We start from the raw sequence: 56,374 nt of genomic DNA, 5'->3' as shown, positions 1-56,374 counted from the left end.
GACGGGGCGCGCGGCGCACCTCGCCGATCTGCTCGGCGGGATGCGTCGCGTGGATGACGGAAAGACCAAATAGATGAAGAATCTGATCCTCATCCTCTCGCTGTTATCGCTTGCCGGATGCGTCACTGATCCGGCCGAGGTCCTGACCGGCCCGCGATTGTCGCCGGTCGGGAGCGGCCTGAGGACGCAGGCCGATCCGATTCCCGTGACGCCTCGCATGCGCTCACCCGTCAGCTATCGCTCGACCTGGGACGACGGCACCGATCTCTACCGCGATCCGCGTGCCCGCCGCACCGGTGACGTCGTGACGGTGATCATCTCGATGCAGGACAAGGCCAAGCTCGACAATAAGACCGACCGCTCGCGCGATTCGCAGATCAAGTTCGGACTCGACTGGCTGATGGACGTCGCGGGATGGCAGGACAAGGGCTCGACGAGCGCCAACCTCAACACCAACACCCAGATCAAGGGCAACGGCCAGATCGACCGCACAGAGGATATCAAGCTGTCGATCGCGGCCGTCGTCACCGACGTGTTGCCGAACGGCAATATGATGATCAGCGGCTCGCAGGAATTCAAGGTCAACACGGAAATGCGCGTGCTCAACGTCGGCGGCATCGTGCGTCCACGCGATATCTCGCGAACCAACACGATCTCCTACGAGAAGATCGCCGAGGCGCGCGTGGCCTATGGCGGTCGCGGAAATCTGTCTGACGTGCAGCAGCCCGGATGGGGACATCGGATCTATGACGCCGTGGCACCGTTCTGAGATGCGCGACCGTCGGGCCGCGTCACGAGGGCAGGGGACGTCATGCGCCTGATTGCGGCCATCGTGGTGCTGACCCTGGTCGCGATCGGCGCGGGCGCGCTTGCCGGCCTGCATCTGTTTGCGGCCGCCGAGCGCGTTGCCGATGCGAAGAAAACCGCCACGCCGCCGCCTCTTGCCTCCAGCTACGCCGGCAGCGCGCGGCTCAGGAAGCTGTCCCCGATCGTGACCAATCTTGGCGCGCCGGCCAACAACTGGGCCCGCATCGAAGCCTCCATGGTGACCGACAGCATGAGCGACGAGGATGCCGGCATCCTGGCGGCCCATATCAGCGAGGACATCGTCACCTATCTGCGGTCGGCGACGGTGGCGCAGTTCGAGGGATCGCGCGGGCTTCAGCACCTGCGCGACGACCTGACCGAACGCGCCAATATCCGCTCCTCGGGCAAGATCCGCGAATTGATCATTGAGACGTTGGTGATTCAGTGAAACTGAGAGTCCTGCTGCTTGCGTTGCTCCTGGTCGTGCTGCCCGAAGTGGCACTGGCCCAGATTCCGGACCTCAATTCGCTGCTGCCGCCGGGCAACGGCTCGACCAGTGGCCGGCTCATCCAGTTGATGGCGGTGATCACGGTGCTGTCGGTGGCGCCGGGACTGCTCATCATGGTAACGAGCTTCACGCGATTTGCGGTGGCGCTGTCGTTCCTGCGGGCCGGTCTCGGCCTCCAGACCACGCCGGCCAATCTGGTGCTGATCAGCCTTGCGCTGTTCATGACCTTCTACGTGATGGCGCCGACCTTCGACCGCGCCTGGGAAACCGGCATCCAGCCGCTGATGAAGAACGAGATCTCGGAGGAAGAGGCCTATCTGAAGATCACCGATCCGTTCCGCGAATTCATGCTGGCCCATGTTCGCGACAAGGATCTGCAGACCTTCGAATCGCTCGCCGCGGAGAGCTTCCGCAGGAAGTTCGACGACAAGCGCGTCGACATGCGCGTCATCATTCCGGCCTTCATGATTTCCGAGCTCAGACGTTCGTTCGAGATCGGATTTCTCATCATCCTGCCGTTCCTCGTCATCGACATGATCGTGGCGACGCTGACAATGTCGATGGGCATGATGATGATGCCGCCAACGATCCTCGCACTGCCGTTCAAGATGCTGTTCTTCGTGCTGATCGACGGCTGGAACCTGCTCGCCTCAGGGCTGGTGCGGTCGTTCTCGTGACGGCAACGAGCGCCAGCCGGATGGCTATGGTTAGCGAGAAGTACCGGCCTATGGTTAGCAGTAGGTAATGTTAACCATCTGATTTTACTGCGTAATTCAAGCCGATCTTAATCTGTGCGCAAGCTTCTGCGTGTTAGCAATGCGGCACGGCGGGTTGGACCCCACCCACATCAGTCCAAAGGCATGATGCCGCCCCTCCGTACCGGTGAAAGCCCGGTATGTCCCCTCGTGAAAATGTAACGCGTACATAAAGGGACATTCGCAATGTCAAGCCTGCTTACGAACTCGACCGCCATGACCGCACTCCAGACCTTGCGGTCTGTGAGCTCGCAGCTCTCCACCACGCAGACCCGCATCTCCACCGGCCAGCGCGTCTCGACCGCGTCGGACAACGCCGCCTACTGGTCGATCGCGACCTCGATGCGCGCCGACAACGCCGCGCTCTCGGCGGTCTCCGACTCGCTCGGTCTGTCGGCCGCAACCGTCGACACCGAATATACCGCTCTGACCACGGTCATCGGCGACAAGGACTCCGGCCTGACCAAGCTCCAGTCCCTGCTGGTCGAAGCCAAGACCGCCGGTATCGACCGCAGCAAGATCCAGGCCGACGTCACCCAGATCCAGCAGCAGATGAAGGCGACAGCCAATGCGGCGACCTTCAACGGGATCAACTGGCTGAGCACGACCGCCACTACGCCGACAACCTTCAGCCTCGTCTCGTCGTACTCGCGTGTCGGCGGCACGCCCACCATCGGTTCCATCACGGTGACCACCGCCAACTACTCGCTCTACACCTCGGCGCAGGGCGGCATTCTGGACACGGCCGGTTCGACCTCTCCGTCGATCGACACGATGAGCATCTCCGCGCTGACCGACTCGGCAGCTGACCAGACCACGCTCGATGGCTACATCGCGCAGGTCACCGCTGGCATCAACTCGGTGGCCTCGGCCGCCGCCAACCTCGGTGCCGTCAAGAACCGCCTCTCGACCAACACGGACTTCGTGAAGTCGCTGATGGACTCCGTGGATCGCGGTATCGGCCAGCTCGTCGACGCCGACATGAACCAGGAGTCCACCCGCCTGTCGGCCCTCCAGGTCCAGCAGCAGCTCGGCGTCCAGGCGCTCTCGATCGCCAATAGCAGCAGCCAGAGCATTCTCTCGCTGTTCCGCTAAGCCTCAAACGATCTTCGGAGGGCCGCGCTTCTCGCGAAGCGCGGCCCTTTTTTTGGCGTGACGTCGCGCGCCGTCATTTCGGCCGCGCCTTGTTGCGGCAAAGACACAGAGCCACAAGCCTCGCACAAGCTTCGCGGGCTATCGTCGCCGTTACGACAGGTTGGGCCTTGACGCTTTTGCGCAGCCCAAAGGCATGACGCCGCCCTGCCGTACCGGTGCAAGTCCGGTATGTCCCCAAACTCAATTCAATCTCCAAAGGGACATCAAAATGGGTTCTAGCCTCCTCACCAACTCGTCTGCAATGACCGCGCTGCAGACCCTTCGCAACGTCAGCTCGCAGCTCGCGACGACGCAGAACCGGATCTCGACCGGTATGCGCGTCTCGACCGCCTCGGACAACGCTGCCTACTGGTCGATCGCGACGTCGATGCGCTCCGACAACGCCGCGCTCTCCGCGGTCTCCGACTCGCTCGGTCTGTCGGCTGCGACCGTCGACACCGAATATACTGCTCTGACCTCGGTCATCGGCGACAAGGACTCCGGCCTGACCAAGCTCCAGGCGCTGCTGGTCGAAGCCAAGACCGCCGGTATCGACCGGACCAAGATCCAGGCTGACATCACCCAGATCCAGCAGGACATGAAGCTCAAGGCCAACTCGGCGACCTTCAACGGCATCAACTGGCTGAGCACGACCGCCACCACGCCGACGACCTTCAACCTCGTGTCGTCGTACTCGCGTGTCGGCGGCACGCCCACCATCGGCTCCATCACGGTGACCACCGCCAACTACTCGCTCTACACCTCGGCGCAGGGCGGCATTCTGGACACGGCCGGTTCGACCTCTCCGTCGATCGACACGATGAGCATCTCCGCGCTGACCGACTCGGCGGCTGACCAGACCACGCTCGATGGCTACATTGCGCAGGTCACCGCCGGCATCAACTCGGTGGCCTCGGCCGCCGCCAATCTCGGTGCTGTCAAGAACCGCCTCGCGACCAACACGGAGTTCGTCAAGACCCTGATGGACTCCGTGGACCGCGGTGTCGGCCAGCTCGTCGACGCCGACATGAACGCGGAATCGACCCGCCTTCAGGCGCTCCAGACCCAGCAGCAGCTCGGCGTTCAGGCGCTCTCGATCGCCAACCAGAACAGCCAGAGCATCCTGTCGCTGTTCCGCTAAGCCGCGGCTTCGAAAACGACCGTGCTCCCCAGGGAGCACGGTCTCCGCCATGAACGGCGGATCTGACGGCACACGACGTGCCCACATCGATCTTCTGACGCCGCATCCCAGGCAACATGCCGTCGTCGATCGCACGGCGATGCAACCGGCTGTCCGGCTGTTGCAGACGCGCGCGATTGCGTCACTCGCTCTCTTGTAAAATTGCAACGCCTCGCCGGCGAACCGATACATTCGTGGTCTCGCGCAACCTTCAGGCAAGGTTGGCAGCAGAGTGTCCTCTACGTTCGCATTGGTACGAGGTCACATGCTGCTCAGTCGTGCGCAGGTACAGCAACTGCTCAATAATCTGCTGGAGCTTGGGCCGCGACGCCTGATGGCTTTGGGATTGATCGGTTTCGCCGTTCTCGTCACCGTCGTGGGCGGCGCCTATTATCTGAGCCGGCCTGAATTCGAAACGCTCTATACGGGCCTTTCCCGCGAAGACGTGACGCGCATGGGTGCCGCGCTACGCGAGCAAAACATCACCTTCGACGTTAACACCGCCGGTGACGCGGTCTCGGTGCGTCCGAGCCAGACCATGCAAGCGCGGATGCTGCTCGCCGAGAAGGGACTGCCGACCAGCGCCAATTCCGGCTACGAGCTGTTCGACAAGATCGGCTCGCTCGGTTTGACCTCGTTCATGCAGGAGGTCACCAAGCTCCGGGCGCTGGAAGGCGAAATCGCGCGCACGGTGCAGTTGATGAAGGGCGTGAAGGCGGCGCGGGTGCATATCGTGATGCCGGTGCGGGGGTCGTTCCGCGCGACGCAGCAGCCACCTTCCGCATCGGTCGTGCTGCGGACCGACGGCGCAATCGAGGCGCGCACGGCGCAGTCGATCCGTCATCTCGTCGCGGCGGCCATTCCGGGCATGAGCCGCGACAAGGTCACGGTGTTGGACGCCGACGGTTCGATGCTGCTTGCCGAAGAGGACGAGGCTACTGCTGCTCCGACCAAGATGGCGAGCCTGCAGAAGACGGTCGGCGGCATGGTGCAGGAGAACATCCGCAAGGCGCTGACGCCGTATCTGGGCCTCGACAATTTCGAAGTGAGCGTGGCATCGCAGCTCTCCACCGACAAGCGGCAGACCAACGAGACCGTCTACGATCCCGAAAGCCGCGCCGAACGCTCGGTGCGGAACGTTCGCGAGAACGAGAAGTCGCAGAACGCAGATCGTTCGCAGCCGACCACGGTGCAGCAGAATCTTCCCGACCAACAGGTGAACGCCGGCGGCACCAAAAATTCCAGCGAGGACAAGACCCGCCGCGAGGACGTCACCAATTTCGAGGTCTCGTCCAAGACCACGACGACGGTGAGCGACGGCTATTCGGTGAAAAAGCTGTTCATTGCCGTGCTGGTGAACCGCGGGCGGCTCATTGCCGACCTGGGCGACAAGAGCAACCAGGCCATCGTCGACAGCAAGCTCGCCGAGATCAGCCAACTCGCGGCCACGGCCGGCGGGCTGGACAAGGCGCGCGGCGACCAAATCCAGGTGACAGCCGTCGATTTCATCGAAGGCTCGCGCGAACTGGCGCCGGTGCCGCCGATCAGCTTCGTCGAGATGATCAACAAGCAGCTCGGCAGCGTCATCAACGCGGTCACGATCCTGGCCGTAGCTTCGATGCTGGTGTGGTTCGGACTTCGTCCTGCGGTCAACGGCATTTTGACCCATCGCGCGGCGCAGGAGCAGACCGAGGCGGCGGAAGCTGCCCAGCTCGAGTCGGCCGCCGGCGCCCTTGCATTGGCGGACAGCGAAGAGGCCGAGCTCAACCTGGTCGAAGACCTCGAAGGCAAGATGCAACGAACGCCGCAGAAGCGGTTGGAGCAGATCGTCCGTCTCGATCAGATGCAGGCGGCAGCGATTCTTAAGGACTGGATGCGACGCGAGGAGGCGGCATGAACGCGGCAATCGGAAAGCTCCTGACGCAGTTCGACGCGAACGGGCGGGTCAAATCGCCTCCGCCTCCGCCGCCGCCCAAAATCCAGGATGTGCTGACGAGGCCGAAGGAAGCCCGGCGCGAGCCTCAGCCGCAGCCGCAGCCTCAGACCCATTCGCAACCGCAGTCGCAGCCGCAGCTTCAGTCGCCGCCTCCGGCGCCGAAGACGGAGGCACCGGCGGTCAATCTCCTGGACGATGCCTTTCGGCGCGGCCATGCGGCCGGCGTCGCGGAGGGCGAGTCCAGGATCGCCGAGGAAAGAGTTCGCAGCGCGATCCGGCTCGGCGAAGAGCGGGCCAAGTGGTCCGACCAGCAGGCAGTGGCGGTCGTCAGCGGCTTCGAGACGGCTTGCCGCGAAATCGAGACCAACATCGCGAGCTCCGTTGCGCGGATATTGCTGCCGTTCCTCGCCGATGCGGTCCGCGACAAGGCGATCGGGTCGCTGGTCGAGCAGATTGCGGCGCTGACCGGCAATTCGCCGGTGCCGGTGTTCAAGGTCACCGGCCCGAGCGAACTGCTCGACCTGGTGAAGACGCAGCTCGGGACGGCCCGGCGAACCGGCTTCGAGTATGAGGCCGCCGATACTTTTGAGGTTCGCGTCGTGGCCGACCAGACCGTGATCGAGACGCAGATCACGGCCTGGAGCGAGCGCCTGAAAGAGGCGCGCCGGTAGTCCGTCATGAATGAGGTCAAATCAGAACTCGTCATCATCCGCCGGCGGGGCGCCTTCGACGACGAGAAGCCGCACGGCGGCGTCTGGAAGATCGCTTATGCGGACTTCATGACCGCGATGATGGCCTTCTTCCTGGTGATGTGGCTGATCAATGCGCTCAACCAGGATCAAAAGCAGGTGGTCGCGAGCTATTTCAATCCGATCAAGCTCGCGGAGAACGCACCTGCCCCGAAGGGCCTGAAGGATCTCTCCAAGAAGGAGCCGTCGTCGTTCGACGGCCAGGACGGCAGGCGCCAGCCGGGAGGACCGAGCGAGGAACGTCGCGGTGACTCTCCAACGGCCGAGAAGCCGCCCTTCTACGAGGAGAAGGTCCTGTTCCGCGATCCCTATACGACGCTTGCCGAGATCGCCAGCAGCGCGAACCAGGCCTCAGGCCAGCGGCGCGCCGGCGCTCTGACCTCCGCCGAAGAGGATGGCCTCAAGGGAGGCGACGCCTACCGCGATCCGTTCGATCCCGGCTATTGGAAGCTTGCGCCGCAGGCAGCCAAGGATGCCGATCGCATCATCGAGGGCGAGCCCAAGCTTCAGTCCAAGCCCGAGTCCAAGCCGAATGCGTCCGCGCGCGACACTGCGTCCGGCACAGGCCAGGGCGAGCCGCAGGCGCGCCGAGCCAGGCAGGACGATGCCGGCGGAAGCGTGGCTCCGAACGCCGATGCGTCGTCCGCAAGCTTGTCGCCTCTGCTGCCGCCGGGGCCCGCGCCATCGCAGGCCTCACGCGAAGGGAACGCGCAGCCGGGTGCCCAGGCTGGTAATCAAGCCAATGCGGCCACCCAATCGCGTTCCAACGACACGACGAAGGAATCCGAGTCGCGCGACGCGGCTCAGGCCCAGCAACTAGCGGTCAAGCAGCTTCAATCGGCGATCGCGGATGCGCTGTCGGACGTCAAGGCCGGCGCGGGACCGGTGGCCGAGGTGCGTCAGGTCGAGGAAGGCCTGCTGATCAGCCTGACCGACGATGCGAATTTCGGCATGTTCGCGGTCGGCTCGGCTGAGCCGCGGCCCGAGCTCATCCGTGTGATCGACAAGATCGGCCCGCTGCTGACAAAGCGTCCCGGCCTGATCATCGTCCGCGGCCACACCGACAATCGGCCGTACCGTTCGGAGACCTACGATAATTGGCGGCTGTCGACGGCCCGTGCGCAGATGGCCTATTATATGCTGGTCCGCTCCGGCGTCGATGCGCAGCGCATCGAGCATGTCGAGGGTTACGCCGATCGGCGGCCGAAAATTCAAAACGATCCGGCGGCGGCGCAGAATCGCCGGATCGAGATCATGGTCCGGGAGAAGCGTCCTTGATCAGGGCTCTTTTCCGCGCCGCGCTGCTGATGCTGCTGTTCACGGCGGCAGGCGCTTTCGCCGAGCCGGCATCGATGCCGGCCCCGTCGGCATCGGCATCGGGCGAGCCATATGAGCTCGTTCGAGCGTTGCAAGTCGTGCAGGACGGCATCGCCAATGGCGATAATGCGGCACACGGCAACCACGGCGCATTGATCCGGCAGATCGGCGAAAAATTTCTCGCCGCCGATCCGGGCGTGTGGAGTAACCCGCAGAACGGCCAGGCCGCTGTCATCTACCTGCTCAGCGGCGGCGCGCCGCAAATCATCCGCAAGCTGCCGCGCGACAAGCTGAACGTCGATGGACGGCTGTTCGATGGCGCGCTTGCCTATGTCGAGGGTCGTCAGGACGAAGCGCGCGAACTGCTCAAGGACGTCAAGCCGCGGACGGTTCCGTCCGGCCTGGGCGGACAGCTCGCGCTGGTCCAGGGCGCGCTGTTCGCACGCGCCGAGGCATCGCTCGCAATCGAGCGTCTGGACGATGCGCGCCTGCTCCTGCCGGGCACATTGGTGGAGGAGGCCGCGCTGCGGCGCGAGATCCTGTTGGTCGGGCAAGCCGAGGATTTCGACAAGTTCGAGTTCCTGACGCTGGCCTATATCAGGCACTACCACAACTCGGTCTATGCCGGGGACTTCTGGCAGCGCTTTGCGACCGGCCTGACGCAGTCGAGCCTCGCGCTCGACGAGCGTCGGTTTGCGCGGATCACCACCCTGCTGGAGCAGATCGACCGCGCGAGCCGCCTCAAGCTCTATCTCGTGATCGCGCGGACCGCGATGGTGCGCGGAGGGCTGGCCGTGACCCGGCTTGCCGGCGAGCGTGCCCTGACTCTCAGCGCCGATGCCTCGGCGGAACGCGAGCGGGCGCATTTGTTCCGCGGCGTGTCGCGGGCGCTCGCCGACGAATATGACGGCGGTCTCGCCGAGTTGAAGGCGCTTGACCGGTCGAAGCTGCCCGAGCGCGACATTCCCTTTGTCAATGCAACGGTGCAGCTCGCACTCGACGTTCGCAAGCCGTTCGCCGGCGGATCCGCCGCCGCAGCCGACAAGCCTCCGGTCACGCCGGCGCGTCTCGATCTCGCGTCGTCGACTGCAACGCTTGCGCGCGCGCAGAGGCAGCTCGGCGAGCTCGAACTTCTCACCAGGGATCGCCGTCCATGACGAAGCTCAGTGGAACCTCCGGACAGGTCTTTTCGAGTCTCGCCGAAAGCCTCAACATGCGGGGCACATCGCGCTCCGGCAAGAGCGCCGGGGCGAAAGCGCAGGCGGACTCGTCCTTCAACGATCTGCTGCACACCGTCTCGAACCTCGCGAAGCGCGCGCTTAACGATGAGGGCAGCGACACGGCCGTGAAGGCCGGAACGCTGCGGACACGCCTGGCGCATCAGAGCGGGAAGGATAACGCGAGCGACGAGACGGTGCACGAACGTACCGCGGCGGTCAAAGAGCCCAGATCCAGCGAGAAGCCCGCCGAGAAATCTTCCGACAAAAAGACCGACAAGTCGTCCGGGAAACATGGACCCCTCGATCATACCGAGCAGGCCGACGTCCTGAGCCGATCGAGCATTGCCGGGATCATCGGACAGGAGATCGTCGCCGGGCCACCGGTCGTGCAGCCGCAGATGCAAGCCCCGGCCGGCGACAAGAAGGATGCGCCCGGGCGTGACGAGCGGTCTTCCATGACGAAGCGCGACGTTCAGGCCCTGGGCACGGCGAAGGCGACGACAGCCGACACCTCACCTCTCGTGGCTCCGACCGCCGCGCACTCGCAGGCCGCGGATTCGCACGCGACGACCAGCGCCCAGGCGACATCGACGGACGGCAGTGAGCCATCGCCGAAAGCAACGGCACCCGGCTTTGAGACCGTCGCGGCCAATGTCGAGCGTGCCGCCAAGGCTTCGGCGCGGGACCCATTGCCCGAGACGACCAAGGTCACGGTGGTCCAGCAAGAGACCCATCTGCCGCCGGCGCAATTCAACGCGCCGCAACAGGTTGCCAACGCTGTCGTCGCCGAGCTGAAGGAATCTCCGGCACCGGCGGCGTCCGCGGCCCCGGATCTTGCAGCGTCCCAAGTCAATGCGCCGGATCAGCCGCTCAAGATCCTGACCATCAATCTCGAGCCGCCCGCGCTCGGCAATGTCACCGTGCGCCTTCGTCTCGTCGGCAACGAGGTGTCCGTCTACCTCGCCGCCGAGCGCAAGGACACGAGCCAGATGCTGGATCAGCAGCGCGATTCGATCCGCGATCTGATGCAGTCGGCGGGCTACGTCGCCGACGTCGCGCCCGTCCAGCACGGCTCGCTGGATGGATTCCAGAGCGGCTCCGGCCAGTCGCAGCCGCAGCTCTCGGGCCAGCAACAGCCATCGCCGCAGTCGCAAGGCACGTTCGACGGTACGAGCAATTCGTCGGGACAAGCGGACGGCGGCGCGAAGCAGGCCCGACAGGAGCGCCGGTCCAACCAGGAGACGCGTCATGACCAGGACGTGGCGCCGCAGCTTCGTCGCGGCCCTGTTTATCTGTAACGCCGGCGTCGCGACCGCTGCGACCGACAACGCGCGCCCGTGCGAGCGCGAGATGGCGCGTGCGTCCCGGCAGCACGGAATTCCGCTCGGCATTCTCTACGCGGTCGGCCTGACCGAGACAGGGCGGCGCGGCGCACTTTATCCTTACGCGCTCGGCGCCGAAGGACAGACCGTGTTCGCCAAGGACGTGAACGACGCGATCGCCAACTTCGAGGCCATGCGAGCCAAGGGGATCAAGCTGATCGACCTCGGCTGCATGCAGATCAACCATTACTATCACGGCGATAAGTTCGCCTCGGTCCGGGCGATGTTCGATCCCGCAGGGAATGTCGACTACGCCGCGCGCTTCCTGAAGGAGCTGAAGCAGCGCGAGGGCAGCTGGACCATGGCAGTCGCCCGCTACAATGCAGGCCCCAACAACCAGCCGGCGCAGAAGCGCTACGTCTGCCACATCGTCGCGCATCTCGTCTCCAGCGGCTTCGGCGCGTGGACCGACAAGGCGCGCTCGTTCTGTCAACCCAAGACGACCTAAGGAGACGACACCAAGTTGTGCATCGTTCCCCATCATCAGCCCCGCGCAAGCAATAGCCTCCATTGTAACTGCAACCTACCAAAGGAGCCCAATTCATGAGCCTGTATGGTGTTATGCGCACCGGCGTTTCCGGGATGAGCGCGCAGTCCAACAAGCTGTCGACGGTTTCGGACAACATCGCGAACGTCAACACCACCGGCTACAAGCGGGCTTCGACCGAGTTTTCCTCGCTGATCCTGAAGAGCGGCTCGGGCAATTACGATTCCGGCGCGGTCGAGACCACGGTGCGCTACGCGATCAGCGATGCCGGCAATTACCAATTTACGACCTCGGCGACGGATCTCGCGGTCCAGGGCAACGGCTTTTTCGTCGTGCAGGATCCGAACGGCAACAACTTCCTGACGCGCGCCGGTGCGTTCGTGCCAGACAGCACGGGCAACCTCGTCAACGCCGCCGGCTTCCAGCTGATGGGCTACAACATCCAGAACGGCGCCGTGCCCAACACTTCCGCCAACGGTTTCGGCAACCTCCAGGTCATCAACGTCAATCAGATGGCGCTGCAGGCGTCACCCTCGACCAAGGCCACCGTGGCCGCCAACCTGGATCCGAGTGCGGCAATCGTTGCTGCACCGGCCGCTGCGGCTGGCCCGGGTAACTACACGTCGAAGACGTCGATGGTGACCTACGACAACATCGGCAACGCCGTGACGCTCGACGTCTATGCGGCCAAGACCGGCGCGAATACGTGGGACGTTGAGGTCTACGATCCCGCGGGCAACGTGCTCACAGTGCACGGCGCTGCCACGACGTTCACGTTCGACGTGAGCTCGACCGGAAAAGGCAAGCTGGACCTGGTGGGCCCGCCGCCGAGTGCGACATCGCTTACGGTGGCGATCCCCGGTGGTTCGGCTGCCTTCAACATTGACCTCTCGGCCATGACCCAGGTCGCCTCCAGTTTCGACTTCAAGGCGAACGTCGACGGCAACGCGCCCTCCGCTGTCGAGAAGGTCAACATCGACGACAAGGGTGTGGTCACCGCCGTCCTGAAGAACGGCACCACGCTGCCGAGCTTCCAGATCGCGCTCGCCACCGTTCCGAGCCCCGACCGTCTGACGCCCGAAGTCGGCAACGTCTACTCGCCGAACCTGGATTCTGGAAACGTGCAGGTCGATGTGTCTGGCAAGAGCGGGCTCGGCACCATCCAGTCGGGTGCTCTGGAAGATTCCAACGTCGATCTCGCGGACGAGTTGACCTCGATGATCGAGGCGCAGCGCGGCTTCACCGCGAACTCGAAATCGTTCCAGACCGGCGCCGATCTGCTGGACGTGGTCGTTAACCTGAAGCGCTGATTTCTTCAGCGCTCGTCCCCGGCAAGAGCAGATCATGAACCTTACCGCCGCTCTCGAATCCGCCCGCTCTTCGTTGATGGCGTCGGGCATCCAGTCGTCGGTCATCTCGCGCAACATCGCCGGTGCCAGCTCCGCCGGCTATTCGCGCAAGATTGCCGTGCTGGACAACCTCCCGGGAACCGGCGTCTACGTGGCGGCGATCCAGCGCGCCGCGAGCTCGGGTCTCTACACCAACGTGCTGACCGCAACCTCGACGTCGGCCAAGCAGAGCGCGATCCTTGACGGTCTCCAGAAGATCGCCTCTGCCACGGTGGACGATCCGGAACTCGACCAGTCGCCGACGGCGCAGCTCAATGCGCTGAAGAAGGCGCTCCAGCAATATGCCAACGCCCCGGACAACACCACGCTGGCGCAGGCGGCGGTGACGTCCGCCAAGGACATGGCGACCGCGCTCAATCAGGCGACCCAGTCCGTGCAGTCGGTCCGTGAGGGCGCGGATGCCGACATGAATACGTCGGTTCAAAACATCAATCGGCTGCTCTCCCAGTTCCAGACCGTGAACACCGCGATCGTGAAGGGGACGATCTCCGGCGACGACATCACCGACTACCTCGACCAGCGCGACAGCATCGTCTCGCAGCTGTCGCAGGAGGTCGGGGTGTCGATGTCGCTCCGTCCCAACGGCGATGCGGCGCTCTATACGGACAGCGGCGTCGTGCTGTTCGACAAGACGGCGCGAACGGTGAGCTTTGCGCCGACGAACGCCTATACGGCCGGCACCACCGGCAATGCGGTCTATATCGATGGCGTTCCGGTGACCGGCGCCAATTCCGCGATGCCGCTCAAGTCCGGCAAGCTTGCTGGCCTGGCCCAGCTGCGCGACAATGATACGGTTACTTACCAGAGCCAGCTCGACGAAATCGCGCGCGGCCTGGTCGATGCCTTCAAGGAAAGTGACCAGTCGCCTGTTCCGACACTGCCCGACGTCCCCGGTCTCTTCACCTATCCGGGCGCACCGGCGATGCCGGCGAGCGCCACCGTCTTGGTGGGCCTCGCTGGTACGATTTCCGTTGCTGCATCGGTCGATCCCGCCCAAGGCGGCAATCCCAACCTGCTGCGCGATGGCGCGATCAGCGGCAACGTCGCATACCAATACAATACCGCCGGCAACGGCGGTTATTCGGCCCGGCTGCAGCAGCTCATCGGCGCCATGGATGCGTCGCAACCGTTCGATGCGACCACGCAAGGCAAGCCGAACGGCAGCTTGATCGACTTCGCTTCGTCGTCGATGAGCTGGATCGAAAACCAGCGCAAGACCGCCGACTCCAACGTCACCTATCAAAAAACGCTGCTCGACCGCAGCACGGCGGCGCTGTCGAACGTCAGCGGCGTCAACATGGACGACGAGATGTCGTTGATGCTTCAGGTCGAACGGACCTATTCGGCCTCGTCGAAGATCATCTCGACCGTCGATGAGATGTTGCAGAGCCTGCTGGCTGCCGTGGGAAATTAAGTCATGATGAGCGCAAACTACATCTCGACCTTGATGCTGTCTTCGTCGTTGAGGTCTTCGATCACCAACAATCAGGCCGCGCTGGCCAGGGCCTCGAAGGAAGCCACCACCGGCCGCTTCGCCGATGTCGGCCTCGAGCTTGGTGCCACGACGGGAGGCGACGTCACCCTGCGGGCGGACCTGAGCTTCGCCGATCAGCTCGTCGATACCAACGGGCTGGTCTCGGGACGCCTGGACATCACGCAGAGCCGCATCACCCAGCTTGGTTCGACCGCAACGGACTTCCTCAAGGACCTGATCGCGGCGCGCAGCACCGACGGCGGCGGGCGGATCATCCTGCCGCCTGCGTCCTCCAACCTCCAGGATCTGATTGGCGCGCTGAACGTCTCCTATAACGGCTCGTCTCTCTTCTCGGGCATCAACACGCAGAACACGCCGATCACGGCCTACACCGCGGGCTCGGCCAGCAAGAACCAGGTCGACGCCGACTTTCTTGCGACCTTCGGGTTCTCGCAATCATCGCCCAGCGTGAACACCATCACCCCGGCCCAGATGCAGACCTTCCTCGACACCACCTTCGATGCGGAGTTCGCGAGCCCGGCCTGGAACACCAATTGGTCATCGGCGACCGACCAGGTCATGCAAAGCCGGATCTCCACGACCGAGATCGCCGATACCTCCGTCAGCGCCAATCAGACAGGCTTCCGCAAGCTCGCCGAGGCCTACACCATGATGGCAGATCTCGGGAACGCCAACCTGGATCAAGCGACGTTCCAGGTCGTCGTGGACAAGGCCATCGGCCTTGTCGGCAACGCCATTACTGACCTTGCGACCCTCGGCGGCGACATCGGCACGGTCCAGCAGCGGATCACCTCCGCAACCGACAAGCTCAAGACGCAGCAGGATATTCTGAACAATCAGATCGTCGGTATAGAGAAGGTTGACCCGACGGAAGCCTCGGTCAGGGTCAACACCTTGCAGACGCAGATCCAGACGGCACTTGCGCTCACCTCGCAGCTCCAGAAGATCAGCCTCATCAACTATCTCTGAGTCCAGCTCCTTCGTAAGGCGCGTAACCCTTGTCTTGTTGTTCGGTCTCCTGCGCAGAGTTGTCCTGATGACGTTTGAAGCCTATGAATCGGTCGTCGACGAGAGCGGCTATGAGGCGCGGGGCCGCGAGCGGCAGGCGCTCAGCCTCGGCATCGACCGGCTCGAGCGGATCCAGAAGGACCGCTTCAGCCTCGAGGATCTGGTCGAGAGCCTGCTCTATGTGCGGCGGCTGTGGACGATCTTCATCGAGGATCTCGCGCATCCGGAAAACGGGCTTCCGGAAAAGCTGCGCGCCGACATCATCTCGATTGGGCTGTGGGTGGTCAAGGAAGCCGACCGCCTTCGCGAAGAAAAGTCGAACGACGTGATCCAGCTCATCGAAATCAACCGCCTGATCCGAGACGCACTTTGATGAAGATATCCTTGCGTGCGGGCGAACGGGTCTACATCAACGGCGCGGTGCTGCGCGTGGACCGCAAGGTCTCCGTCGAGCTCGTCAATGACGTGATGTTCCTGCTCGAAGGGCAGATCATGCAGGCCTCCGACGCCACCACGGCGCTGCGGCAGCTCTACTTCATCGTCCAGCTCATGCTGATGAATCCGACCGATGTCCGGGATGCTTCGGCTCTCTACGGGCAGCATCACGCCGCTCTGCTCGCGGTGTGCGAGAGCCAGGAGATGCTGGTCGGACTTGGTGCGGTCGACGACCTGGTCGGAGCGACCCGTTACTTCGAGGCGCTCAAGCGGATCCGGGCACTGTTTCCAGTGGAGCAGGCCATCCTGGCCGGCGCCAAGATCGATTCCCCATTCGAGGCTGCCTGACAGCGGAGAGCGACATGAACGTCACCAGCGCGACCGATAGCACCAGCAAGTCGACCAGCACGACGACGACCTCGAGCACCGGCGTCGATTACAACACATTTCTTCAGCTCCTCATCGCGGAGATGAAGAATCAGGATCCGACCAATCCGATGGATACCTCGCAATATATGAGCCAGTTTGCGCAGCTCTCGTCGGTCGAGCAGGCGATGCAGACCAATAACAAGCTCGACGCTCTGCTGTCTTCGCAGTCGTTGTCGCAGGCCAATGGCCTGATCGGAAAGACCGTCAGCTTCACGGACTCGACCGGAGCGAGCTTCAGCGGCAAGGTCGCTTCGGTCTCCATCAACAGCGACGGCTCCATCGCGACACTCGAGAACGGTACGAAAGTCGCGATCGGCCCCGGTCTCACGATCAGCCAGTCATGAACGAACGGGATGCCCTCGACATCGTCCAGGCGGCGATCTGGACCATCATCGTCGCGTCCGGGCCTGCCGTCGGTGCCGCGATGCTGGTCGGCACCATCATCGCGCTGATCCAGGCGCTGACCCAGATCCAGGAGGTGACGCTGACCTTCGTTCCGAAGATCATCGTCATTCTCGTGGTCGTCGCCATCTCCGGCTCCTTCATCGGAGCCCATCTCTCCACCTTCACCGAGATGGTCTATTCGCACATCGAGCACGGCTTCTGATCCCGGGCACCCCTGCCACCACCCCCGCGTAAGCTTTGCACGGCAGATTACGGGCCGGATCCTCTGCCGGTGACCCATGACGGATACGTTAGCTGCTAGCCTGCCGACCCCGCGACGATTGGGCGCCGACGCCTTTTTCGCAGGCGGCATCGTGGCCATGCTCACGATCCTGTTCCTGCCCATACCGCCGATCCTGATCGATCTCGGCCTCGCGTTCTCGATCGCGCTCTCGGCACTGATCCTGATGGTCGCACTGTGGATCCAGCGGCCGCTTGATTTCTCGGCCTTCCCGACCGTGCTCCTGATCGCGACGATCCTGCGGCTTGCGCTCAACGTCGCAACGACCCGTCTCATCCTGTCGCGCGGCGGGGAGGGGGAAAACGCCGCGGGCCATGTCGTTGCCGGTTTCTCGAAGTTCGTCATGGGCGGCGACTTCGTCATCGGCCTGATCATTTTCGCGATTCTGGTCACGGTGAATTTCGTCGTGATCACCAAGGGCGCAACGCGTATCGCCGAAGTCGGCGCCCGCTTCACCCTGGATGCGATCCCCGGCAAGCAGATGGCGATCGACGCAGATCTGTCCGCGGGCCTGATCGACGACAAGGAAGCCCAGCGCCGGCGCCGCGAGCTGGAAGAGGAGAGCGCGTTCTTCGGCGCCATGGACGGTGCCTCGAAATTCGTCCGCGGCGACGCCGTCGCCGGCCTGATCATCACCGCGATCAACATTTTCGGCGGTATCATCATCGGCGTGACGCATCACGGGTTGACGCTGGCACGCGCCGCCGACGTCTACACCAAGCTCTCCGTGGGCGACGGCCTGGTAACGCAGATGCCCGCGCTGATCGTGTCGCTGTCGGCGGGCCTGCTCGTCTCGAAGGGCGGCACCAGAGGTTCGGCCGAGCAGGCGGTGTTGCGACAGCTCGGCGGCTATCCGCGCGCGGTGTCGGCCGCCGCGCTGATGATGTTCGTGCTTGCCTTGATGCCGGGGCTGCCGACGGCGCCCTTCCTGCTGCTCGGCGGCGTCATGGCCTTCGTCGGATATTCGCTGCCGAGGCGCCAGGCGGCCCTGAAGCAGAAGGAAGATGCGCGCGAGGCCGACGAACGCGCCCAGGTCGATGCCAAGGAATCCGTCAAGGAATCGCTCAAGACCGCCGAGATCGAGCTGGCGCTCGGCGGCCACCTCTCGGTCCATCTGCTGGGCTCGCGCAACGAGCTGGCGCACCGCGTGGCCAAGATCCGCAAGAAGTTCGCCAAGCAGTACGGCTTCGTGGTTCCCGAGATCAAGCTCACCGACAATCTTTCGATCGATCCCAAGGGATACCAGATCCGGATCCACGACACCCGCGTCGCCCAGGGCGAGCTCAGGCTCGGCGAAGTGCTGGTGCTCGTCGACAAGGACGGCAAGCCCGACGTTCCCGGCGAAGAGGTGATCGAGCCGGCCTTCGGCATGAAGGCACTGTGGGTGACGGACGCGTTCACCGACGAGGTCAAGCGACAGGGCTGCAAGCCGGTTGATAATCTGTCGGTGCTGCTCACGCATCTGAGCGAAGTGATCAGGGCCAACCTCGCCCAGCTGCTGTCCTACAAGGACATGCGCGGCCTGCTCGACCGGCTCGATCCCGAATACAAGCGCCTGGTCGAGGATCTCTGCCCGTCGCAGATATCGTATTCGGGGCTGCTGGCGATCCTGAAGATCCTGCTGGCCGAGCGCGTGTCGATCCGCAACCTGCATCTGATCCTCGAAGCCATCGCCGAGATCGCGCCCCATGTGCGGCGCTCCGAGCAGGTGGCCGAGCATGTGCGTACGCGTCTTGCCCAGCAGATATGCGGCGATCTCTCCGACAACGGCGTGCTCAACGTCGTCCGTCTCGGCAACCGTTGGGACTTGGCGTTCCACCAGAGCCTGAAGCGCGACGCTAAGGGCGACGTCGTCGAATTCGACGCCGATCCGCGCCTGATCGAGCAGTTTGCGACCGAAGCCAGCGCCGCGATCCGCAAGTTCACCGAGAACGGCACCAGCGTGGTGCTGGCGGTGACCCCGGAAGCGCGTCCCTACGTCCGGATGATCCTGGAGCGGGTCTTTCCGACACTGCCGATCCTGTCGCATGTCGAAGTCGCGCGCAGCACCGAGATCAGGGCACTCGGAGCCATATCGTGATCAACGGCCTCACCGACAGCGTGCTGGTGACGTTCATCGTGTTCTGCCGCATCGGTGCCTGCCTGATGCTGGTGCCCGGCTATTCCAGCGTCAACGTTCCGGCCCAGGTCCGATTGTTCGTCGCGCTCGTCACGACGTTTGCGCTGACGCCGATCCTGATCGCCGTCCTGAAACCTCTCACGGACAACGCGGCGCCGCTGACGCTCGTGCTGCTGATCTGTTCCGAGCTCGTGGTCGGCAGCGTCATTGGGCTCGGCGGTCGCGTGTTCTTTCTCGCACTCCAGACCATGGCCACCGTGATGGCGAGTGCGATCGGGCTGAGCAACATTCCGGGGACGCCGGTCGGCGACACCGATCCGGCGCCGGCCCTGGTGCCGCTGATCATGACATCCGTCACCACGCTGTTCTTCATAACCGACCAGCACTGGCAGGTCCTGCGCGGGCTGATGAACTCCTACGATGTCTGGCATCCGGGCGACCGGCTCGGCGGCAGCATGCCGCTCGACCAGCTCGTCGGCAGGCTATCGGAGGCATTCGTGCTGACGCTGCGGATCGCTAGCCCTTTCATCGTCTATTCGGTCGTCGTCAACCTGGCGGTCGGCCTGATCAACAAGCTGACGCCGGCGATTCCGGTCTATTTTATCTCGGTGCCCTTCGTGCTGTTCGGCGGCTTCCTGCTGCTCTACCTCACGAGCGACGAGCTCCTGACGCAATTCATGCTCGGCGTCTCGTCCTGGTTGGCGGAGTGATCGGTCATGACATCACGCGCGGACAAGCTCGGCCGGATGGTCTCGCTCGTGAAGCTCCAGCTCCGGCTGTCAAAGTGGCAACTCGCGCATCTGCAGCAGCAGGAGCGCAGCTTGCAGGACGAACAGGAATGGCTGGTCGGAACTCTCAACGAGGGCAAGCCGCCGGCGGGATCATCGAGCGAGTCGATCGCGCGGCGCCTGACCAGAACCAGCGCCGGCGCTCGCGCGATCCAGGTCCAGGCCTCGCAGCAGCTCGACCAGGTTCGCGCGGAGAGCCGCCGCGTGAAGCAGTTCGAGCAGGTCGCGAAGGCGGCGCTCGCGGACAAGCTTCGCGACGCCGAGAAGCGATCGCTCGAGGAGATGACAGGAACAAGCCTCACCGTGCGCGAGTGGACGCCACGGCCAGCTAACCGGAACAAGACATGATCGTGACAGCGACACCCGACCTCGTTCTCGACGTACTCGACGCCGCCGATCCCGTGACGCAGCGCGCGGCCACGGCGAAGCTCGACGCGCTCAAATCATCGGACGCGGATTTCGCCGCCACGATGGACGCGGAGATCGGCAAGGCCAAGGCTGCGGCCGCCGCCGAACAATCCGTGACGAAGGTTTCGGAACCGCAGTCGGGTGCGGTGAACGGGGCGCCGGTGCAGGTGATCAAGGCGCCGGCCTCCGGCGAGGTGTACCGGAAGTTCGAAGCCTTCATCCTCCAGACCTTCGTCGAGACGATGCTGCCGAAGGAGTCGGAGGAGGTCTTTGGAAAAGGCACGGCCGGCGGGGTCTGGAAGTCGATGCTGGCCGAGCAGCTTGGTGCCCAGCTGGCAAAGGGCAAGGGCATTGGCATTGCCAAGCAGCTCGCTGCCGCGCATCCGGCGGGACCGGACGCTACGGGCAAGGCCGGATGACGATCCGGCAATGGATGACAGAAGTTGAAGGGTGAATTTCCTATGCAGGCACAAGAAGGCGCGGCGGCCCTGGTGATGGAACAGCCAGCCGTGGACACCGAGGCGATGACGACGGCGGCCGTGTCGGGGGATGCCCTGCTGCCCGTGCTGCTGCCGAATGTCGGCGGCGAGGTGGCGAACGACGGCGCGGACGCGGCGAGATCGGACGAGGTGCGCGGCCTGTTGGCTGCGATCCGCCGGCTCGCAAGCATCGTCGAGGAGGAGACGGCCGCGCTCGCGACGGGCAAGAAGATCGACTTCGATGAGTTCAGCGCCCGGAAGAGCCGGAGCATGCTGGAATTCGTCCGCCTGATGCGGGCACGAATGCATCTCGGCGGCGAGGTCGAGATCACCGAGGAGATCCAGCGGCTGCGCGAGAAGCTCGAGCGCAACCGTTCCATCCTCGAAATGCACTACGACGCGGTGCGCGAGGTCGCGACCATTATCGTCAAGGCCATCAAGGACGCCGAGTCGGACGGCACCTATACCGGTCGCGCCGCACAGGACGGAAAATGATCAGACTCGTGCTAGCCGGGCTCTGGGTATGCATCCTCACCGCGGGAACGAGCTATGCCGTAGCCTATTGGAAGGAAAATGGCAGCCTGCTGCCGGCAAAGGACGAATATCTCGAGGGGCTGCAGTACCAGAAGACGCGGGCGCTGAGCGTGCCCATGGTCGAGAGTGGCAATGTGCAGGGCTACATCGTCGCGCGCTTCGTCTATACCGTGGAGGCGCGGACCATGCACCAGCTCAACGTTCCGCCCGAGCCGTTCGTCGTCGATGAAGCCTTCCGCAGGATCTATGCCGACGACCGCCTCGATTTCAGAAAACTCGCCCGTTACGACCTCTCCATCCTCACGACGGCCATCAAGCAGCGTGTCAACGAACGAATGCAGGCCGAAGTCGTCCAGGACGTCCTTGTCGAGGACTTCAATTACGTGTCGAAGGAAGAATTCCAGCAGAAGCCCTAGGGCATTACCGGTTCTGATTGAATCAGAAGCGAGCCTCTAGAATCGGACGCCAGCCGCGGCGCCGGTACTGCCGCGCCTCTGTTCGCCGTTGATGTCGCTGAAACTACAACGGCCTCTGCGAAGGTGGTTCGCAGAGGCCGTTGTCCGTTGCGTGGCAGCGCCCTGCCGATCAGTTTCCGGCCGGATACGCTGCCGGAGCGGCATGCGCCCTGTTCAGCAGGATGCCGACCTCGTCTAGCTCCTGCATTGGCACGTCGATGGTTTCGCCGGCCGGGATGTCGAGGCGGTATCCGACGTAGCGCCGGGCCACGATCGCATCGAAGCCGAGGCGGTCGCGGAGTTTCTTGCGCAGCTTGCTGACGTGGCTCTCGATCACGCTCTCGTCGAATGTCGCTTCGAAGATGCCGTAGACCGCGTTGAAGATCTGCGTCTTTGTGACCCACTTGCCGTGGTTGCTGACCATATATTCGAGAATGCGCAGTTCGCGGCGGGGCAGGGTGAGAGCGTGGCCAGCGATCTCGGGGTCACGTCCGTTGAAGAAGACCTGGATCCTGGTCTCGCAAGGCCTCGGCAGTTCCCCGACCCGGCGGCGCGCAATCGCGGCCGTTCGGGCGAGGATCTCGCGGAGATGAATCGGCACGTGGACGACGTCATCGACGCCCGATTCGAACAGCTCCAGCGTGTTCTTGAGCATCTTCTGGCCGCTCATGGCGATAATGGGCGCCGAGGAGCGCTTGCGCATCGCGCGCGGCAGGCTTCCGCGGGTGTCGCAATCCCCGAGGAGGAAGGCGTCCACCGCGGCCAGATCCGATTCACTCGCAGATTGCAGCCAGTCCCAGAATTCTCCGGAGGAGAAGCCGATCGACGATACACCTTCGCGAACGAGCCCTCCGACATAGCTGTTCGTGACGCTCTCGCGATCATCAACGATAATATACATCAGTCTTTCGCCCCTGTTTCGCACTTGTTACGGCCGGTTCGTTGTTGTGATGCCCGGCTCGGCAACTGTGCTGTTTGACGATATTCCTTCCCGCGAACCGTTATTATGGTTTCGATATTCGCGGGCAGCCCTACGCATTCAGTGCCTGCGTCTCGCAGGCCTGCTACTTCGACTCGATACTGAACGCTTACTGCGTGAGGCTCGGCGGGTGTCTTGCGGATCACCTCGCGGAGCGGATTGAGAAAGCGACCTAGAACAGTTGCGCCAAGTTGCTCATGCGTCCGAACGCCACTGTACTGTGTCGATCTCCTCGCCAACTGGCGAGAATCACTTGAGTAGGACCGTAACAATTGCCGATTTCCGATCAAGCGTGCGCAACTAAGCGTTTGCTACACGTGCTTGATGCTGTTGATTCGTTTCGAGTTGTTTCTTGGTATATTCAATCGCATCAGTTGATTTGGAATTCGAACTAGTTTTGCACCATGGCGGTTCTAAAGTTCCGCATCCCCGTATGATTACTGCTATTTTGGGTGGTGCTGCGCTTCATGCACATCGAGGGATTTTCAACCCGGGATTGACTCCCATCATCGTCTTTCCACCTGCGACAATTCGACTCATGTATGGCGAGGCGACTCCAGCTTGGCGAAATCTTGGCGAGGGTGTGTCTTTCGAGTCGCACTCTCGCCACGTGCGTGACGCGTTTGACTCATGCGACGTCGCTTCGCGCGTGATGAAAAGTTTTCGATGCGCACGTTTCAGGCAAGCTTCGGCGAATAATGTCACCGTTCGACAGATCGAACCGAACGGAGCATTCTCGCATGTTGTCCGATGGACAAGCTCGTCCCAACGCGACCGCCGATGTTTCCGCGGCGGCGAAACCGGCTGCGGAGACGCGCGATGCCAGAGACAATGCGGCGCCGACGGCCAAGCCTTCTACAAATACCAAGCCTTTTGCAAATACCAAGCCCGCTACGAACACCAAACCTGCGTCGGCAGCAGCGAGTGATGAAACTCTGGCGAAAGAGGCGCTCGAGGGTCTGAAGCGTATTCGCGCCAAGGCGCGCCTCGACAAGATGGCAATCCACAAGCCTACGCCCACCGTGATCAAGCCGGCCGTGATCGTGGCCAAACCGCCGCCGCCGCGTCCGACATGGGTCGCGCCGCTCGCGACATTGGCCGTCGCTGCGATCCTGGTCGTCTGTGCCTGTACCGGCGTGATCGCCTATTTCGCCATGCAGCCCGCCCAGACCAACGTCGCGGCCAATACTGAGATCAGGAATCTGCGCGAGACGGTGGCGCAACTGCGCAGGCAGGTGTCGGGCGTGTCCGACAATCTCGACGGCCTGCGCACCGCGGTCGACCAATCGAGCAAGGCGACCAATGACCGTTTTGGCCGTTTTGGCGAGAATCTGGACCGCATCGAACGGGTGAGCTCGTCCTCTACGGTGAAGCTCGACAAGCTTGCCCAGGTGCAGGCTCAAGTGCAGGCCCAGGCTCCAGCGCCCGTCGCCTCACAGCCAATGCCAATGATGGCCTCGGCCGCTACGCCCGAGGTCACGGGATCGGTAACTCCGTCCGAGCGCATCTCGGCGCCGCGCAAGACGGTCAAGGGCTGGTCGGTCCGCCAGGCCTATGAAGGGATTGCGATCCTGCAAGGCCCGCACGGCGTCGTCGAGGCGGTGCTGGGACAGCACGTGCCCGGCCTTGGCCGCATCGAGGAGATCAAAAACGAGAACGGACGCCTGGTCGTCGAGTCCAGCGGGGGTGTCATCTATTCGTCACGCAAGGCGACGCCCTGATCGAGGGCCGCCTGCTATTTGCGGTGATGCTCGAAGCTGGTGCATAGCAGATCGACCTCCGCCTCCGCGATCGGCGCGCGAAACAGGCGGCAGCTGAACTCGGCCGTCGTCCTGCTGTCCGTGGTGCTGCGATCTTCGCGGAGGAAGATGCATCGCTTGCAGACGTCGGTATGGTGCCGCTGTTCGGCTGCGTCCGACTGATCCAGCACGTGGCGGAGCGCGTCGCGGAAGCTGACCTTCGCCTCGTCCTCGAGCACGCCGATGGCCTCGACAAGGACGTTGACGGGGTCGCGCACCAGGAACTTCTTGCCCTGTTGTGTCACGCTCAGCATCACCGACCGCTTGTCCTGGACCGAGCGCTTTCGCTCGAGATATCCGAGCCGCTCCAGCTCGCCGATGATGAACGAGGCGGTGCCACGCGTGGTGCCGACGTAACTTGCGAGCGCCGACGGGGTCCTGGAAAACCGGTTGGCGCGGGAAAGGAAACGCAGCGCCATCCACTCGCGGTCACGCAAGCCGTGCTTGGTGCCTTCGAACCACAGGATCCGGGCGACCTGTTCCAGCAGTTCGATCGATTCGCGAGCCAAGTTCATTTTAATTCCACGTCGGATAAATCTTGATTCAATTGAGGTTTTGGTAGCGCAATCCGGCGGCTGATACTGGAGATCCCGAGGCGGAACCCTCGGTCGTGGAACTAGAGCGTCACGAAGAAAGTTCGAGTAAATCGCCCGGCTCAACTCTTCTGAAAATTTCAGTCAAATGACCGCGGTGTACGCGCAAATTCCGATAGCGCGGGATGTGCGTGCAACATGATGTGTCATCGCGACCACCGCAGAGCCCATTTGTTGCGCGATCCGCTTTGGATTGCGCGAGCAGGCGGATGGGCAGCAACTCGTGGCAGCGGAAATGGGGACGAGGGAACCGCCGTTTTCAGTTAATGGATGTTGCGTTGCAATGCGGCCAGACGGTTAAATCGAAATAGGATCGAGCCCGGGAATGCCAGAGTGTCGTCCGTGATCGAGCAAGTGAGGCCGTTCAGCGTCAAGCGCGCAGCATTGGCCGCCACCGTCGGCAACATGCTCGAGTTCTACGACTTCATCACTTACAGCTTCTTCGCCATCCAGATCGGCCATACCTTCTTCCCGATGGGAAGCGAGTACGGCAGCCTGATGCTGTCGCTGGCGACCTTCGGCGCCGGCTTCGTGACGCGGCCGATCGGCGGAATCGTGCTCGGGATCTATTCCGACCGGATCGGCCGGCGGCCTGCCATGCTGCTGAGCTTCGCGCTCATGGGGCTATCGATCCTGACCATCGCGCTCACGCCGTCCTATCAATCGATCGGCCTTGCCGCGCCCGTCATCGTGATCGCGGCGCGTATGGCGCAAGGCTTTGCCCTTGGCGGCGAGGTTGGGCCGACCACCGCCTATCTGATTGAGATCGCCCCGCCCGAGCATCGCGCGCTGGTGGTGGCCTGGCAGCCGGCGAGCCAGGAGATCGCCGCGACCGCGGGCGCTCTCGTCGGCGTCATCCTGAGCAAGACGATGGCGCCGGAGATGCTCGACGCCTATGGCTGGCGCGTGGCGTTTCTGATCGGAGCGGTCTGCCTGCCGTTCGGGTTCTGGATGCGCCGGACGCTGCCCGAGACGATCCCGCAGGCCGAAGCCGGTGCCCGCACCGTCGAGCACACCAGTCATCTCTCACAGGCGAGACGACACCTTGGCATCATCGGACTTGCGCTGATGATCCTGGCAAGCGGCACGATCTCGACTTACGTCACCCAATACATGACGACCTATGCGCAGAACACGCTGCATGTGTCCTCGACACTGGCTTTCACCGTGTCGCTGGTCAGCAACGGCATTCAGTTTGTCGGCGCGCTGGTCGGGGGCTGGCTGGCAGATCGTCTCGGTCGCAAGCCGGTGATGATCTGGCCGCAGCTCGCCACGCTGCTGCTGACCTACCCGACCTTCCTGTGGATCGTCCATGCGCCCGGCGCGTTGTCGCTCCTGGTTGGTTTCGGTGTCCTGTCCGTCATCGGCTCGCTGCCGTTCACTGCGTTCTACGCGACCTTCACCGAGGCGCTGCCGCAGAACATCCGCGGCGGTGTGTTCGCGACCGTCTATGCGGTCGCGATCGCCAGCTTCGGCGGGACGGCGCAGCTCGTGGTCACCTGGCTCCTCCACGTCACCGGCAATCCGCTGGCGCCGGCCTGGTACCTGCTGCTTGCGGCGATCGTCGGACTTGTCGCGATGAGCCTGATGCCCGAGACCGCGCCGGTGAAACAGCGTCGGAACAAGATCTGAAAACAAGGCCTGAAAGCGGCGGCTCGCAAGCTGGTGATTTGCGTTTGGCCGCCAACTATCGGCGAATGCGTCGCCCGAAGGATCAGGGGCACGCATCAGGAAGGATCGACCGATGAGTATCGAAACCACCATGACATCCGACGTAGTCGGGCTGACCAAGGTCGCCCCGGTCTCGCGCCGCGGATTCATGAGCGCCACCGCGGCGGTGGCTGCCGGCTACACGCTTGCGGCCGGGCCTGTGCGCGCCGAGGCGATCACGACTGACGTCAATGGTCTCCAGACCGGTGACGTCAAGATCAAGGTCGGTTCCGAGGAGATGCCAGCGTATTTCGCCCGCCCTGCCGGCAACACCAAGGCGCCGGTGATCATCGTGGCGATGGAGATCTTCGGCCTGCACGAATACATCAAGGACGTAACGCGGCGCCTCGCCAAGCTCGGCGCCTTCGCAGTCGCGCCGGACTATTATTTCCGCAAGGGCGTCGATTTGACCAAGGTCAGCGAGATCAAGGACCTGCTGCCGATCGTCAATGCCAAACCCGACGCCGAACTGTTGTCCGACCTCGACGCAACCGTGGCGTGGGCGGGATCGCAAGGCGGCGACACCGGCAAGCTCGGCATCATCGGCTTCTGCCGTGGCGGGCGCACCGTCTGGGAATATGCCGCTCATAGCGGCAGCCTCAAGGCTGGTGTTGCGTTCTACGGCACAGTGGTCGATCCCGCCAATCCGCTGTGGCCGAAGAGCCCGATGCAGCTCGCGCCCGAGATGAAGGCACCGGTGCTCGGTCTCTATGGCGGCGCCGATACCGGCATTCCCGTCACTCAGGTCGAGCAGATGAAAGCCGCGCTCGAGCAGAACAAGAAGACGGCCGAGTTCAAGATCTATCCGGAAGCGCCGCACGGCTTCCATGCCGACTACCGCGGCAGCTACCGCAAGGACGCCGCAGAAGATGCCTGGAAGCAGGCCCAGGCCTGGTTCAAGAAGTACGGCGTGCTGAGCTGACGCTTGATCATGATCCTCCTTCCCCCGCTTGCCACAACGCATCGAGGGCGTGACGGTAGGTCGGATAAGCAAGCGTGACGCCGAGCTCGCGCCTCAGTTTCGCGTTGGAAACACGAGCGCTGCTGGCATAGAAGCTGCGGGCCATCGCCGACATCTCGGCGGTCTCGAACGCCTCTTCGGGCGGCGGCGCTACATTCATCAGATGCGCCGCGTAAGCGATCACGTCTTGCGGCGGTGCGGGCTCGTCGTCGCAGACGTTCCAGATGCCGCCGCTCGGGTGACGAACCGCGGCCATGATCGCGTTCGCGATGTCGTCGACATGGATGCGGTTGAACACCTGTCCCGGCTTGATGATGCGCCGGGCCGTTCCAGCGCGCAGCGTCACCAGCGCGTTACGGCCGGGGCCATAGATACCCGCAAGCCGCAGGATCACGGCGTCGCCACCGGTCGTGTCGGTCCAGGCCTGTTCCGCCGCGACCCGCATGCGCGTGCGGTCGAGGTCCGCCTTCGGCGGCGTGCTCTCGTCGACCCATCCACCGGCGTGGTCACCATACACGCCGATCGTGGACAAATAGACGATCTTGCGGTTTCCGCCCGCCGCCAGCAGGCCGGAGAAGGCCGTGATTGCGGGATCGCCGCTGCCGCCGGGCGGGATCGATATGAGAAGGACATCCGAATCTCTCATGCGTTCGACTGTCTCGCGTGCCGGACTGCCGTCGGAGAAGGCGTGCACCTCGATGCCGGCGAGGTCGCCCCGCTGCGCGGGATCGCGCACCGTGCCGGCGATATGCGAGAAGCGGCCACCGAACAGGCGGACGAAGTGCCGGGCACTGTAGCCGAGACCAAGGATAAAGAGCCGCATACGTCTTCCTTGCAGGTCGGAGTTCCCGTTCGCGCCGCAGCGCGTTCTCCGCTCATAAGAGATTTTTGGGTCCAGCAAAAGATATTGCGATTTGTCCCGCCCGGCGGTGCAGGCGATGGTCGCTCGTCAGGAGGGACGCAACGATCATGCAGGCAGAAGCGCCAGCCATAATGCTATCTGACGCCGCTGAGCTGGTCTGCCGCGCCGCCGCGCTGATCTTCGACGTCGACGGCACCTTGGCCGAGACCGAAGAGCTGCATCGGCAGGCCTTCAACCATGCCTTCGCCCGCCACGGTCTCGACTGGCAGTGGGACCGGGCGGTCTACAAGGAGCTGCTGCGGGTCACGGGCGGCAAGGAACGGATCCGCGCCCACCATAAAAGGTTGCTGATCGCGGCGCCACTGCCGGACGAGGACATTGCCGCGCTCCATCGCATCAAGACTACGCATTATGCCGAACTGGTCGAGACCGGCTGTTGCCCCTTACGGCCCGGGGTGAGGGATCTGCTCGCTGCTGCCAAGGCGCGCGGCCAGCGGCTCGCGATCGCGACGACCACGTCGCACGCCAACATCGATGCGCTGCTGTCGCGGGCCCTGGGAAAGCGCTGGGCCGCGGATTTTGATGCGATCGTCGCCGGGGATGACGTGCGGCATAAAAAGCCCGCGCCGGATGTCTATGTCGAGATCCTGGCGCGGCTGAAGCTTAACGCGTCCGACTGCGTCGCGATCGAGGATTCCGCCAACGGCCTGATCGCAGCGTCGCGGGCGAACATTCCCGTGCTCATCACCAGAAGCATGTTCTTCCGGGATGATGATTTTAGCCAGGCGCGGGTCGTGCTGGATGATCTGTCCGGGCTTGGGTGAGGCGCCAAAACAAAAAACTGAAAAACAACCCCATGCACAGTAGAATGTGCCTGCGGGCCGGGCGCCCTCAATGGACGCGGTGGCTCGCTCTATCGTCCTCAGCTTGCTCGACAATCTGCGCGATCGGGCTGGACTGGTGGTGCACCAGGCGCCAGTCGTCGCCGACGCGCCGAAAATGGTTGGCCGCGGCCAATGCCGTGCCGTCGACGATCTCGATGCAGAGCACGCGCGCGCTGTCGCCATCGACGATGGCCTGCGGTTCCGCGCAGACGATCTGCGGCCGTTCCGGACTCTGCAGGATGTCGCGCCAGCTTCCGATCACCGTGGCGCGGCCGACGATGGCCGGCCAGCCGGGATGAATGCAGGAAATGGCGTCATCGTCCGCCCACATCCGCTCCATTTCGTCGAAATCGCCGGTCGAAAAGGCGGCGTAGAACGCTGCGTTCGCGGCGATCACCTTGCTGTCCTTTGCCATGCCTCTCGGGTGGGGCAACGACAGGCAAAAATCAAGCAAGACTTCCGTCGACTTTCTATTCGATCTGGACCGCAATGCAGCATTGCTGCCCGTTTTGTGGTCACGCCGAGACCAGAGTCTCCACCGCACGCCGCGCGCCATCCTTGTAGAGTCGGCGGAGCGCCGCGGTCACGGCCTCGCGCAGGCGCGGTTCCGCGCCTAGCGGCCCGAACACTTTTCCGACGCCGAGCAGTGCGGGCGCCAATCGTTCGGCGACGGGACCTGCCTCGCGGGCCAAGCCAGCGAACTCGGCGGCGAGCGGATCGCGCACGTCGATGGTGCGGCCCTTCTCGTCGATGCCGGTGACGTAGCGCATCCAGCCGGCCACCGCGAGCGCATGCGTCGCGATCGGCAGGTTGCTGGCGAGACGATCCTGGATCGCGCCGAGCAGGCGCTGCGGCAGCTTTTGCGAGCCGTCCATCGCGATCTGCCAGGTGCGGTGATGCAGTGCCGGATTGGCGAAGCGCTTGAGCAGCGAGGCGCGATAGGCGGCCAGATCTGCGCCGGCGGGCATCGTCAGCGTCACCGCGGCCTCTTCCATCACCTGCGCGGCGAGGCGCGCGAAATGCGGATCCTGCATGGTGTCGGCGATGGTCTCGTAGCCGGCGAGATAGCCGAGATAGGCCAGCGCCGAATGGCTGGCGTTGAGCAGCCGCAGCTTCATCAGCTCGAACGGCTTGACGTCGGTGACGAGCTCGACTCCGGCAGCGGCAAGATCGGGCCGGCCTGCCGTGAAACGGTCCTCGACCACCCATTGCGTGAACGGCTCGGTCATGACGGGCCATGCGTCGCGCAAACCGAGCGCCGATGAAACCGCAGCGCGGTCTCCATCCGTCGTCTCCGGCACGATGCGGTCGACCATGGTCGAGGGGAAGGCCGCCGTATCCGCGATCCACTTGCCGAGATCCTTCGAGCGCAGCGCCGCGAATTGCGTCACGATCCGCTGCACGGTATGGCCGTTGGCGGCGAGGTTGTCGCAGCTCAGCACGGTGAAGGGCGGGACGCCCAGGGCCCGTCGGCGCGCCAGCGCGGCAACGATGAAGCCGGGAGCCGAGCGCGGCGCGTCGAAATTGTTGAGGTCGTGCACGACATCAGGATGCCGTTCGTCGAGATCGCCGGTCTGCGGCGTGTGGCAATAGCCTTTCTCGGTGACGGTGAGGGAGACGATGCGAATGGCGGGATCGGCCATTCGCTCGACCAATCGTGCCGGGCTTTCGCGCGCGACCACGCTGTCGAGCAGCGCACCGATGATGCGGTGTTCGGTGCCTTCGGCCGCACGGACGGCAACCGTATAGAGATGATCCTGCGGGGCGAGGGCGTCGCGTGTGTCAGGGCTGCGCAAGCTGGCGCCGACGATGCCCCACGACGTGGCGCCGGCGGCAAGGCAATCGTCGATGACGACGGCCTGGTGGGCGCGATGAAACGCGCCAAGGCCCAGATGCACGATGCCGGACGTGACGCGCGAACGGTCGTAGGCCGGGCGGCGGATGCCGGGTGGCAGCCGGTCGAGATTGGCGCGGCCAAGACGCTTCGAACCAGGGCGCATGGTCGTCTCTCCCCTTGTTTGGCCGCTGCTTGACATGGCGCCTGTCCTCGGTCAATGCTGCGGTCAATTGGTAAGACCAATTTTCCAAAATTGGCGGGCCGCGGGCAGCGAGAGCTGCCGGCATGACCCTTTCGGGAGGACCAGCGTGCCGCTGGAAGCTGTGGAGGCGAGACGGCTTTATCGCCAGGTCGCCGATCAATTACGAAACCTGATCGACAGCGGCGAGTACGCGGTCGGCAGCCGCTTGCCGACCGAACGCGAACTCGCCGAGCAGCTCAAGATTTCCAGGCCGACGGTGCGCGAAGCCCTGATCGCGCTCGAAGTCGAGGGCCGCCTTCGCATCCGCGTCGGTTCCGGCATCTATGTGATCGAGCCCGCGGCGGTTGCGGCGACCGCGCCTGCTTCTGTCATCGAGGGCCCGTTCGAGCTGCTGCGCGCCCGCGAGTTCCTTGAAAGTGCCATCGCCGAGGAAGCCGCGCGCGTGGCGACGAAGGACGACGTTGCCCGCATCGATGCGTCCCTTGTCGCGATGGAGAATGTAGAGCACCCCGGCGAAGCCTCGATGGTCCACGACCGCGCCTTCCACGTCGCGATCGCCGGAAGCCTCGGCAATGCCGTTCTGGTGCGCGTGGTCGGCGAGTTGTTCGACCAGCGCCTCAACCCCTATTTCGCGCAGCTTGCGCATTATTTCGAGAGCCCGGGCACGTGGCGCACTGCGCTTGACGAGCATCGCGCGGTGCGCGACGCGATCGCGGCGCATGATCCCGAGGCCGCGCGCGATGCGATGCGCGATCATCTCGCGAGATCCCAGGAGCGCTTTGCGCAGAATTTTGGCGCCGAGACCGCGGCAGGATCGTCTTCGGCGCGCGGCCGATCGGCAGGCTCGCCGGTAACGCCGGCAAAACCGGAGCGAGCGCTGAAGACGCGGGCCAAAAGCGGCAGCGCGCGGCGGCGATGAGATTGGGCGGCCTGCGTCCACTTCAGGCGGGCGAACAAGAAGTAGACTTGAAAAATGGAGGAAAAGTCAGTGTTGAAAAAGATGACAATGGTGCTGGCGGTCTCGGCAGCGGCGATGATTGCTACGACTGGCGCCGGCATGGCACAGACCAAGCTGAAATGGGCTCATGTTTACGAGACCTCGGAGCCCTTCCACACCGCGTCGGTCTGGGCCGCGCAGGAGATCGGCAAGCGCACCAACGGGCGCTATGCGATCGACGTCTATCCGGCGTCGCAGCTCGGCAAGGAGGCCGACATCAACCAGGGCCTTTCGCTCGGCTCGGTCGACATCATCATCTCCGGCTCGAGCTTCGCGGCCAAGAGCTTTCCGCCGATCGGCGTGACCTACTATCCCTACACCTTCCGCGATGCCGATCATCTGCTCGCCTACACCAAGAGCGACATCTTCAAGGAGCTCACCAAGGGTTATGAGGACAAGAGCGGCCACCACATCGTCGCGGTGACCTATTACGGGGTGCGCCAGACTTCGTCGAACAAGCCGATCAAGACCTGTGCCGACCTCAAGGGCCTGAAGATGCGCGTGCCCGACGTTCCCGCCTATCTGGCGATGCCGCGCGCCTGCGGCGCCAACACCGCGCCGATCGCGTTCGCCGAAGTCTATCTCGCCCTCCAGAACGGCACCGTCGAGGCGCAGGAGAATCCGCTGACCACGATCGAGGCCAAGAAGTTCTACGAGGTGCAGAAGCACATCGTGCTGACCGGCCACATCGTCGACCACCTCAACACGGTGGTGGCCGGTGCGCTCTGGAAGAAGCTCAGCGACGAGGACAAGAAGATCTTCACCGACGTAGCGCAGGAAGCCGCTGCCAAGGCGACTGCGGAGATCAAGCAGAACGAATCCAAGCTGGTCGCCTTCTTCAAGGAGAAGGGCCTGACCGTGACCGAGGTCGACAAGAACGAGTTCCGCGACACCGTGCTGAAGAACGTCGCGTTCGAGACGTTTGGCTATCGCAAGGCCGATTGGGAACGCATTCAGGCGGTGAAGTGACGACGTAGTCGTCATCCCGGGGCGGTCCGCAGGACCGAACTACGGTGCGCAATTGCGCACCTGAGAATCTCGAGGTTCCGGGTCTGGTGCTAGCGCACCATCCCGGAACGACGTGATCAGTTTGAGGGAGCACACCCATGTCCACCGCCGAAACGCACCGGCAGATCACAGCGGACGAGATCGCCCACACCTTTGAGGAGGAGGCGACACCCAAGGTCGATCTCGGTATCTACGCTTTCGAGGACTGGGTGGCGCTGGCGATCTTCTGGGTGATGGCGCTCGCCGTCTTCCTCCAGTTCTTCACCCGCTACGTGCTCAACGACAGCTACGCCTGGACCGAGGAGATCGCGACCTACTGCCTGATCGGCGTGGTCTTCATCGGCTCCTCGATGTGCGTGCGGCTGTCCCGGCACATCCAGGTCGACCTGCTCTATCGCTATCTGCCGCACCTCGTGGCCCGCGCGTTGTCGACGGTGATCGACCTGATCCGGATCGTCTTCTTCGGCTACGCCATCAAGCTGGTCTGGGTCTACATCCAGATCATCGGCGACGAATCCATGACCACGATCAATCTTCCCAAGGACTACGTCTACTATTCGGTGCTGCTCGGCTTCGTGCTGATGTTCGTCCGCTCGGTGCAGGTGGCCATACAGCATTTGCGACAGGGCTATTCGATCCTCGAACGTCCCGGCGCCTACGACGGTTTTGAAGGGTAATTTCATGCTGCTGTTGCTTGGAGGCTTTCTCGTCCTGATGCTGCTCGGCGTTCCCGTGGCGATCGCGATGGCCGCATCGTCGCTGCTCTACATCCTGGTCAGCGGGGTGACGCCCGACGTCACGCTGGCGCAGCGCATGATCGCCGGGGTGGAGAGCTTTCCGCTGCTCGCCGTGCCGTTCTTCATCCTGGCCGGCAATCTCATGAACATCGCCGGCGTCACCGGGCGCATCTACAAATTCGCGGTCGCGCTGGTCGGCTGGATGCGCGGCGGCCTCGGCCACGTCAACATCATCGGCTCGGTGATCTTCTCCGGCATGTCGGGCACCGCGATCGCGGATGCCGCCGGTCTCGGCACCATTGAGATCAAGGCGATGAAGGACCACGGCTACTCCACGGAATTCTCCGTGGGCGTCACCGCGGCGTCCGCCACGCTCGGGCCGATCATCCCGCCCTCGCTGCCTTTCGTGATCTACGGCATGATGGCCAACGTCTCGATCGGCGCGCTGTTTCTGGGGGGCGTCATTCCAGGCGTCGTGCTGACGCTGCTGATGATGGCCACCGTCACCTACTTCGCGCACAAGAACAAATGGGGCAGCGATACGCCGTTCTCCTGGCCGCAATTGGGATCGGCGGGGCTCGAGATCCTCGTCGTACTGAGCTTCCCGATGGCTGTCTGGCTTCTGACGGTCGCCGGTCTCTCAACCAATTGGGCAGTTGGGCTTGGCCTGGTCGTGCTGCTCGCGATGGACTGGTACTTCGACTTCTCCGCGGTGATGGCGCTGATGGCGCCGGTGATCCTGATCGGCGGCATGACGCTCGGCTGGTTCACCCCGACGGAAGCCGCCGTCGCCGCCGTGATCTGGTCGCTGTTCCTCGGCCTGGTGCGCTACCGCACCATGACGATGAAAACGGTCGCGAAGGCGACTTTCGACACCATCGAGACCACGGCTTCGGTGCTGTTCATCGTCACGGCAGCCTCGATCTTCGCCTGGCTGCTGACGGTGTCGCAGGCAGCCCAACTGCTGTCGGACTGGATGCTAAGCATCACCCACAACAAATGGGTGTTCCTGGCGCTCGCCAACGTCCTGATCCTGTTCGTCGGCTGCTTCATCGACACCACGGCGGCGATCACCATCCTGGTGCCGATCCTGTTGCCGATCGTGCTCAAGCTCGGCATCGACCCGATCCATTTCGGTCTGATCATGACGCTGAACTTGATGATCGGCCTGTTGCATCCGCCGCTCGGCATGGTCTTGTTCGTGCTCGCGCGCGTCGCAAAGCTGTCGGTCGAGCGCACGACGGTGGCGATCCTACCCTGGCTGGTGCCACTGATGCTCGCACTGATCGCGATCACCTACATCCCCGAATTGACCCTCTGGCTGCCGAAATACATGGGACTTTCCAAATGACAACCACAGCTCTCGCCGCAACCCTGTTTGGCCCCGAAGATCTGCGCATGGTCGAGCATCCACTCGACAAGCTCGCTGAAGGCATGGTGCGCATCCGCTTCGGCGCCGGCGGCATCTGCGGCTCGGACATGCATTATTTCCGTCATGCCCGGACCGGCGATTTCGTGGTGAAATCGCCGCTGGTGCTCGGTCACGAAATTTCAGGCGAGGTCGTGGAGATCGCGGGCTCCGCGGCGAACCTGAAGCTCGGCGACCGTGTCGCCGTCAACCCGTCGCGGTGGTGCGGCCATTGCGGCGCTTGCCGCCAAGGCCGGCAAAACCTCTGCGAAAATATCTACTTCATGGGCTCGGCCTCGAAGACGCCGCACATGCAGGGCGGCTTTGCCAACTATTTCGACGCGATTCCCGCGCAGTGCGTGAAAATCCCCGATCACGTGTCCTATCAGGCGGCGGCGCTCGCCGAGCCGCTGGCGGTCTGCCTGCACGCGGTGGCGCGTGCCGGCAACATCGAAGGCAAGCGCGGCATCATCTTCGGCGCCGGTCCGATCGGGCTTCTGACCATGCTCGCCGCGCGCCGCGCCGGCATGACCGACATCACGGTGGCCGACATCGCGCCAGCGCCGCTGGCTTTTGCGACCCGGCTCGGCGCCTCTCACGTCGAGAATGTCGCGGCCGGCGAGGAAGGCCTGAAGGCGCAGGCCGCGTCGCGCCCCTACGATGTCGCTTTCGAAGTCTCGGGCACGGCTGCAGGACTTGCCAGTGCGATCGGCATCGTCAGGCGCGGCGGCGTGGTGGTGCAGATCGGCAATCTGCCGGGTGGCCAGATTCCGGTACCGGCCAATGCGGTGATGGCCAAGGAGATCGATCTGCGCGGCTCGTTCCGTTTCGGGCTCGAGTTCATGACGGCGGTGGAGCTGATTGCGGACGGCACCGTGGACGTGCTGTCGCTGGTCACAGCCGAGCGGCCGCTGTCCACCGCGCCGGACGCGCTGCGGCTGGCGCTCGACCGCTCGCAGAGCGTCAAGGTCGTGCTGACCGCGAACTGATCCGGGAGAATTCTTATGATGCTCGAGGGATGGCGCTGGTACGGGCCCGATGATCCGGTCTCGCTGGATGATGTCAGGCAGGCTGGCGCGAGCGACATCGTCTCGGCGCTGCATCAGGTGCCGATCGGCGAAGCCTGGACACGCAAGGCGGTCGAGGAGCGCAGGAACTTCATCGAGAACGGCCAACCCGGCCGTTCGCAGCTGACCTGGTCGGTGGTGGAATCGATTCCGATCCCCGACGATGTCAAGCGTCTCGGGGCTAAGGCAACGCGCTCGATCGAGACGTGGATCGCCAGCCTGGAGGCGGTTGCCGCGGTCGGCATCAAGATCATCTGCTACAACTTCATGCCCGTCGTGGATTGGTGCCGCACCGATCTCGAATGGGAGCTGCCGAACGGCGCCCGTGCCATGCGCTTCGACCAAGACCGTTTCGCGGCCTTCGAGCTGCACATCCTGAAGCGGCCGGCCGCCACCGCCGAGTATTCGCCGGAGCAGCAGGCCCGCGCGAAAAAGCTGTTCGACCAGATGAGCCAAGCCGATATCGATTACCTCGTCATGGTGATCGCCAGCGCACTGCCGGGCTCGACCACCGAGCCGATGACGATCCCGCAATTCCGCGACCGGCTCGCAACGTATCGCGACGTCACGCCAAAAATCCTGCGGCGGCATCTCGCCGAGTTCTTGGGCCGCGTCACACCCGTCGCCGAGCAGCTTGGGGTCTCATTGACACTGCATCCGGACGACCCGCCGCGCCCGCTGTTCGGCCTGCCGCGCGTCGCGTCCAGCGCCGATGACTATCAGGCGTTGTTCGATGCCGTGCCGTCAAAGGCGAATGGTATCTGCCTGTGCACGGGGTCGCTGGGCGTGCGCGCCGAGAACAACCTGCCCGCGATGGCCGAACGCTTCGGTCCGCGCATTGCCTTTGCGCATCTGCGGGCGACCAAGCGCGAAGCGGATGGCCTGTCCTTCTACGAGTCAGATCATCTCGACGGTGACGTCGACATGGTCGCGGTGCTGAAGGCGCTGCTGAAAGAGAACGCGCGGCGTTCGCCCGACCGGCAGATCGTGTTCCGGCCCGATCACGGCCACCGCATGCTGGACGATCTCGCCGCCACCAAGCGCACCAATCCGGGTTACACCGCGATCGGTCGCCTCCGCGGCCTGGCCGAGCTCCGTGGCGCGATCCGCGCGATCGAGCATCAATAGCACGCGGCCATCGCGCCGAGCTTCGGATAGAGCCGGTCGATCGCGGCGCGGCGCTTCGCATCACCGCGAATGGGCTGCAGTGCAACCAGCAGGGGCGGGCATGACGCCTGCGCAGGGTGCGAGAAGCCTTTCGATCTTGCGCGCCCTCTCGGCCTGTCCTACGCCAGCCCCGAGCAATAGTTTCGCGAAGCTGCGAAACGCATCGCCAAAGCCTTGAGGGAGCCGTCATGACCATTCGCAACACCCGCACCGGGGGCCAGATCCTGATCGATCAGCTCGTCGCGCAAGGCGTCGAGCGCGTCACCTGCGTGCCGGGCGAGAGCTACCTTGCGGCGCTCGATGCGCTGCACGACAGCCCGATCGACGTCATGATCTGCCGCGCCGAGGGCGGTGCTGCGATGATGGCGGAGGCCTATGGCAAGCTCACTGGCCGTCCCGGCATCTGCTTCGTCACCCGCGGCCCCGGCGCCACCAATGCCAGCCACGGCGTCCACATCGCGATGCAGGATTCCACCCCGATGATCCTGTTCGTCGGTCAGGTCGACACCGGCATGCGCGAGCGCGAGGCGTTTCAGGAGCTCGACTACAAGGCGGTGTTCGGCACCATGGCGAAATGGGCGGTCGAGATCGATCGTCCCGACCGGATTCCGGAGCTGGTCGCGCGCGCCTTCCGCGTCGCCATGCAGGGCCGTCCCGGCCCCGTGGTGATCTCGCTGCCCGAGAACATGCTGACTGAAACTGCTGCCGTTGCGGACGCCATGCGGATCGAGCCGGCGGTGAGCTGGCCGGCGCCCGCAGATATCGAGCGCGTTGGCGCCATGCTTGCGAGCGCCAAAGCACCGCTCGTCATTCTCGGCGGCTCGCGCTGGACCGATGAAGCGACCCGGAGCATCGCGCGCTTTGCCGAGCGGTTCGACCTGCCGGTCGCGACCTCGTTCCGCCGCGCGTCGCTGATCGACGCCGATCACTCGCATTATGCCGGCGATCTCGGCATCGGCCCGAGCCCGGGTCTGAAAGCGCGCATCGACGGCGCCGATGTCATTCTTCTCATCGGCGGCCGCATGTCGGAGATGCCGTCCTCATCCTACACGCTGCTCGACATTCCGACGCCGCGGCAGAAGCTGATCCACGTTCATCCCGGCTCCGAAGAGCTCGGCCGCATCTACCAGCCGGAGCTTGCGATCCAGGCCACGCCCGCCGCGTTCGCGGCCGCGGTCGAGACGCTGAAGCCCGCCGGCGCAGTCGCCTGGAAGGGCGAGGCCGCCAAGGCGCATGCCGACTATCTCGCCTGGACCGACAAAGCGCGCGAGCTGCCGGGCACGTTCCAGTACGGCCAGGTCATGACCTGGCTGCGCGATCGCCTGCCCAAGGACGCGATCGTCTGCAACGGCGCCGGCAACTATGCCGGCTGGATCCATCGTCATCACCGCTTCCACAGCTTTGCTTCACAGCTTGCACCGACGTCGGGCTCGATGGGCTACGGCGTGCCGGCCGCGGTGCTTGCGAAGCGACAGTATCCGAACCGTACCGTCATAGCCTTCGCCGGCGACGGCTGCTTCCTGATGAACGGGCAGGAATTCGCGACCGCCGTGCAGTACGATGCAGCCCTCGTCGTCATCGTCGTCGACAATGCGCAATACGGTACCATTCGCATGCACCAGGAGCGCGACTATCCCGGTCGCGTGGTCGGCACCCAGCTCAAGAACCCGGATTTCGCGATGTACGCAAAAGCGTTCGGGGGCTATGGCGAGCGCGTCGAGCGCACCGAAGAGTTCGCGCCGGCCTTCGAGCGTGCGCTCGCCTCGTGCAAGCCGTCGATCCTCCACTGCATCATCGATCCGCTGGCGATGTCGGTCGGCAAGGACTTTGCCCCTGCGGCGAAGGCATAGCCGATGCCGCAAAGCCGCCACGTCGCCATCATCGGAGCCGGCGCGGTCGGCGTGATCAGCGCGATCGAGGCGCTACGCGAAGGCCATCGTGTCACGCTGATCGATCCGGGCGAGCCCGGTGGCGAACAGGCGGCGAGCTACGGCAATGCCGGCTGGCTCTCCTCGCATTCGGTGATCCCGCCGGCCGAGCCCGGCGTCTGGAAGAAGGTGCCGGGTTATCTGATGGATCCGCTCGGACCGCTCGCGATCCGCTGGTCTTATCTGCCGAAGGCGCTGCCCTGGTTGATCAAATATCTGCTCTCGGGCTGGACCGAAGCGCGGGTCGAGACGACGGCATTTGCGCTGCGCGACCTTCTGAAGGACGCGCCGCTGCTGCACAGGAAGCTGGCCGAGGAGGCGGGCGTCCCTGAATTGATCGAGCGTAACGGCGTGATGCATGTCTTTCCGTCACGCGGCAATTTCGACAACGATCTCGGCTGGCGCGTACGCAAGCGCGTCGGTGTCGAATGGCTGGAGCTTTCGGCCGACGAGATGCGTCAGCGCGAGCCCGATTTGCATCCGCGCTACACTTTCGGCGTGGTGGTGGAGGAAGCGGGGCGCTGCCGCGACCCAGGAGCCTATGTCGCCGCGCTCGCGCAGCATGCGCTGGCAAGCGGCGCCAAGCTTGTGCGCGCCAAGGCAATCGGGCTGAAGCTATCCGGCAACAAGCTCGTGGCTGTCCTGACCGAGACCGGCGAGATTGCGTGCGATGCCGCGGTGATTGCCGCCGGCGCGCATTCGAAGCGGCTCACGGCGTCCATCGGCGATCCGCTGCCGCTGGAGACCGAGCGCGGCTATCACGTCATGATCGAGAATCCGGAAACGGGCCCGCGCAGCTCGATGATGGCCTCGGATGCGAAGATGGTGGTGAACTGGACCGACAAGGGTTTGCGCGCCGCCGGCACGGTCGAGATCGCAGGCCTCGAAGCCGAGCCGAACTGGAAGCGCGCCGAGATTTTGCGCAACAACCTCTTCAGCATGTTCCCAAAACTGCCGACGGACATTCCGGCGTCGCGTATCAAGACCTGGTTCGGCCATCGGCCGAGCATGCCGGACGGACGTCCCTGCATCGGTTACGCGCGGGCCTCGCGCGACATCGTCTATGCCTTCGGCCACGGCCATGTCGGCCTGGTCGGCTCGGCGCGCACCGGTCGTCTCGTCGCCCAGCTTCTGAGCGGCAAGCCGCCGGAAATTCCGCTCGCACCGTTTTCGCCCGATCGTTTTCTCTGAGATCGCATCATGACCGCTCCAGCCAAATCGTCATCCCGAATCGCCCGCGGCGGCAAGGCCATCTATGGAGCGCCGCTCGGCATCCTGATGCTGGAGGCACGCTTCCCCCGCATTCCCGGCGACATGGGCAACGGCACCACCTGGCCTTTCCCCGTGCTCTATCGCGTTGTGAGCGGGGCTTCGCCGGAGAAGGTGGTGCTGAAGGGGGCGGCCGGTCTGCTGCCTGATTTCATCGATGCGGCGAAGGATCTGGTTCGGCTCGGGGCCGAAGCCATCACCACCAATTGCGGCTTCCTCTCGCTGTTCCAGAAGGAGATCGCGGCCGCGGTCGGCGTTCCCGTTGCGACCTCGTCACTGATGCAGGTGCCGTGGGTGCAGGCGACCTTGCCGCCCGGCAAGCGCGTCGGCCTCGTCACGGTGTCCGGTTCGACCTTGACGCCGGCCCATCTCGAAGGTGCCGGCGTGCCGCTCGATACGCCGCTGGTCGGCACCGAGCACGGCAAGGAATTCTTCCGCGTCCTGATCAAGGCCGAGAAGGAGGACATGGACATCGCGCAGGCCGAACGTGACGTGGTCGAGGCCGGCAAGGAGTTGGTCGCCCGCAACCCGGATGTCGGCGCGATCGTGCTGGAATGCACCAACATGCCGCCTTATGCAGCGGCGCTTCAGGCCGAGGTCGGATTGCCCGTCTACGATATCTATTCCATGATTACGTGGTTTCATGCCGGACTGCGGCCGCGTCGGTTTGGCTAGAGGCCGAGAAGCTGTCTATGGGCGCAGCCATGCGCATCGTGCGCTGTCCCACCGGCAGTGGAAGAGGCAGCTATACAATCCCTCGATACCTGATCGCGTCAGACGGTCAGAGCTTTCGCGCCTGAACATCGCTAGAGTGCCGCTCGCAATCCATGGAGACGAGCGGTGCACAGCCTTCAATCCAATCCCGACACGCGCGCAGACGATTGGCCGTCAGAGCTCTACCGCATCCTGAAGGCCGCCGATGTGCGGCAGATGTCCTATGTCCCCGATGCCGGCCACAGCCAGCTCATCCGACTGTTCTCGGCCGACCGCGACGTCACCACCAACGTGCTGACGACGGAAGAGGAGGGCGTCGCCATCGCCGCCGGCGCCTGGCTCGGCGGCCAGCGTAGCGTGCTCTTGATGCAGTCGAGCGGGGTCGGCAATTGCATCAACATGCTGTCGCTATCGGCAATCGGACGATTTCCACTGCTGATGCTGGTGACGATGCGCGGCGAATGGGCCGAGTTCAATCCCTGGCAGGTGCCGATGAGCCGGGCGACGCAGCCCTCGCTGGAGGCGATCGGCCTGAAGGTGATGCGGGCGGAGACAGGAGAGGATCTGATCGAGACGGTCGAAGCGGCCGCAGCGCTCGCCTACGATTCCGATCAGCAGATCGCGGTGCTGATCGGGCAACGCCTGATCGGCAAGAAGAAGTGGTGATGCCAATGCAAGCCCAACTCGACCGCCGCGCCGCCGTTGCCGCGCTCTTGAAGAATCGCAAGGACACGCTGGTCGTGTCCGGCCTCGGCTCGCCGACCTATGACCTTCATTCGGTCGGCGACCATGACGGCAATTTTTATCTCTGGGGCGCCATGGGCGGCGCCGCGCTGATTGGGCTTGGCCTCGCGCAAGCCCAGCCGGGAAAGCGCGTCCTCGCTTTGACCGGCGATGGCGAGCAATTGATGGGCCTCGGCGGCATCGCCACCATCGGCGTCGCGCGGCCGTGCAATCTCGACATCGTCGTGATCGACAATCAGCATTTTGGCGAGACCGGGATGCAGGCGAGCCACACCGGGCGCGGCGTCGATCTCACCGCAATCGCCGTGGCTTGCGGCTTTGCCGCTGCCGGAACCGTGCGGACGATCGAGGAGGTGCAGCGCCTCGCAACCCAAATCGCCGAGCCGGCCGATGGCCCGCGACTCTTCGTCATCAAGGTCCTGGCCGAAAATCCGCCGCGCTCGCTTCCCTCGCGCGATGCTGTCTTTATCAAGAACCGGTTCCGTGCTCATCTCGGCTTCGCGGCGGCCTGAGCCGGGTTTCTCACCCGGCGACAGTCTGCTGTCGAAACAGCTACTCTGGAGTGAGACCATGAAACTATCCGGCAAGGTCGCCGCCATCACCGGCGCGGCGCGAGGTATCGGCAAGGCTTGCGCGAAACGATTCCTGGACGACGGCGTCAAGGTCGTCATCTCGGATGTCGATGCCGATGGCTTGGCCGCGACGGCTGCCGAGCTCGGACGGCCGGACGCCTTGCGTACCGTCGTCGGCAATGTCGCGAAGCGCGCCGATGTCGACCAGCTGGTCGCAACCGCCGCAAAGGAGTTCGGCCGGCTCGACATCATGGTCAACAATGCCGGCGTCGCTCGCAACCGGGACCTCCTGGAGATTTCCGAAGAAGAATTCGACGAAATCATCGGCATCAATCTGAAGGGCGCGTTCTTCGGCGTGCAGGCGGCGGCGAAGCAGATGATCGCGCAAGGTAGCGGCGGCGGGGTCATCATCAACATGTCGTCGGTAAATGCACTGCTGGCGATCCCGGCGCTTGCGACCTACGCCATGTCCAAGGGCGGCATGAAGCAGCTCACCTCGGTCGCCGCCGTCGCGCTGGCTCCGCACAATATTCGCGTCGTCGCGGTCGGGCCGGGCACGATTCTGACCGACATGGTGGCATCGTCCATCTACACCTCGGAGGATGCCCGCAAGACCGTGATGTCACGCACGCCGGCCGGCCGTGGCGGCGAGCCGAGCGAGGTGGCCTCGGTCGTGGCGTTTCTTGCGAGCGACGATGCGTCCTACATCACGGGGCAGACGATCTATCCCGACGGCGGCCGGCTGATTCTGAATTACACGGTGCCGGTGAAGGAGAAGTAGGGCGGACCCATTCTCTGTCATCGCCGGCTTGACCGGGCGATCCAGTACGCCGAGACGCCCGCGGTGAACCGAGGCGTCGCGGCGTACTGGATGCCCCGCTTTCGCGGGCATGACAGCGGAGGTCGGATGAGGCAGCCAGCCCCTCACTCCGCCGCGGCCGTCATCCCGTGACCCAGTCGTTTCGAAATGCCGCCCGCGCACTCGCGCAGGGCATGGGCGATCGGGCTGTCCCAGCGCGCGTCAAAAGTGCCTTCCGGCCCCATCGCGGTGATCACCAGCGCGACATGGCCGGAATGGTCGAACACCGGTGCAGCGAATGCGTTGACGCCGGGCAGGGGGTCGCCGAGCGCGCGGGCGAGGCCGTGCTTGCGGACCTCGGTGAGCATGTCCGCGACCTTCGCGCCTTTCACTGTGCGCTTCGGATTATAGCCGACGCCGTGGCGATCGAGGCCGCTTTCGAGCGCGGCGTCGATGGTCTTCTCCGGCAGGAAGGCAGCAAAGGCGCGGCCGGTCGCGGTCTCCAGCAGTGCCATCACCGAGCCGGCCCGCATCACGATGTGCACGGGCTGGCCGGGTTCTTCGAGCTGCACCACGGTCGGGCCATGCGTGCCCCAGACGGCCAGCGAGACCGCGTGCCCGATCTGGCTCGCGAGCGCCGCGATCTTCGGTCCGGCAATACGCACGCCGGAGAGGCGGCGCAGGCTGATCAAGCCGAGTTCCAGCGCGAGTGCGCCGATCTCGTAGCGGCCGGTGGTCTCGTCCTGCTCGATCAGGCCGATGCGCGAGAAGCTGGCGAGATAGGGATGCGCCTTGGCCGGCGTCATGCCGGCCTCGCGTGCGAGATCGCGCAGCATCATCGGCTCGCCGCTGCGGGCGAGGGCGCGGAGCAATTCTCCACCGACCTCGATCGACTGAATGCCGCGGCTCTCTCTCTTCATGCGCCTCCTGGCGTGGCTTACGCCGCGTTGCGCTTGGCGGCGCTGTCGGCGAGATGACGGCCGGCAATGTAGCCGAACGTCAGCGCCGGCCCAAGCGTGATGCCGGCGCCGGGATAATTGCCGCCCATGATGCTCGCCATGTCGTTGCCGGCCGCATAGAGCCCGGGAATCACCCGTCCCTCCGCATCGAGCGCCCGCGCGTTCTCGTCGGTGACGATGCCGGCATAGGTGCCGAGATCGCCGACCACCATCTTGATGGCGTAGAATGGGCCGTTCTCGATCGGCGCGACGCAAGGGTTCGGGCCGTGCAGTGCATCGCCCTGGTAGCGGTTATAGGCCTTTGATCCCTTGCCGAAGGCGGCGTCGTGTCCCTGTGGTGCGGTCTGATTGAACTGCTTGACGGTCTCGACGAACGCCATGCTGTCGATGCCCGCCTTTGCCGCGAGTGCCTCCAGCGTCTCGCCGCGCATGAGATAGCCGGTCTTGAGGTGATGACCCAGCGGCATCGGAAATGGCGGTACGCAGCCGAGACCATATTTGCGCAAGGTCTGGTGATCGCAGACCAGGTAGGCCGCGATTTCCTCGCCGGGTTTCACCGCCTTGACCATGGCCTGGACGAAGTCGTGATAGGAATTGCCCTCGTTGGCAAAGCGCTTGCCGTCACGCATCACCGCGATTACGCCGGGTTTGGCGCGGTCGATGAAATGCGGCATCACGCCGTGTGAGCCGTCCTTGCGCTTGGTGACCGAGACCGGGACCCAGGCCGCAGCGTTCGGCAGCCGGTCCTCGACATGTCCGCCGGCGTTCTCGGCAAGCCGCAGGCCGTCGCCGGTGTTGCCGGTCGGTCCCGGCGAAAAATGCTCGTTGCCGGTCGGCGCGTGTGGGAACATCTTCTTGCGCCGTTCGACATCATGCGGGAAACCGCCGCAGGCGAGCACGACGCCTTGTTTTGCACGAATGCGGACGTCGCGTCCCTCGCGGGCGACAATGGCGCCGGTGACAGTGCCGTTCTCGACCGTCAGCTCGCGCACCGGCGCGGACAGCCACATCGGAATCTTCAGATCCTGCGCGGATTTTGCCAGGCGCCCTGCGAGCGCATTGCCGTTGGTCAGCGTCATGCCGCGGCCATAGCGCAGCACGTCCATCAGATGCCGCGACAGGCGCTTCGCGACATAGGCCGCCGAGGTCAGCGACTTCGTCGCGCGCATGAAATGGACGATGTCCTTGCCGGATCCGAGCATCATGCCGAATACGGTCAGCTCCGGCAGGGGCATGCCGAGGGCCTTGATCTGGTCGCCGAGCTCGCGGCCGTCGAACGGGCGCGCCACCATCGAACGACCACCCTGGCTGCCGCCGGGCGCCTCGGCGTGGTAATCCGGGAACACCAGCGGCATGTCGAAGCGGAGCGCGGTCTTGCTGGTGAAAAAATCGACCGCCTCGGGGCCGGCGCTCAGGAATGCATCGACCCGCGCGGCGTCAAAGTTATTGCCGGCTTCGTGCCGCAGGTAAGTGCGCGCCTGCTCTGGAGTCTCCTCGATGCCGTATGCCTTCGCCAGCGACGTGCCGGGTATCCACAACCAACCGCCGGAGCGGGCGGTGGTGCCGCCGAAGCGCGGCTCCTTCTCGACGATCAGGACGTCGAGGCCGCGATAGCGTGCCGTGATCGCGGCCGACATGCCGGAGCAGCCCGATCCAGCCACGAGCACATCGCACTCGTAGGTTTCGCCTGCGTTGCGCTCGTTGCCGGTCATGCAGGCCTCACTTCTTGAGCAACGGACATTTCGACTCGGAGACCGGGCGGAAGGCGTCCTCGCCCTTCACCGTCTTGATGATCTCCAAATAATCCCACGGTTCCTTGGACTGCTCGGGCGATTTCACCTTGGCGAGATACATGTCGCGAATGACGCGGCCGTCCTCGCGCAACTTGCCGCCATGGACGAATGTATCCTCGATTGGCAGCTCGCGCATCTTGGCCATCGCCTTGGCGGGATCATCGGTGCCGGCGGCCTTGATGGCCTTGAGATAATGCAGCACCGAGCCGTAGACGCCGGTCTGGATCATGGTCGGCATCACCTTGGTGCGCTCGTAGAATTTCCGCGACCATGCGCGGGTCGCTTCGTCCATATTCCAGTACGACGCCGTGGTCATGTAGGTGCCCTGCGCGGATTTGAGCCCGATCGCGTGCACGTCGGTGTCGAACATCAGGAGGCCGACCAGCTTCTGGCCGCCCTGGACCAGGCCGAACTCGCCCGACTGCTTGATCGCATTGTCGGTGTCCTGGCCGGCATTGGCGAAGGCGACGACGTTCGATTTCGAGCTTTGCGCCTGGAGTGCAAAGGACGAGAAATCGGCCGTGTTGGTCGGGTGCTTCACGCCACCCAAAACCTTCCCGCCCATCTCGTTGATGAAGCGCGTGGCGTCCTTCTCGAGCTGCTGGCCGAAGGCGTAGTCGGCGGTGATGAAGTACCAGGATTTTCCGCCTTCCTTGATCACGGCGGAAGCAGTGACTTTGGACAGCGCGTAGGTGTCGTAGGTGAAGTGCACGGTGTTCGGGCTGCAAAGCTCGTCGGTCAGCGAACTCGCGCCGGGGCCGGAGAGCAGCGCGATCTTGTTGCGCTCGCGCACCATGTTGTGGACGGCGATCGCGATGCCGGAATTGGGGATGTCGACGACGGCATCGACCTTGCCGTTGTCGAACCAGCCGCGCACGATCTGTACTCCGACGTCGGTCTTCATCTGGTGATCGGCGCTGATGATCTCGATCGGCTTGCCGAGCACGGTGGGCCCGAATTCCTCCACCGCCATTTTCGCGGCCTCCACGGAGCCCGGCCCGCTGTTGTCGCGGCCCCAGCTCGACAGATCCGTCAACACGCCGATCCGCACCGCGTCGTCAGAGATCTGGGCGATCGCAACGGTGGTCATGGCAGCCGAAGTCATGGCCGCGAGCATGGCGCAGGCCAAAAACCCTCTCATCGTCGTTCCCTCTCGCTTATGGGCCGCTTGGCGCAGCCAGTTATTCTAAAGGTAAATTAGATATTAGAGAATAAGTTTGTCAATAGCGAATAAAAGTTCCATGTCGTCCCGGCGAAGGCCTGGACCCATACTGCGTGATCTTTCGATGCCGGGCGGTCGCAGTACCGGAGCACGGGTCTTCGTCAAACTCCTCCCTGTCGTTATGGGTCGCGGCCTCCGCCGGGACGACGGTGCGGAGGCAGTGGCGTGAAAATCTCGCATCGTGATCTTGGGGAGAACTAACACTCCCGCAAGTTGCAACCGTCACAACGATTGGCCATGATGCCACCTGGAATCTTGGGGCGGATGGCAATGACGGCAACAGCGAGGGTCGCGACGGCGGCGGAGAAATCGACGACGGCGCATGTGGTTTGGGCGAGCGCGCTCGGCACCGCGATCGAGTGGTACGACTTCCTGATCTACGGCACGGCGGCGGCGCTGGTGCTGAACAAGCTGTTCTTCCCGAGCTTCGATCCCTACGTCGGCACGCTGGCGGCGTTCTCGACCTATGCGGTCGGCTTCGTCGCGCGCCCGATCGGCGGCGCGATCATCGGGCATTATGGTGACCGGCTCGGCCGCAAGAAGATGCTGGTCGCGACCATGATCGCGATGGGACTGGGCACGTTCCTGATCGGTTGCCTGCCGACCTACAGTCAGATCGGCGTCTGGGCGCCGATCTTCCTCGTCATTTTGCGCTTCGTCCAGGGCATCGGGCTCGGTGGCGAGTGGAGCGGGGCGGTGGTCATGGTGGCCGAGCACGCCGGCAACCGCCGCGGCTTCTACGGCAGCCTGGTGCAGATCGGCTTCCCCGTCGGCGTCGCCGCGTCCACCGGCATTTTTGGTCTGATGACGCAGCTGCCCGAAGCGGACTTCCTGAGCTGGGGCTGGCGCGTGCCGTTTCTGATCAGCATCCTGCTCGTCGGCGTCGGCTTCATCGTAAGGCTGAAACTTGCGGAGACGCCGCACTTCAAGGAGGTGCTCGAGCGCAAGGAGGTGCTGGCGCAGCCGGCGCTGGAAGTCCTGCGCCGCGACTGGCGCAGCTTCCTGCTCGCGATCGGCATCACGGTGTCCGAAGTCGGGCTCGCTTATCTCCTCACTGTTTTCACCGTGGTCTATGCCACGACGCAGCTCGGCCTTCCCCGGCAGGTGATCCTGAACGCGGTGGTCTATGCCGCGCTCGTCGAGCTCGCGACGCTGCCCCTCGCAGGCTGGCTGTCCGACATCTTCGGCCGCAAAGCGCTGTATCTCGCCGGTGGCGTGTTCTCGGTGGCGCTGGCGTTTCCGTTGTTCTGGTTCCTCGACACCAGGGAGCCGGCGCTGATCACGCTCGCGCTCGTCGTGACGATGACACTGACGCATGCGCTGCTGTTCGGGCCGAAGGCGGCCTTCATGCCGGAGCTGTTCCGCACCCAGGTGCGCTACAGTGGCGCATCGCTGGGAGCCAACGTTGCCGCCGCGCTGAGCGGCGGCTTCTCGCCGCTGATTGCGACGGCACTGCTGGCATGGGCCGGTTCTTATTGGGCCGTGTCGGTTTACATCATCGCGCTGTCGGTCATCACTATCATCGCAACGCTGATGGCGCCGGAGACGGCGCGGGACCAGCTCAGGTCCTGAGGACCGCCTTCATCACGTCTGCCGCGCGAACGGGCCCGCACGTTCGAAGCCATCGTTTTGTACGCAGGCCCTGACGCCTTCTTATGCGCGCTGCCAAAAGCCGATGCAGCGGGGCGAACCATTAGCCGCGTTTATGCGGCGAATTTTTACTTCCAATTTTACTTCACAACATCCCGCCCATAGCCTCCCTCGCAATTGATCACATCCGCAGCCGGTCCATGGCGACCGGTGCGCAGCGTTCATCGTAGCCAACGAGGGTTGCCATGCTTGACAGGGACAAGGGGACATCCACTGCCAATCCGGCGGGGACGAGCGACAAATCTGCGAAAAAGCTGAGCAGGCGCACGCTGTTGAAGGGCGCCGCGGCCGTGGCCGGCGCGGCCGCAGGATCGGACGCGATCCGCGGATTCCCGACCATCTGGGCGCAGGAGATCAAGGACATCGAGCTGCGCCATGTCGGCGTGTCCTATTCGGTGGTGAAGGCGATCGGTGACCAGGCGGCCAAGGATCTCGGCTTCAAGGTGACGATGCAGAACCTCGACACCTCTGCCGCCATCAACCGCTTCATAAGCCAGCCTAATACGGTCGACATCGCCGATCTCGAGGGCTGGCAGGCCAAGCTCGCTGCCAAGCGCGGCGTCATCCAGGGCATCGAGGTCAAGAAGGTCAAGGAGTTCGACAACATCCTGCCGATCTTTACCAAGGGCGAGATCGACGGTCACAAGATCCCGCGCCAGGGCATCTCGCCCTATGAGGCCATGTACATTTCCAAGCCTGACTCCACCGATCTGCATGACGGCGTGACCGAATGGGCGACCTTCCTGCCGCAGGTCTACAATGCCGATTCCATCGGTTACCGCCCCGACCTCGTCGGCCATGAAGTCACGGAATGGAAGGATCTGATCGATCCGAAATTCAAAGGCAAGGCCGCGATCCTCGACGTGCCCGCGATCGGCATCATGGACGCCGCGCTCTGCTTCGAAAGCGCCGGGCTGATCAAGTACGGCAACAAGGGCAACATGACCAAGGAGGAGATCGACTTCACCTGCAACAAGCTGATCGAGCTCAAGAAGCAGGGCCAGTTCCGCGCGACCTGGACCACCTTCGACCAGTCGGTGCAGCTGATGGCGGCGGGCGAAGTGGTGATCCAGTCGATGTGGTCGCCGGCCGTTGCCGCGGTGCGCGTGAAAGAAATCCCCTGTGTCTATGCGCCGGTCAATATCAAGAACGGCAAGGAAGGCTATCGCGGCTGGTGCAACGGCATGGGCCTGATGAAGCATCTCTCCGGCAAGAAGCTGGACGCGGCCTACGAATATCTCAACTGGTATCTGTCGGGCTGGCAGGGCGGCTTCGTCGCGCGCTACGGCTATTACAGCCCGGTCCCTTCGACCGCGAAGAAATTCCTCACGCCGGCCGAATGGGCGTTCTGGTATGAGGGCCAGCCCGCGCCCGAGGTCGTCAACGACCCCTATGGCGTGCCGATGGAGAAGACCGGCACCAAGCGCGACGGCGGCTCGTTCCTCGACCGCGTCAAGAACATCTCCTGCTGGAACACGCTGATGGACGAAGCCGCCTACATGAACAAGCGCTGGAACGACTTCAAGGTGGCCTGAAACCTGCTTTCCCTGACGTGAACGAAGCGCCGGCGCGGCGATGCGCCGGTGCCAAATGACCGACGTCGAGGCGTTTGCCGACATGCAGCCAAGTCTTAGTCCAGCTCAAACCTCACCACGCGCAAATCTCGCCGGCTGGCTCTACGTGTCGCCGCTCGTGCTGGTGCTCGTACCGTTCTTCGTGGCGCCGATCCTGGTCGTGCTGGCCGCGAGCTTCTTCGCCACCGACGGCTTTGGCGGGCTGACGCCGGGCTTCACGCTCGCAAGCTATGTCGAGGTGTTGCATTCGGCCCTGACGCTGAAGCTGTATCTGGCGACGATCAAGTTCACGGTGCTGACCTGGATCTTCACGCTGATCATCGGGTTCTTCGTCGCATACTTCCTGGTTTTCCACGTCCGCAACCAACTGCTGGCGATTGGTCTGTTCCTGCTCTGCACGGTGCCGTTCTGGACCTCGAACATCATCCGGATGATTTCCTGGATTCCGCTGCTTGGCAAGGAAGGCCTGATCAACCAGGCGCTGCTGGCGCTCGGCGTGATCCGCCAGCCGCTGGAAGTGCTGCTGTTCTCGGACCTGGCGGTGGTCATCGCCTATGTCCACCAGCTCACCATTTTCATGATCGTGCCGATCTTCAATTCCATGGCACGGATCGACAAGAAGCTGATCGAGGCCGCGATCGATGCCGGCGCCAGCCGTTTCGACATCATGCGCCTGATCGTGGTGCCGATGTCCAAGAGCGGCATCGCCCTCGGAACCATCTTCGTCGTATCGATCGTGATGGGCGATTTCTTCGTGGTCAAGGTGATGTCCGGCGGCGGCTCGGCCTCGGTGGTCAGCGCGTTCTACGAGGACGTCGGCGTGCTGCAATATCCGACGGCGGCGGCAAGCGCGGTGTTGCTGACGCTGGTGCTGGTCGCCATCGTCTCGCTGATCCTGCGCACCGTCGACATCCGGCAGGAGATCACGCGATGAGCGCGGTTCTCGCCGACATGCCCAAGGCTGACATGTCAAAGACGGTCCCGCCGGCGACGACCAAGGCGATTGCACCGAGCAAGGGCGGCCGGCCGTGGACGTTTTATGTTCTGGCGACGCTGTTCGGGTTCTATGTGATCGCGCTGTACGGCCCGATGTTCTGTATCTATGTCCTGTCGTTCCAGGACATCCGTGGTGGCCTCGTGTTCCCGATGAAGGGCACTTCGCTGCACTGGTTCGTCGATCTCTTCACCCAGGTGCGGACCGGTGACGTCAAGGGCTCGTTCGATCGTTCGATCAAGCTCGCGATCATCGTCACTGTCATCACGGTGGTGGTCTCGTTCCTCGCGGGGCTCGGCTTTCGCAAACGCTTCCGCGGCGACACCGTCGTGTTCTACATGATGATCGGCAGCCTGGTCGCTCCGGGTCTCGTGCTCGGTCTCGGCACCGGTCTGTTGTTCCAGGCGCTCGGGCTCAATGCGAGCTGGTACACCTCGGCGCTCGGCGCGCAATTGTCCTGGACGCTGCCGTTCGGTGTGCTCGTGATGTTTGCCGTGATGTCGCGCTTCAACCACGTCTGGGAGGAGGCGGCCTACGACCTCGGCGCCAGCCGCTGGCAATCCATCCGGCTGGTGATGATCCCGGTGCTGGCGCCCGGCCTGGTCGCGGTCGCGCTGTTCGGCTTCACGCTCTCTTACGACGAGTTTGCGCGCAGCCTCCAGACCGCGGGCTCGCTCAATACGCTGCCGCTGGAGATCTGGAGCATGACGCTGAACGTCACCTCGCCTTCGCTCTATGCGCTCGGCACCGTGACCACCATCGTCTCCTTCATCGTCATCGGCGCGAGCCTGGGCAGCATCGTGCTGATCCAGAAGAAGCGCGGCAGCAGCACAAAGGGTTGAGCTCGGAAATGAAGAGCGATCGCGGCGATATCGAACTGGCGGGCGTCTGCAAGAGCTTTGACGGCGTCAGCAATGTGGTCGACGGCGTCAACCTCAAGATCGCCGACGGCGCCTATTGCTGCTTCATCGGCCCGTCCGGCTGCGGTAAGACCACGATTTTGCGCATGATCGCCGGCCACGAGGACCCGACCGCGGGTGAGATCGTCATCGGCGGCCAGAACGTCGTCGGGCTCGCGCCGGTGCAGCGGCGCACCGCGATGATGTTTCAGTCCTACGCGCTGTTCCCGCATCTCACCGTGCGTGACAACATCGCGTTCGCCTTGCGCGTGCGCGGCATGTCGAAGGCCGATCGCCTGCGCGCAGCCGATGCCATGATCGAGAAGGTGCGGCTGACGCAGTTCGCCGATCGCCTGCCGGCGCAGCTCTCCGGCGGCCAGCAGCAGCGCGTGGCGCTGGCGCGCGCGGCGATCACCGAGCCGAGGGTGCTGCTGCTCGATGAGCCGCTGTCCGCCCTCGACGAGCAGCTCCGCGTGCAGATGCGCCAGGAACTCAGGCGGATGCAGCAGGAGCTCGGCATCACCTTCATCCACGTCACCCACACCCAGCTCGAGGCGATCGCGCTCGCCGATCTGGTCGTGGTGATGGAGCAGGGCAGAATCAAACAGGCGGGCGCGGCGCGCGACGTCTATGCCCATCCGCACGATCGTTACGTCGCCGAGTTCATGGGCGGGCAGAACGTGCTGTCGGGGCGGGTCGAGAAGGTCAACGGTTCGACCTTTACGCTCGCGCAGGCCGCGCCTGATGGCATCGAGGTCCCGCTTCAGGCGCGGTCCACGGTCAGCGTCGGTGACAAGATCGATATCGCCGTGCGCCGCGACGATGTCGCGCTGGTCCGGCCGGGCAGGGAACTGCCGCCGGGCTGCACCACGTCGCTGCCGAGTCGTGTGCTGGCGATCGAATACCAAGGCTATTTCGTCAAGGTCATGCTGGACACCGTGCCGGACGACGCGTTCGTTGCCTATGTGCCGGAAAAGACCTTCTTCGCGGATCCGTTCACCGTCGGCGACGTCGTGATGGCCACATGGGCCACCGGCAGCGCGCTTCCACTTGCCTAAAGACCCGTCGCCCACAGGAGTATGATCGTGCAGATATCCTTCACACTCAACGGACGGCCGACCACTGTCGATGTCGAGCCGGCGACGCTCGTCGCCGAGCTGCTGCGCGAGCGGCTCAACCTCACCGGCACCCATATCGGCTGCGACACCAGCCAGTGCGGCGCCTGCGTGGTGCATCTCGACGGCCTGCCGGTGAAGAGCTGCACGCTGCTGGCGCCTGCGCTCGACGGTGCGACGCTGCTCACTATCGAGGGGCTTCACGGAGCTCCCGGTTCGAACCAAATGCATCCGATGCAGGAAGCGTTTCGCGAGCATCACGGTCTGCAATGCGGTTTTTGCACGCCCGGCATGTTGATGACGGCGGTGGCGCTCGCGACCGAGAAGCCGGACCTGTCGGAAGCCGACGTCCGCCACGGCCTTGAAGGCAATATCTGCCGCTGCACCGGCTATCAGAACATCGTCGTCTCGGTCATGGCTGGCGCTGCCGCCATGAACGCCGCCAAGGGAGAGTGACCATGGGCAACGTGATCGGGATCGGCGCTTCACCCAAACGGAAAGAGGACCAGCGCTTCCTCACCGGCCGCGGCAATTACGTCTCCGACATCAAGCGTCCGGGCATGACGGCGGGTGTGTTCGTGCGCTCGCCGCACGGACACGCGATCCTGCGCGGTATCGACAAGAATGCGGCGCTCGCATCGCCCGGCGTCATCGCGGTCCTGACCGGCGAAGATGCCGCCGCGGACAAGTTAGGCTCGCTGCCCTGCGGCTGGGGTATCACGGACGCCAAGGGCGTGCCGATGAAGGAGCCGCCGTTCCCGATGCTGGCGCAGGGCAAGGTGCGCTTCGTCGGCGACATGGTGGCCTTCGTCGTCGCGGAGACGCCGGCACAGGCCAGCGCGGCAGCCGAGCTGCTGACGGTCGATTACGAGGTGCTGCCCTCGGTGGTCGGCGTGCTCGAAGCCGTGCGGCCGGGCGCGCCGCAACTGTTCGACGACGTTCCGAACAACATCTGTTGCGATTGGGAGCTCGGTGACAAGGCCGCGGTCGAGACCGCGTTCCGGAAAGCGGCGCATGTCGCAAAGCTTAGCCTCGTCAACAACAGGCTGATCGGCAACCCGATGGAGCCGCGCGCGGCGATCGCCGAATACGAGCCCGGCACCGATCGCTTCACGTTGTGGACCACCAGCCAGTTCCCGCACGTCGTGCGCTTCCTGATGGGCGCGCTGGTGCTGAACATCCCGCAGCACAAACTGCGCGTGGTCGCACCCGATGTCGGCGGCGGCTTTGGCGTCAAGCAGTTTCACTACGGCGAGGAGGCCGTGATCACCTGGGCCGCCAAGCGCGTGATGCGGCCGATCAAATGGGTTGCGAGCCGGTCGGAGGGTTATGTCTCTGATCGCCACGGCCGCGATCACGTCACCGAGGCCGAGCTCGCGCTGGACGAGACCGGGAAGTTTCTGGCCTTCCGTGTCAACACGCTTGCCAATATGGGCGGCTATCTCTCGACCTTCGGACCGAACATCCCGACCAATCTCTACGGACCGCTGCTCGGCGGCGTCTACACGACGCCGGCAATCTACTGCAACGTGAAGGTGGTATTCACCAACACCGTTCCGGTCGACGCCTATCGCGGCGCCGGCCGTCCAGAGGCGACCTTCGTGCTGGAGCGCATCGTCGACGTCGCAGCCAGCGAGATGGGCATCGACCGCGTCGAGATCCGCCGACGCAACATGATCCCGAAGGAGGCCTATCCGTATCAGACGCCGGTGCTGGTGCAGTACGATTCCGGCGATCCGATGGGATGTCTCGACGGCGCTCTTGTCGCGGCCGACGTCAAGAACTTCGGTATCCGCAAGGCGGAGTCGGCGCGTAGGGGCAAATTCCGCGGGCTCGGCTACTCGACCTATGTCGAGGCCTGCGGCCTTGCGCCGTCGCGCTTCGCAGGACGGCTGGGCGCGCGCGGCGGACTCTATGAAAGTGCCACGGTGCGGGTGCATCCGACCGGCCAGGTCACGGTCATGATCGGCACGCATAATCACGGCCAGGGCCACGAGACGACGTTCGCCCAGATCGTCTCGGAAAAGCTCGGCGTCGCGTTTGACAATGTCGACATCGTGTTCGGCGATACCGATCGCGTGCAGTTCGGCATGGGCACCTATGGCTCGCGTTCGCTGGTGGTCGGCGGCGCGGCGCTGTCGAAGGCGACGGACAAGGTGGTCGCGAAAGGCAGGAAGATCGCGGCGCATCTGCTTGAAGCGGCCGAAGTGGA

56 protein-coding genes (2 of these 56 only partly in view) are annotated in these 56,374 nt (G+C 64.0%); 48 read left to right on the top strand and 8 right to left on the bottom strand.

Translation table 11 applies throughout. From position 1 onward, the window contains the following. The 25 genes from AC0L2F_RS06395 to AC0L2F_RS06275 form a co-directional block, all read left to right on the top strand. Positions 1-73, top strand: the end of a protein-coding gene (locus AC0L2F_RS06395; protein WP_007613951.1) for a MotE family protein. It extends 686 nt beyond the left edge of the window; 73 of the gene's 759 nt are visible here — the last part of the coding sequence; the start codon falls outside the window, past its left edge; its stop codon occupies positions 71-73. Beyond that, complete coding sequence (gene flgH, locus AC0L2F_RS06390) at positions 74-769, top strand: flagellar basal body L-ring protein FlgH (protein WP_007613950.1); 696 nt, start codon at positions 74-76, stop codon at positions 767-769. It abuts the gene before it with no gap. A 42-nt stretch (positions 770-811) separates the two neighbouring features. Then, entirely contained in the window at positions 812-1,255 is a 444-nt protein-coding gene (locus AC0L2F_RS06385) for a flagellar basal body-associated FliL family protein (protein ID WP_007613949.1), read from the top strand. Next, positions 1,252-1,992, top strand: a complete 741-nt coding sequence (gene fliP / locus AC0L2F_RS06380; protein WP_473247868.1) for a flagellar type III secretion system pore protein FliP — start codon at positions 1,252-1,254, stop codon at positions 1,990-1,992. The genes AC0L2F_RS06385 and fliP overlap by 4 nt, the downstream gene beginning before the upstream one ends. Before the next feature lie 264 nt (positions 1,993-2,256). After that, complete coding sequence (locus AC0L2F_RS06375) at positions 2,257-3,165, top strand: flagellin N-terminal helical domain-containing protein (RefSeq protein WP_007613948.1); 909 nt, start codon at positions 2,257-2,259, stop codon at positions 3,163-3,165. A 268-nt stretch (positions 3,166-3,433) separates the two neighbouring features. Then, positions 3,434-4,345, top strand: a complete 912-nt coding sequence (locus AC0L2F_RS06370) for a flagellin N-terminal helical domain-containing protein (protein ID WP_007613947.1) — start codon at positions 3,434-3,436, stop codon at positions 4,343-4,345. A 304-nt stretch (positions 4,346-4,649) separates the two neighbouring features. Continuing rightward, positions 4,650-6,281 (top strand): flagellar basal-body MS-ring/collar protein FliF, encoded by a 1,632-nt coding sequence (fliF, locus tag AC0L2F_RS06365; protein ID WP_063995061.1) that lies wholly within the window; start codon positions 4,650-4,652, stop codon positions 6,279-6,281. Then, positions 6,278-6,991 carry a hypothetical protein gene (locus tag AC0L2F_RS06360; RefSeq protein ID WP_063995062.1) on the top strand — a complete coding sequence of 238 codons (714 nt, stop codon included), beginning with the start codon at positions 6,278-6,280 and terminating at the stop codon, positions 6,989-6,991. The genes fliF and AC0L2F_RS06360 overlap by 4 nt, the downstream gene beginning before the upstream one ends. A 6-nt stretch (positions 6,992-6,997) precedes the next feature. Next, positions 6,998-8,347 carry a MotB family protein gene (locus tag AC0L2F_RS06355; protein ID WP_007613944.1) on the top strand — a complete coding sequence of 450 codons (1,350 nt, stop codon included), beginning with the start codon at positions 6,998-7,000 and terminating at the stop codon, positions 8,345-8,347. Continuing rightward, a complete protein-coding gene (locus AC0L2F_RS06350; protein WP_473247867.1) occupies positions 8,344-9,543 on the top strand; it encodes a chemotaxis protein in 1,200 nt (399 codons plus the stop codon). The genes AC0L2F_RS06355 and AC0L2F_RS06350 overlap by 4 nt, the downstream gene beginning before the upstream one ends. Then, positions 9,540-10,904, top strand: coding sequence for a flagellar hook-length control protein FliK (fliK, locus tag AC0L2F_RS06345; protein ID WP_473247866.1), 1,365 nt, complete (start codon positions 9,540-9,542; stop codon positions 10,902-10,904). Before AC0L2F_RS06350 ends, fliK begins: the two co-directional genes overlap by 4 nt. Next, positions 10,855-11,436, top strand: coding sequence for a transglycosylase SLT domain-containing protein (locus AC0L2F_RS06340; RefSeq protein ID WP_473247865.1), 582 nt, complete (start codon positions 10,855-10,857; stop codon positions 11,434-11,436). The genes fliK and AC0L2F_RS06340 overlap by 50 nt, the downstream gene beginning before the upstream one ends. Positions 11,437-11,531: 95 nt before the next feature. Continuing rightward, positions 11,532-12,785, top strand: coding sequence for a flagellar hook protein FlgE (locus tag AC0L2F_RS06335; RefSeq protein WP_007613940.1), 1,254 nt, complete (start codon positions 11,532-11,534; stop codon positions 12,783-12,785). A gap of 34 nt (positions 12,786-12,819) precedes the next feature. Continuing rightward, positions 12,820-14,298: a flagellar hook-associated protein FlgK gene (gene flgK / locus AC0L2F_RS06330; RefSeq protein WP_473247863.1), complete on the top strand. Its 1,479-nt coding sequence runs from the start codon at positions 12,820-12,822 to the stop codon at positions 14,296-14,298. Positions 14,299-14,301: 3 nt separating this feature from the next. Continuing rightward, positions 14,302-15,348 (top strand): flagellar hook-associated family protein, encoded by a 1,047-nt coding sequence (locus AC0L2F_RS06325; protein ID WP_007613937.1) that lies wholly within the window; start codon positions 14,302-14,304, stop codon positions 15,346-15,348. A 67-nt stretch (positions 15,349-15,415) separates the two neighbouring features. Beyond that, complete coding sequence (gene flaF, locus AC0L2F_RS06320) at positions 15,416-15,760, top strand: flagellar biosynthesis regulator FlaF (RefSeq protein WP_007613936.1); 345 nt, start codon at positions 15,416-15,418, stop codon at positions 15,758-15,760. After that, the gene (gene flbT / locus AC0L2F_RS06315) at positions 15,760-16,170 is read left to right on the top strand and encodes a flagellar biosynthesis repressor FlbT (protein ID WP_007613934.1); all 411 of its coding nucleotides are present in this window, start codon (positions 15,760-15,762) and stop codon (positions 16,168-16,170) included. Before flaF ends, flbT begins: the two co-directional genes overlap by 1 nt. Positions 16,171-16,184: 14 nt before the next feature. After that, the gene (gene flgD / locus AC0L2F_RS06310) at positions 16,185-16,595 is read left to right on the top strand and encodes a flagellar hook assembly protein FlgD (RefSeq protein ID WP_007613933.1); all 411 of its coding nucleotides are present in this window, start codon (positions 16,185-16,187) and stop codon (positions 16,593-16,595) included. Continuing rightward, positions 16,592-16,858: a flagellar biosynthesis protein FliQ gene (gene fliQ / locus AC0L2F_RS06305; protein ID WP_007613924.1), complete on the top strand. Its 267-nt coding sequence runs from the start codon at positions 16,592-16,594 to the stop codon at positions 16,856-16,858. Before flgD ends, fliQ begins: the two co-directional genes overlap by 4 nt. 76 nt (positions 16,859-16,934) lie before the next feature. After that, positions 16,935-19,016 (top strand): flagellar biosynthesis protein FlhA, encoded by a 2,082-nt coding sequence (gene flhA / locus AC0L2F_RS06300; RefSeq protein WP_473247861.1) that lies wholly within the window; start codon positions 16,935-16,937, stop codon positions 19,014-19,016. Beyond that, a complete protein-coding gene (fliR, locus tag AC0L2F_RS06295) occupies positions 19,013-19,765 on the top strand; it encodes a flagellar biosynthesis protein FliR (RefSeq protein WP_007613920.1) in 753 nt (250 codons plus the stop codon). Before flhA ends, fliR begins: the two co-directional genes overlap by 4 nt. Before the next feature lie 6 nt (positions 19,766-19,771). Continuing rightward, positions 19,772-20,191 carry a hypothetical protein gene (locus tag AC0L2F_RS06290; protein WP_035974374.1) on the top strand — a complete coding sequence of 140 codons (420 nt, stop codon included), beginning with the start codon at positions 19,772-19,774 and terminating at the stop codon, positions 20,189-20,191. Beyond that, complete coding sequence (locus tag AC0L2F_RS06285) at positions 20,188-20,670, top strand: rod-binding protein (RefSeq protein WP_473247860.1); 483 nt, start codon at positions 20,188-20,190, stop codon at positions 20,668-20,670. The genes AC0L2F_RS06290 and AC0L2F_RS06285 overlap by 4 nt, the downstream gene beginning before the upstream one ends. A 42-nt stretch (positions 20,671-20,712) precedes the next feature. Beyond that, positions 20,713-21,225 (top strand): flagellar biosynthesis protein FlgN, encoded by a 513-nt coding sequence (locus AC0L2F_RS06280; protein WP_473247859.1) that lies wholly within the window; start codon positions 20,713-20,715, stop codon positions 21,223-21,225. Continuing rightward, a complete protein-coding gene (locus tag AC0L2F_RS06275; RefSeq protein WP_007613914.1) occupies positions 21,222-21,680 on the top strand; it encodes a hypothetical protein in 459 nt (152 codons plus the stop codon). Before AC0L2F_RS06280 ends, AC0L2F_RS06275 begins: the two co-directional genes overlap by 4 nt. 169 nt (positions 21,681-21,849) lie before the next feature. Here AC0L2F_RS06275 and AC0L2F_RS06270 read toward each other — a convergent pair whose 3' ends face one another. Further along, positions 21,850-22,620: a response regulator transcription factor gene (locus AC0L2F_RS06270; protein WP_063995073.1), complete on the bottom strand. Its 771-nt coding sequence runs from the start codon at positions 22,618-22,620 to the stop codon at positions 21,850-21,852. Positions 22,621-23,438: 818 nt separating this feature from the next. Here AC0L2F_RS06270 and AC0L2F_RS06265 point away from each other — a divergent pair. After that, complete coding sequence (locus tag AC0L2F_RS06265; protein ID WP_473247858.1) at positions 23,439-24,419, top strand: hypothetical protein; 981 nt, start codon at positions 23,439-23,441, stop codon at positions 24,417-24,419. 14 nt (positions 24,420-24,433) lie between these two features. Here the strand turns inward: AC0L2F_RS06265 and AC0L2F_RS06260 are convergent, their stop codons facing one another. Continuing rightward, positions 24,434-25,012: a MarR family winged helix-turn-helix transcriptional regulator gene (locus AC0L2F_RS06260; protein ID WP_007613911.1), complete on the bottom strand. Its 579-nt coding sequence runs from the start codon at positions 25,010-25,012 to the stop codon at positions 24,434-24,436. 420 nt (positions 25,013-25,432) lie between these two features. Between AC0L2F_RS06260 and AC0L2F_RS06255 the strand changes: the two genes are divergently transcribed. Continuing rightward, a complete protein-coding gene (locus tag AC0L2F_RS06255; RefSeq protein WP_473248060.1) occupies positions 25,433-26,722 on the top strand; it encodes an MFS transporter in 1,290 nt (429 codons plus the stop codon). A 112-nt stretch (positions 26,723-26,834) separates the two neighbouring features. Then, on the top strand, positions 26,835-27,722 hold the full coding sequence (locus AC0L2F_RS06250; RefSeq protein WP_007613906.1) for a dienelactone hydrolase family protein: 888 nt from the start codon (positions 26,835-26,837) through the stop codon (positions 27,720-27,722). A 7-nt stretch (positions 27,723-27,729) separates the two neighbouring features. On the opposite strand, the gene AC0L2F_RS06245 is transcribed toward AC0L2F_RS06250, so the two are convergent. Beyond that, positions 27,730-28,584 (bottom strand): SDR family oxidoreductase, encoded by an 855-nt coding sequence (locus tag AC0L2F_RS06245; protein WP_473247857.1) that lies wholly within the window; start codon positions 28,582-28,584, stop codon positions 27,730-27,732. A 146-nt stretch (positions 28,585-28,730) separates the two neighbouring features. Here AC0L2F_RS06245 and AC0L2F_RS06240 point away from each other — a divergent pair, with 146 nt between their 5' ends. Beyond that, complete coding sequence (locus tag AC0L2F_RS06240) at positions 28,731-29,447, top strand: HAD family hydrolase (protein ID WP_473247856.1); 717 nt, start codon at positions 28,731-28,733, stop codon at positions 29,445-29,447. 67 nt (positions 29,448-29,514) lie between these two features. Here the strand turns inward: AC0L2F_RS06240 and AC0L2F_RS06235 are convergent, their stop codons facing one another. Together AC0L2F_RS06235 and AC0L2F_RS06230 are read right to left on the bottom strand one after the other, a co-directional pair. Continuing rightward, entirely contained in the window at positions 29,515-29,922 is a 408-nt protein-coding gene (locus tag AC0L2F_RS06235) for a nuclear transport factor 2 family protein (protein ID WP_063995078.1), read from the bottom strand. Between the two features lie 100 nt (positions 29,923-30,022). Continuing rightward, a complete protein-coding gene (locus AC0L2F_RS06230; RefSeq protein ID WP_473247855.1) occupies positions 30,023-31,507 on the bottom strand; it encodes a mannitol dehydrogenase family protein in 1,485 nt (494 codons plus the stop codon). Positions 31,508-31,652: 145 nt separating this feature from the next. Here AC0L2F_RS06230 and AC0L2F_RS06225 point away from each other — a divergent pair, with 145 nt between their 5' ends. The 12 genes from AC0L2F_RS06225 to AC0L2F_RS06170 all read left to right on the top strand — a co-directional run bounded on the left by AC0L2F_RS06225 (position 31,653) and on the right by AC0L2F_RS06170 (position 43,938). After that, positions 31,653-32,465: a FadR/GntR family transcriptional regulator gene (locus AC0L2F_RS06225; RefSeq protein ID WP_473247854.1), complete on the top strand. Its 813-nt coding sequence runs from the start codon at positions 31,653-31,655 to the stop codon at positions 32,463-32,465. Between the two features lie 87 nt (positions 32,466-32,552). Further along, positions 32,553-33,512, top strand: coding sequence for a sialic acid TRAP transporter substrate-binding protein SiaP (locus AC0L2F_RS06220; protein WP_035975212.1), 960 nt, complete (start codon positions 32,553-32,555; stop codon positions 33,510-33,512). A gap of 137 nt (positions 33,513-33,649) precedes the next feature. After that, positions 33,650-34,228 (top strand): TRAP transporter small permease, encoded by a 579-nt coding sequence (locus tag AC0L2F_RS06215; protein WP_473247853.1) that lies wholly within the window; start codon positions 33,650-33,652, stop codon positions 34,226-34,228. A gap of 4 nt (positions 34,229-34,232) precedes the next feature. Then, positions 34,233-35,639, top strand: coding sequence for a TRAP transporter large permease (locus AC0L2F_RS06210; RefSeq protein WP_007613897.1), 1,407 nt, complete (start codon positions 34,233-34,235; stop codon positions 35,637-35,639). Beyond that, positions 35,636-36,685: an L-idonate 5-dehydrogenase gene (locus tag AC0L2F_RS06205; RefSeq protein WP_473247852.1), complete on the top strand. Its 1,050-nt coding sequence runs from the start codon at positions 35,636-35,638 to the stop codon at positions 36,683-36,685. The genes AC0L2F_RS06210 and AC0L2F_RS06205 overlap by 4 nt, the downstream gene beginning before the upstream one ends. Before the next feature lie 15 nt (positions 36,686-36,700). Then, a complete protein-coding gene (gene uxuA / locus AC0L2F_RS06200) occupies positions 36,701-37,891 on the top strand; it encodes a mannonate dehydratase (RefSeq protein WP_473247851.1) in 1,191 nt (396 codons plus the stop codon). A 227-nt stretch (positions 37,892-38,118) separates the two neighbouring features. Continuing rightward, positions 38,119-39,780, top strand: coding sequence for a thiamine pyrophosphate-binding protein (locus AC0L2F_RS06195; RefSeq protein WP_473247850.1), 1,662 nt, complete (start codon positions 38,119-38,121; stop codon positions 39,778-39,780). 3 nt (positions 39,781-39,783) lie between these two features. Then, positions 39,784-41,049 carry an NAD(P)/FAD-dependent oxidoreductase gene (locus AC0L2F_RS06190; RefSeq protein WP_473247849.1) on the top strand — a complete coding sequence of 422 codons (1,266 nt, stop codon included), beginning with the start codon at positions 39,784-39,786 and terminating at the stop codon, positions 41,047-41,049. 9 nt (positions 41,050-41,058) lie between these two features. Next, the gene (locus AC0L2F_RS06185) at positions 41,059-41,802 is read left to right on the top strand and encodes an aspartate/glutamate racemase family protein (protein WP_063995086.1); all 744 of its coding nucleotides are present in this window, start codon (positions 41,059-41,061) and stop codon (positions 41,800-41,802) included. A 165-nt stretch (positions 41,803-41,967) separates the two neighbouring features. Beyond that, complete coding sequence (locus AC0L2F_RS06180; protein WP_473247848.1) at positions 41,968-42,507, top strand: thiamine pyrophosphate-binding protein; 540 nt, start codon at positions 41,968-41,970, stop codon at positions 42,505-42,507. After that, entirely contained in the window at positions 42,507-43,097 is a 591-nt protein-coding gene (locus tag AC0L2F_RS06175; protein WP_473247847.1) for a thiamine pyrophosphate-dependent enzyme, read from the top strand. Before AC0L2F_RS06180 ends, AC0L2F_RS06175 begins: the two co-directional genes overlap by 1 nt. 58 nt (positions 43,098-43,155) lie before the next feature. Beyond that, positions 43,156-43,938: an SDR family NAD(P)-dependent oxidoreductase gene (locus tag AC0L2F_RS06170; protein WP_473247846.1), complete on the top strand. Its 783-nt coding sequence runs from the start codon at positions 43,156-43,158 to the stop codon at positions 43,936-43,938. A 143-nt stretch (positions 43,939-44,081) separates the two neighbouring features. Here AC0L2F_RS06170 and AC0L2F_RS06165 read toward each other — a convergent pair whose 3' ends face one another. From AC0L2F_RS06165 to AC0L2F_RS06155, 3 genes are read right to left on the bottom strand one after another with little or no spacing between them, the layout of a single operon-like run. Next, positions 44,082-44,876: an IclR family transcriptional regulator gene (locus tag AC0L2F_RS06165; protein ID WP_473247845.1), complete on the bottom strand. Its 795-nt coding sequence runs from the start codon at positions 44,874-44,876 to the stop codon at positions 44,082-44,084. Between the two features lie 17 nt (positions 44,877-44,893). Continuing rightward, positions 44,894-46,627, bottom strand: coding sequence for an FAD-dependent oxidoreductase (locus AC0L2F_RS06160; protein WP_473247844.1), 1,734 nt, complete (start codon positions 46,625-46,627; stop codon positions 44,894-44,896). 7 nt (positions 46,628-46,634) lie between these two features. Beyond that, positions 46,635-47,849 carry an ABC transporter substrate-binding protein gene (locus AC0L2F_RS06155; RefSeq protein ID WP_473247843.1) on the bottom strand — a complete coding sequence of 405 codons (1,215 nt, stop codon included), beginning with the start codon at positions 47,847-47,849 and terminating at the stop codon, positions 46,635-46,637. A 351-nt stretch (positions 47,850-48,200) separates the two neighbouring features. On the opposite strand from AC0L2F_RS06155, the gene AC0L2F_RS06150 reads away from it, so the two are divergent. From AC0L2F_RS06150 to AC0L2F_RS06120, 7 genes are all read left to right on the top strand, one after another. After that, on the top strand, positions 48,201-49,502 hold the full coding sequence (locus tag AC0L2F_RS06150; RefSeq protein ID WP_473247842.1) for an MFS transporter: 1,302 nt from the start codon (positions 48,201-48,203) through the stop codon (positions 49,500-49,502). Positions 49,503-49,765: 263 nt separating this feature from the next. Further along, the gene (locus AC0L2F_RS06145) at positions 49,766-51,115 is read left to right on the top strand and encodes an ABC transporter substrate-binding protein (protein ID WP_007613860.1); all 1,350 of its coding nucleotides are present in this window, start codon (positions 49,766-49,768) and stop codon (positions 51,113-51,115) included. Positions 51,116-51,170: 55 nt separating this feature from the next. Beyond that, on the top strand, positions 51,171-52,088 hold the full coding sequence (locus AC0L2F_RS06140) for an ABC transporter permease (protein ID WP_473247841.1): 918 nt from the start codon (positions 51,171-51,173) through the stop codon (positions 52,086-52,088). Next, positions 52,085-52,990 carry an ABC transporter permease gene (locus AC0L2F_RS06135; protein WP_473247840.1) on the top strand — a complete coding sequence of 302 codons (906 nt, stop codon included), beginning with the start codon at positions 52,085-52,087 and terminating at the stop codon, positions 52,988-52,990. The genes AC0L2F_RS06140 and AC0L2F_RS06135 overlap by 4 nt, the downstream gene beginning before the upstream one ends. A gap of 8 nt (positions 52,991-52,998) precedes the next feature. Beyond that, positions 52,999-54,105 (top strand): ABC transporter ATP-binding protein, encoded by a 1,107-nt coding sequence (locus tag AC0L2F_RS06130; RefSeq protein WP_007613854.1) that lies wholly within the window; start codon positions 52,999-53,001, stop codon positions 54,103-54,105. A 21-nt stretch (positions 54,106-54,126) separates the two neighbouring features. Continuing rightward, positions 54,127-54,618: a (2Fe-2S)-binding protein gene (locus tag AC0L2F_RS06125; protein WP_179950098.1), complete on the top strand. Its 492-nt coding sequence runs from the start codon at positions 54,127-54,129 to the stop codon at positions 54,616-54,618. 2 nt (positions 54,619-54,620) lie between these two features. Beyond that, positions 54,621-56,374: the 5' portion of a xanthine dehydrogenase family protein molybdopterin-binding subunit gene (locus AC0L2F_RS06120; RefSeq protein ID WP_007613852.1), read on the top strand. Its footprint extends 634 nt past the window's final position; the window shows 1,754 of its 2,388 coding nt (coding positions 1-1,754); its start codon is at positions 54,621-54,623; its stop codon lies beyond the right edge, outside the window.

It is taken from the genome of Bradyrhizobium sp. Ken64 (assembly GCF_055807555.1).
Note: the sequence above shows the minus strand (reverse complement) of the source record. Positions and strands in the feature narration are given on the sequence as shown.

What these genes read in the sequence shown, in the direction of transcription:
- flgH (WP_007613950.1), top strand. Translation starts at nt 74, where the DNA reads ATGAAGAATCTGATCCTCATCCTCTCGCTGTTATCGCTTGCCGGATGC.
- AC0L2F_RS06385 (WP_007613949.1), top strand. Translation starts at nt 812, where the DNA reads ATGCGCCTGATTGCGGCCATCGTGGTGCTGACCCTGGTCGCGATCGGC.
- AC0L2F_RS06375 (WP_007613948.1), top strand. Translation starts at nt 2,257, where the DNA reads ATGTCAAGCCTGCTTACGAACTCGACCGCCATGACCGCACTCCAGACC.
- AC0L2F_RS06370 (WP_007613947.1), top strand. Translation starts at nt 3,434, where the DNA reads ATGGGTTCTAGCCTCCTCACCAACTCGTCTGCAATGACCGCGCTGCAG.
- fliF (WP_063995061.1), top strand. Translation starts at nt 4,650, where the DNA reads ATGCTGCTCAGTCGTGCGCAGGTACAGCAACTGCTCAATAATCTGCTG.
- AC0L2F_RS06360 (WP_063995062.1), top strand. Translation starts at nt 6,278, where the DNA reads ATGAACGCGGCAATCGGAAAGCTCCTGACGCAGTTCGACGCGAACGGG.
- AC0L2F_RS06355 (WP_007613944.1), top strand. Translation starts at nt 6,998, where the DNA reads ATGAATGAGGTCAAATCAGAACTCGTCATCATCCGCCGGCGGGGCGCC.
- fliK (WP_473247866.1), top strand. Translation starts at nt 9,540, where the DNA reads ATGACGAAGCTCAGTGGAACCTCCGGACAGGTCTTTTCGAGTCTCGCC.
- AC0L2F_RS06340 (WP_473247865.1), top strand. Translation starts at nt 10,855, where the DNA reads ATGACCAGGACGTGGCGCCGCAGCTTCGTCGCGGCCCTGTTTATCTGT.
- AC0L2F_RS06335 (WP_007613940.1), top strand. Translation starts at nt 11,532, where the DNA reads ATGAGCCTGTATGGTGTTATGCGCACCGGCGTTTCCGGGATGAGCGCG.
- flgK (WP_473247863.1), top strand. Translation starts at nt 12,820, where the DNA reads ATGAACCTTACCGCCGCTCTCGAATCCGCCCGCTCTTCGTTGATGGCG.
- AC0L2F_RS06325 (WP_007613937.1), top strand. Translation starts at nt 14,302, where the DNA reads ATGATGAGCGCAAACTACATCTCGACCTTGATGCTGTCTTCGTCGTTG.
- flaF (WP_007613936.1), top strand. Translation starts at nt 15,416, where the DNA reads ATGACGTTTGAAGCCTATGAATCGGTCGTCGACGAGAGCGGCTATGAG.
- flbT (WP_007613934.1), top strand. Translation starts at nt 15,760, where the DNA reads ATGAAGATATCCTTGCGTGCGGGCGAACGGGTCTACATCAACGGCGCG.
- flgD (WP_007613933.1), top strand. Translation starts at nt 16,185, where the DNA reads ATGAACGTCACCAGCGCGACCGATAGCACCAGCAAGTCGACCAGCACG.
- fliQ (WP_007613924.1), top strand. Translation starts at nt 16,592, where the DNA reads ATGAACGAACGGGATGCCCTCGACATCGTCCAGGCGGCGATCTGGACC.
- flhA (WP_473247861.1), top strand. Translation starts at nt 16,935, where the DNA reads ATGACGGATACGTTAGCTGCTAGCCTGCCGACCCCGCGACGATTGGGC.
- AC0L2F_RS06290 (WP_035974374.1), top strand. Translation starts at nt 19,772, where the DNA reads ATGACATCACGCGCGGACAAGCTCGGCCGGATGGTCTCGCTCGTGAAG.
- AC0L2F_RS06285 (WP_473247860.1), top strand. Translation starts at nt 20,188, where the DNA reads ATGATCGTGACAGCGACACCCGACCTCGTTCTCGACGTACTCGACGCC.
- AC0L2F_RS06280 (WP_473247859.1), top strand. Translation starts at nt 20,713, where the DNA reads ATGCAGGCACAAGAAGGCGCGGCGGCCCTGGTGATGGAACAGCCAGCC.
- AC0L2F_RS06275 (WP_007613914.1), top strand. Translation starts at nt 21,222, where the DNA reads ATGATCAGACTCGTGCTAGCCGGGCTCTGGGTATGCATCCTCACCGCG.
- AC0L2F_RS06270 (WP_063995073.1), bottom strand. Translation starts at nt 22,620, where the DNA reads ATGTATATTATCGTTGATGATCGCGAGAGCGTCACGAACAGCTATGTC.
- AC0L2F_RS06265 (WP_473247858.1), top strand. Translation starts at nt 23,439, where the DNA reads ATGTTGTCCGATGGACAAGCTCGTCCCAACGCGACCGCCGATGTTTCC.
- AC0L2F_RS06260 (WP_007613911.1), bottom strand. Translation starts at nt 25,012, where the DNA reads ATGAACTTGGCTCGCGAATCGATCGAACTGCTGGAACAGGTCGCCCGG.
- AC0L2F_RS06250 (WP_007613906.1), top strand. Translation starts at nt 26,835, where the DNA reads ATGAGTATCGAAACCACCATGACATCCGACGTAGTCGGGCTGACCAAG.
- AC0L2F_RS06245 (WP_473247857.1), bottom strand. Translation starts at nt 28,584, where the DNA reads ATGCGGCTCTTTATCCTTGGTCTCGGCTACAGTGCCCGGCACTTCGTC.
- AC0L2F_RS06240 (WP_473247856.1), top strand. Translation starts at nt 28,731, where the DNA reads ATGCAGGCAGAAGCGCCAGCCATAATGCTATCTGACGCCGCTGAGCTG.
- AC0L2F_RS06235 (WP_063995078.1), bottom strand. Translation starts at nt 29,922, where the DNA reads ATGGCAAAGGACAGCAAGGTGATCGCCGCGAACGCAGCGTTCTACGCC.
- AC0L2F_RS06230 (WP_473247855.1), bottom strand. Translation starts at nt 31,507, where the DNA reads ATGCGCCCTGGTTCGAAGCGTCTTGGCCGCGCCAATCTCGACCGGCTG.
- AC0L2F_RS06220 (WP_035975212.1), top strand. Translation starts at nt 32,553, where the DNA reads ATGGTGCTGGCGGTCTCGGCAGCGGCGATGATTGCTACGACTGGCGCC.
- AC0L2F_RS06215 (WP_473247853.1), top strand. Translation starts at nt 33,650, where the DNA reads ATGTCCACCGCCGAAACGCACCGGCAGATCACAGCGGACGAGATCGCC.
- AC0L2F_RS06210 (WP_007613897.1), top strand. Translation starts at nt 34,233, where the DNA reads ATGCTGCTGTTGCTTGGAGGCTTTCTCGTCCTGATGCTGCTCGGCGTT.
- AC0L2F_RS06205 (WP_473247852.1), top strand. Translation starts at nt 35,636, where the DNA reads ATGACAACCACAGCTCTCGCCGCAACCCTGTTTGGCCCCGAAGATCTG.
- uxuA (WP_473247851.1), top strand. Translation starts at nt 36,701, where the DNA reads ATGATGCTCGAGGGATGGCGCTGGTACGGGCCCGATGATCCGGTCTCG.
- AC0L2F_RS06195 (WP_473247850.1), top strand. Translation starts at nt 38,119, where the DNA reads ATGACCATTCGCAACACCCGCACCGGGGGCCAGATCCTGATCGATCAG.
- AC0L2F_RS06190 (WP_473247849.1), top strand. Translation starts at nt 39,784, where the DNA reads ATGCCGCAAAGCCGCCACGTCGCCATCATCGGAGCCGGCGCGGTCGGC.
- AC0L2F_RS06185 (WP_063995086.1), top strand. Translation starts at nt 41,059, where the DNA reads ATGACCGCTCCAGCCAAATCGTCATCCCGAATCGCCCGCGGCGGCAAG.
- AC0L2F_RS06175 (WP_473247847.1), top strand. Translation starts at nt 42,507, where the DNA reads ATGCCAATGCAAGCCCAACTCGACCGCCGCGCCGCCGTTGCCGCGCTC.
- AC0L2F_RS06170 (WP_473247846.1), top strand. Translation starts at nt 43,156, where the DNA reads ATGAAACTATCCGGCAAGGTCGCCGCCATCACCGGCGCGGCGCGAGGT.
- AC0L2F_RS06165 (WP_473247845.1), bottom strand. Translation starts at nt 44,876, where the DNA reads ATGAAGAGAGAGAGCCGCGGCATTCAGTCGATCGAGGTCGGTGGAGAA.
- AC0L2F_RS06160 (WP_473247844.1), bottom strand. Translation starts at nt 46,627, where the DNA reads ATGACCGGCAACGAGCGCAACGCAGGCGAAACCTACGAGTGCGATGTG.
- AC0L2F_RS06155 (WP_473247843.1), bottom strand. Translation starts at nt 47,849, where the DNA reads ATGAGAGGGTTTTTGGCCTGCGCCATGCTCGCGGCCATGACTTCGGCT.
- AC0L2F_RS06150 (WP_473247842.1), top strand. Translation starts at nt 48,201, where the DNA reads ATGACGGCAACAGCGAGGGTCGCGACGGCGGCGGAGAAATCGACGACG.
- AC0L2F_RS06145 (WP_007613860.1), top strand. Translation starts at nt 49,766, where the DNA reads ATGCTTGACAGGGACAAGGGGACATCCACTGCCAATCCGGCGGGGACG.
- AC0L2F_RS06140 (WP_473247841.1), top strand. Translation starts at nt 51,171, where the DNA reads ATGACCGACGTCGAGGCGTTTGCCGACATGCAGCCAAGTCTTAGTCCA.
- AC0L2F_RS06135 (WP_473247840.1), top strand. Translation starts at nt 52,085, where the DNA reads ATGAGCGCGGTTCTCGCCGACATGCCCAAGGCTGACATGTCAAAGACG.
- AC0L2F_RS06130 (WP_007613854.1), top strand. Translation starts at nt 52,999, where the DNA reads ATGAAGAGCGATCGCGGCGATATCGAACTGGCGGGCGTCTGCAAGAGC.
- AC0L2F_RS06125 (WP_179950098.1), top strand. Translation starts at nt 54,127, where the DNA reads ATGATCGTGCAGATATCCTTCACACTCAACGGACGGCCGACCACTGTC.